Annotated in this window: 41 protein-coding genes, 2 pseudogenes and 1 CRISPR repeat array (2 of these 44 only partly in view); of the genes and pseudogenes, 19 read left to right on the forward strand and 24 right to left on the reverse strand. The window is 58.0% G+C overall.

Going from position 1 to position 57,671, the window contains the following annotated elements; genetic code table 11:
- Nucleotides 1-28: the 5' portion of a VOC family protein gene (locus tag B7E11_RS28985; protein WP_139787182.1), read on the reverse strand. Its footprint begins 335 nt before the window's first position; only the first 28 of its 363 coding nucleotides appear in the window; the start codon lies at nucleotides 26-28; the stop codon falls past the left edge of the window.
- Between B7E11_RS28985 and B7E11_RS13725 the strand changes: the two genes are divergently transcribed.
- On the forward strand, nucleotides 29-565 hold the full coding sequence (locus B7E11_RS13725) for a hypothetical protein (protein ID WP_080835229.1): 537 nt from the start codon (nucleotides 29-31) through the stop codon (nucleotides 563-565). It abuts the gene before it with no gap.
- Nucleotides 566-988: 423 nt separating this feature from the next.
- Here B7E11_RS13725 and B7E11_RS13730 read toward each other — a convergent pair whose 3' ends face one another.
- From B7E11_RS13730 to B7E11_RS13740, 3 genes are all read right to left on the reverse strand, one after another.
- The gene (locus B7E11_RS13730) at nucleotides 989-1,933 is read right to left on the reverse strand and encodes a DUF1861 family protein (RefSeq protein WP_080835233.1); all 945 of its coding nucleotides are present in this window, start codon (nucleotides 1,931-1,933) and stop codon (nucleotides 989-991) included.
- 156 nt (nucleotides 1,934-2,089) lie between these two features.
- Nucleotides 2,090-3,088, reverse strand: a complete 999-nt coding sequence (locus B7E11_RS13735; protein ID WP_080835236.1) for an inorganic phosphate transporter — start codon at nucleotides 3,086-3,088, stop codon at nucleotides 2,090-2,092.
- 26 nt (nucleotides 3,089-3,114) lie between these two features.
- Nucleotides 3,115-3,729: a DUF47 domain-containing protein gene (locus B7E11_RS13740; protein ID WP_080835238.1), complete on the reverse strand. Its 615-nt coding sequence runs from the start codon at nucleotides 3,727-3,729 to the stop codon at nucleotides 3,115-3,117.
- A gap of 291 nt (nucleotides 3,730-4,020) precedes the next feature.
- Between B7E11_RS13740 and B7E11_RS13745 the strand changes: the two genes are divergently transcribed.
- The 7 genes from B7E11_RS13745 (at nucleotide 4,021) to B7E11_RS13775 (ending at nucleotide 13,455) form a co-directional block, all read left to right on the forward strand.
- Nucleotides 4,021-5,130: a rhamnogalacturonan acetylesterase gene (locus B7E11_RS13745; protein WP_080835242.1), complete on the forward strand. Its 1,110-nt coding sequence runs from the start codon at nucleotides 4,021-4,023 to the stop codon at nucleotides 5,128-5,130.
- A 397-nt stretch (nucleotides 5,131-5,527) separates the two neighbouring features.
- Nucleotides 5,528-7,276, forward strand: coding sequence for a cache domain-containing sensor histidine kinase (locus B7E11_RS13750; RefSeq protein ID WP_080835245.1), 1,749 nt, complete (start codon nucleotides 5,528-5,530; stop codon nucleotides 7,274-7,276).
- A gap of 3 nt (nucleotides 7,277-7,279) precedes the next feature.
- Nucleotides 7,280-8,842, forward strand: coding sequence for a response regulator transcription factor (locus tag B7E11_RS13755; RefSeq protein WP_080835248.1), 1,563 nt, complete (start codon nucleotides 7,280-7,282; stop codon nucleotides 8,840-8,842).
- 108 nt (nucleotides 8,843-8,950) lie between these two features.
- On the forward strand, nucleotides 8,951-10,306 hold the full coding sequence (locus tag B7E11_RS13760; RefSeq protein WP_080835251.1) for an ABC transporter substrate-binding protein: 1,356 nt from the start codon (nucleotides 8,951-8,953) through the stop codon (nucleotides 10,304-10,306).
- Nucleotides 10,307-10,646: 340 nt separating this feature from the next.
- On the forward strand, nucleotides 10,647-11,546 hold the full coding sequence (locus B7E11_RS13765) for a carbohydrate ABC transporter permease (protein WP_080835254.1): 900 nt from the start codon (nucleotides 10,647-10,649) through the stop codon (nucleotides 11,544-11,546).
- 1 nt (nucleotide 11,547) lies between these two features.
- On the forward strand, nucleotides 11,548-12,393 hold the full coding sequence (locus B7E11_RS13770) for a carbohydrate ABC transporter permease (protein WP_080835257.1): 846 nt from the start codon (nucleotides 11,548-11,550) through the stop codon (nucleotides 12,391-12,393).
- A gap of 27 nt (nucleotides 12,394-12,420) precedes the next feature.
- On the forward strand, nucleotides 12,421-13,455 hold the full coding sequence (locus tag B7E11_RS13775; RefSeq protein WP_080835260.1) for a glycoside hydrolase family 88/105 protein: 1,035 nt from the start codon (nucleotides 12,421-12,423) through the stop codon (nucleotides 13,453-13,455).
- A gap of 452 nt (nucleotides 13,456-13,907) precedes the next feature.
- On the opposite strand, the pseudogene B7E11_RS13780 reads toward B7E11_RS13775, so the two are convergent.
- The 20 genes and pseudogenes from B7E11_RS13780 to B7E11_RS13875 form a co-directional block, all read right to left on the reverse strand.
- Nucleotides 13,908-14,120 (reverse strand): annotated as a pseudogene (locus B7E11_RS13780) (IS3 family transposase); the annotation flags it as partial.
- Between the two features lie 65 nt (nucleotides 14,121-14,185).
- Nucleotides 14,186-15,406: pseudogene (locus B7E11_RS13785) on the reverse strand (IS256 family transposase).
- A gap of 62 nt (nucleotides 15,407-15,468) precedes the next feature.
- A complete protein-coding gene (locus tag B7E11_RS13790; RefSeq protein ID WP_245809726.1) occupies nucleotides 15,469-16,122 on the reverse strand; it encodes an IS3 family transposase in 654 nt (217 codons plus the stop codon).
- Between the two features lie 11 nt (nucleotides 16,123-16,133).
- Nucleotides 16,134-16,430, reverse strand: coding sequence for a transposase (locus B7E11_RS13795; RefSeq protein ID WP_080833492.1), 297 nt, complete (start codon nucleotides 16,428-16,430; stop codon nucleotides 16,134-16,136).
- A gap of 253 nt (nucleotides 16,431-16,683) precedes the next feature.
- Nucleotides 16,684-17,400 carry a DNA-binding response regulator gene (locus B7E11_RS13800; RefSeq protein WP_139787183.1) on the reverse strand — a complete coding sequence of 239 codons (717 nt, stop codon included), beginning with the start codon at nucleotides 17,398-17,400 and terminating at the stop codon, nucleotides 16,684-16,686.
- A gap of 419 nt (nucleotides 17,401-17,819) precedes the next feature.
- A complete protein-coding gene (locus B7E11_RS13805) occupies nucleotides 17,820-27,191 on the reverse strand; it encodes an S-layer homology domain-containing protein (RefSeq protein WP_080835270.1) in 9,372 nt (3,123 codons plus the stop codon).
- A 929-nt stretch (nucleotides 27,192-28,120) separates the two neighbouring features.
- Entirely contained in the window at nucleotides 28,121-29,824 is a 1,704-nt protein-coding gene (locus B7E11_RS13810) for a methyl-accepting chemotaxis protein (protein ID WP_080835273.1), read from the reverse strand.
- A gap of 106 nt (nucleotides 29,825-29,930) precedes the next feature.
- Nucleotides 29,931-30,059, reverse strand: a complete 129-nt coding sequence (locus B7E11_RS30650) for a hypothetical protein (RefSeq protein ID WP_281256500.1) — start codon at nucleotides 30,057-30,059, stop codon at nucleotides 29,931-29,933.
- A 260-nt stretch (nucleotides 30,060-30,319) separates the two neighbouring features.
- Nucleotides 30,320-31,255 (reverse strand): dihydroorotate dehydrogenase, encoded by a 936-nt coding sequence (locus B7E11_RS13820; protein ID WP_080835276.1) that lies wholly within the window; start codon nucleotides 31,253-31,255, stop codon nucleotides 30,320-30,322.
- Nucleotides 31,252-32,040, reverse strand: coding sequence for a dihydroorotate dehydrogenase electron transfer subunit (locus B7E11_RS13825; RefSeq protein WP_240353260.1), 789 nt, complete (start codon nucleotides 32,038-32,040; stop codon nucleotides 31,252-31,254). Before B7E11_RS13825 ends, B7E11_RS13820 begins: the two co-directional genes overlap by 4 nt.
- Nucleotides 32,037-33,290 carry a M20 family metallo-hydrolase gene (locus tag B7E11_RS13830; protein ID WP_080835618.1) on the reverse strand — a complete coding sequence of 418 codons (1,254 nt, stop codon included), beginning with the start codon at nucleotides 33,288-33,290 and terminating at the stop codon, nucleotides 32,037-32,039. Before B7E11_RS13830 ends, B7E11_RS13825 begins: the two co-directional genes overlap by 4 nt.
- Nucleotides 33,291-33,406: 116 nt before the next feature.
- Complete coding sequence (locus B7E11_RS13835) at nucleotides 33,407-34,180, reverse strand: ABC transporter permease (RefSeq protein WP_080835279.1); 774 nt, start codon at nucleotides 34,178-34,180, stop codon at nucleotides 33,407-33,409.
- Nucleotides 34,181-34,196: 16 nt separating this feature from the next.
- Complete coding sequence (locus B7E11_RS13840; protein WP_176220735.1) at nucleotides 34,197-35,261, reverse strand: ABC transporter substrate-binding protein; 1,065 nt, start codon at nucleotides 35,259-35,261, stop codon at nucleotides 34,197-34,199.
- 2 nt (nucleotides 35,262-35,263) lie between these two features.
- Nucleotides 35,264-36,052, reverse strand: coding sequence for a nucleoside phosphorylase (locus tag B7E11_RS13845; RefSeq protein WP_080835282.1), 789 nt, complete (start codon nucleotides 36,050-36,052; stop codon nucleotides 35,264-35,266).
- A gap of 19 nt (nucleotides 36,053-36,071) precedes the next feature.
- Nucleotides 36,072-36,848 (reverse strand): ABC transporter permease, encoded by a 777-nt coding sequence (locus B7E11_RS13850; protein ID WP_080835285.1) that lies wholly within the window; start codon nucleotides 36,846-36,848, stop codon nucleotides 36,072-36,074.
- The gene (locus B7E11_RS13855) at nucleotides 36,848-37,591 is read right to left on the reverse strand and encodes an ABC transporter ATP-binding protein (protein ID WP_080835288.1); all 744 of its coding nucleotides are present in this window, start codon (nucleotides 37,589-37,591) and stop codon (nucleotides 36,848-36,850) included. The genes B7E11_RS13850 and B7E11_RS13855 overlap by 1 nt, the downstream gene beginning before the upstream one ends.
- Before the next feature lie 206 nt (nucleotides 37,592-37,797).
- On the reverse strand, nucleotides 37,798-38,976 hold the full coding sequence (locus B7E11_RS13860; RefSeq protein ID WP_080835291.1) for a phosphopentomutase: 1,179 nt from the start codon (nucleotides 38,974-38,976) through the stop codon (nucleotides 37,798-37,800).
- Nucleotides 38,973-40,280 (reverse strand): dihydroorotase, encoded by a 1,308-nt coding sequence (locus B7E11_RS13865; RefSeq protein WP_080835294.1) that lies wholly within the window; start codon nucleotides 40,278-40,280, stop codon nucleotides 38,973-38,975. Before B7E11_RS13865 ends, B7E11_RS13860 begins: the two co-directional genes overlap by 4 nt.
- A 141-nt stretch (nucleotides 40,281-40,421) precedes the next feature.
- Nucleotides 40,422-42,083 (reverse strand): PucR family transcriptional regulator, encoded by a 1,662-nt coding sequence (locus B7E11_RS13870; RefSeq protein ID WP_080835296.1) that lies wholly within the window; start codon nucleotides 42,081-42,083, stop codon nucleotides 40,422-40,424.
- Nucleotides 42,084-42,176: 93 nt separating this feature from the next.
- Nucleotides 42,177-43,262, reverse strand: coding sequence for a DUF3048 domain-containing protein (locus B7E11_RS13875; protein ID WP_080835299.1), 1,086 nt, complete (start codon nucleotides 43,260-43,262; stop codon nucleotides 42,177-42,179).
- Between the two features lie 185 nt (nucleotides 43,263-43,447).
- Between B7E11_RS13875 and B7E11_RS13880 the strand changes: the two genes are divergently transcribed.
- The 11 genes from B7E11_RS13880 to B7E11_RS13930 form a co-directional block, all read left to right on the forward strand.
- Nucleotides 43,448-43,822, forward strand: coding sequence for a GntR family transcriptional regulator (locus B7E11_RS13880; protein WP_080835301.1), 375 nt, complete (start codon nucleotides 43,448-43,450; stop codon nucleotides 43,820-43,822).
- Complete coding sequence (locus B7E11_RS13885; protein WP_080835305.1) at nucleotides 43,819-44,691, forward strand: ABC transporter ATP-binding protein; 873 nt, start codon at nucleotides 43,819-43,821, stop codon at nucleotides 44,689-44,691. Before B7E11_RS13880 ends, B7E11_RS13885 begins: the two co-directional genes overlap by 4 nt.
- A 1-nt stretch (nucleotide 44,692) precedes the next feature.
- Nucleotides 44,693-45,457 carry a hypothetical protein gene (locus B7E11_RS13890; protein WP_080835308.1) on the forward strand — a complete coding sequence of 255 codons (765 nt, stop codon included), beginning with the start codon at nucleotides 44,693-44,695 and terminating at the stop codon, nucleotides 45,455-45,457.
- A gap of 168 nt (nucleotides 45,458-45,625) precedes the next feature.
- Nucleotides 45,626-47,371 carry an alpha-glycosidase gene (locus tag B7E11_RS13895; protein WP_080835311.1) on the forward strand — a complete coding sequence of 582 codons (1,746 nt, stop codon included), beginning with the start codon at nucleotides 45,626-45,628 and terminating at the stop codon, nucleotides 47,369-47,371.
- A 943-nt stretch (nucleotides 47,372-48,314) separates the two neighbouring features.
- Complete coding sequence (locus B7E11_RS13900; RefSeq protein WP_080835314.1) at nucleotides 48,315-48,857, forward strand: hypothetical protein; 543 nt, start codon at nucleotides 48,315-48,317, stop codon at nucleotides 48,855-48,857.
- Nucleotides 48,858-48,894: 37 nt separating this feature from the next.
- Nucleotides 48,895-49,407 carry a hypothetical protein gene (locus B7E11_RS13905; protein ID WP_080835317.1) on the forward strand — a complete coding sequence of 171 codons (513 nt, stop codon included), beginning with the start codon at nucleotides 48,895-48,897 and terminating at the stop codon, nucleotides 49,405-49,407.
- A gap of 508 nt (nucleotides 49,408-49,915) precedes the next feature.
- Nucleotides 49,916-50,489: direct repeats of the CRISPR family, unit length 33 nt; unit sequence GTCGCATCCCGTGCGGGGTGCGTGGATTGAAAC.
- A gap of 923 nt (nucleotides 50,490-51,412) precedes the next feature.
- Nucleotides 51,413-52,321, forward strand: coding sequence for a CRISPR system precrRNA processing endoribonuclease RAMP protein Cas6 (cas6, locus tag B7E11_RS13910; RefSeq protein ID WP_080835320.1), 909 nt, complete (start codon nucleotides 51,413-51,415; stop codon nucleotides 52,319-52,321).
- 25 nt (nucleotides 52,322-52,346) lie between these two features.
- Entirely contained in the window at nucleotides 52,347-53,204 is an 858-nt protein-coding gene (locus B7E11_RS13915) for a DUF6602 domain-containing protein (protein WP_080835323.1), read from the forward strand.
- 2 nt (nucleotides 53,205-53,206) lie between these two features.
- Nucleotides 53,207-54,748, forward strand: a complete 1,542-nt coding sequence (locus tag B7E11_RS13920; protein ID WP_080835326.1) for a Cas10/Cmr2 second palm domain-containing protein — start codon at nucleotides 53,207-53,209, stop codon at nucleotides 54,746-54,748.
- Nucleotides 54,745-56,991, forward strand: coding sequence for an RAMP superfamily CRISPR-associated protein (locus tag B7E11_RS13925; protein ID WP_080835327.1), 2,247 nt, complete (start codon nucleotides 54,745-54,747; stop codon nucleotides 56,989-56,991). The genes B7E11_RS13920 and B7E11_RS13925 overlap by 4 nt, the downstream gene beginning before the upstream one ends.
- Nucleotides 56,975-57,671, forward strand: partial view of an RAMP superfamily CRISPR-associated protein gene (locus B7E11_RS13930; protein WP_080835329.1) — the 5' portion only. It continues 701 nt past the right edge of the window; only the first 697 of its 1,398 coding nucleotides appear in the window; the start codon lies at nucleotides 56,975-56,977; its stop codon lies off the right edge, out of view. Before B7E11_RS13925 ends, B7E11_RS13930 begins: the two co-directional genes overlap by 17 nt.

Consider the following 57,671-nt stretch of genomic DNA (forward strand, 5'->3'; position numbering starts at 1 on the left):
TTTCGTCAAAGGGTGTGACACCTGCCATATGAACAACGCCAACAGCAATCCGCCCTCCCTGCGCGGCCTGACTCCCGGTCCGGGCGGCGGAGGCCCGCCGCTCGGGGGAGTGCCTCAAGGAGCGGGAGGCGCGTTTCCCGGACTCGGCGATCCCTTCGGGGGGCCCCCGGTTCCCTTCAGCCCGGTCGAAGTCGTCAACCCCGCCGTCCAGGCCGCGGCTCCGGCCAAAGGCCTCGCCGCCTTCGCCAACCTAAACGACATCAAGGGATTGGTAGATCGTTTGGGCGGTATCGACGGCATTCTCGCCAACATGGGAAAAATCCAAAAATTCGTAGCCACCATGCAGCAAATGGCTCCGCTTATCAAACTGTTTATCGGCAAAGGCAAGGCCGGAACCGCCGGCTCGGACCTGTCGCCGGGCATCGAGTACCGCCCGCGCAAAAGATCGCGCAGGCGAACGGGGCGCCGCGGCTCCGGCAAGCGCGCATACGGAGGCTCCGGCAGGCGCTCGTACAGAAGCGCCGTGCGGCGAACGGGCGGCGGCCGGCCGCGCAAGCGCCGATAAAAAAGCGGCGCTTCGCGAAAGAGCGCCCGCAGCGAACCTCGCATGCCGCCGGATCCGGGCGTCGGCTCGGGCAGCGTTCATGCCCGCAGCGCCGGGGACGGCGCTTGCGCACGGGTCCCGCGTCCATGCCCGCAGCGCCGGGGACGGCGCTTGCGCACGGGGTCCCGCGTCCATGCCCGCAGCGCCGGGGACGGCGCTTGCGCACGGGTCCCGCGTCCATGCCCGCAGCGCCGGGGACGGCGCTTGCGCACGGGTCCCGCGTCCATGCCCGCAGCGCCGGGGACGGCGCTTGCGCACGGGTCCCGCGTCCATGCCCGCTTCAGCGCCGGGGACGGCGCTTGCGCACGGGTCCCGCAAACGCCAAATAAGCGGCAAAGCCGGAACATCCCCAGGCTTTGCCGCTTATTGGCGTTCAAAAGCGATCTATTGCTCGTACTCCAAAAAAGGATCCTCGATCACGATCCGGTGCGCTTCCGCATCGTTGACGCCGGTGTACAGCGTGGCCGTGCCGTCCTCGTGGCGATGCAGCCCGCCGCTGAACAGCACGTCCTCCAGGTCCGCCCGTTTCGCCGGGCCGTCGGGAAATATATCCCGCGAAGCGATCAGCTTGATCGGCGTATACTTGCGCGTATCCGGATGAAGGGCGAAAGTCATCGGATAATAATGCCGGATGTTTCCTTCTTCCATGCAAGCAATATGGCCCAAAACGCCGATCCATCCGTTCGCGAGCCTGTGCGTCTCGTTCGCGCCGCCCCATTCCACTTTCAGAAACTGATCCGGAAGCACCGGCGCGGTTTCCAACACCTGCTCGGTCAGCTCTTCGAGCTTTCCGATTTCGGTATACCCGATCATCGCCCGGGCATCGTCGACCGGCATCGGGCGGGTGAACACGCCGATTCGTCCGTCGCCGATCTCCGCAAGCCGGATATCCTTCATCGTCAGCGGCCCTTTGGCGAAAGGCTCCAGCTCGTTCACCCGGGGCCCGCGGTAAAAAACGGTCCGCCACGAAGTGACGTAATGCTCGTCGGAGCTGTCGAAGTACACTTCGACGCCGCCGAAAACAAGCTCCCCGCGAATAAAGGTGACGAAAGGATCCTGCAGCGCGAACACCGGGGCGTTCGGCCGCGGCTGCCACTGGCCGTGCCGCTCGACGAAAAACATCACCTGCGACCTCTCGCTGTCTCTTCTTTCGACCCGGCCCGCGATGACCCATTCTCCGTCGTCCTGGAACGGGGCCGTAATATTATACACGTCTCTGCCGCCGACGCCAGTGAAGACAAGCTTCTCTCCCCGGACGTCCGGGCGTTCTTTTTTGAACTCCTCGAACAATTCGGCGCACGATTTGGCTTGTAGTACGGATGTCTGCATGACGTACCTCCCAACTCCAAACGGTCGCCGGCGGCGGCCGATTGGCGGCAAGATCAAGACAGGCAAAAAGTTGGATTCACTACTATTGTAACCAGAATCCGCTAAAATGGTGATGGATGTTTGGCCGGAAAAGCGAGCGAAAGAACCGACGGCGGATCAATGGAACAAACTCAAAACCCAGTACACGCAAGCCGCAAGGACGCTGGCGATCGGAATCGTGACGATCCACGTCATGACGATTCGGCCGGCCGTATCCCAGCGAACGCTGCGGAAACGCTTGGCCGCGCCGACGCCCAAAATGGACGACGTAATCGCATGAGTCGTGCTGACCGGAAGATGAAGCAGCGTCGACGAAAAAATGACGGCGGCCGAGCTGAGGTCGGCGGAGAAGCCGTTGATCGGCTCGATTTTGAAAATTTTCGTCCCCATCGTCTTGATGATTTTCCAGCCGCCGAGCGACGTTCCGAGAGCCATGGCGAGCGCCGCGGAAAGCTTGACCCAGAACGGCACGTCGAGCGTCGTCTGGAAGCCTCCGACGACGAGCGCCATCGTGATGATGCCCATCGCTTTTTGCGCGTCGTTCGTGCCGTGCGTGAACGCCTGGAAGGCGGCGGTAAGAACTTGTCCCGAACGGAAAACCTTGTTGATCTGATGCGGGCTTGTCCGAGCCAGGATGCGCTTGAACAGGAACATGATCGTAAATCCGAGCGCAAACGCGATCACCGGCGAAATGACCAGGCCCAGCACGATGGAGGAAAAGCCCGAATAATTGATGCCGTTCCAGCCTTCGGAAGCGATCGCGGCGCCGGCCAGCGACCCGATCAGCGCGTGCGAGGACGAGGACGGAATGCCGAACCACCATGTGATCAAATTCCAAGCGATCGCGGCGATCAAGGTGGCCATGACGACAGTCAGCCCGTGCTCGAGCTTGAACGGGTCCGTGATCGATCCGCCGATCGTTTTCGCGACTCCGGTAAACATGAGCGCGCCGATCAAGTTCATGACGGCCGCCAGCAAAATCGCGACGCGCGGGCGCAGGGCCCGGGTGGAAACGCTGGTGGCGATCGCGTTGGCCGTGTCGTGAAACCCGTTGATGAAATCGAAAGCAAGCGCCAGTACGACGATTAGAACGACAATTATAGTTAACTGATCCATCTTGTCACGTCTCTTCTATCGCGCTCTTACGAATTGCGCATAATGATCGACTGGAGAATGTTTGCAACGTCTTCGCAGGCGTCGGTCGTCTCTTCCAGCCGCTCGTAAATTTCTTTGTGCTTGATCAGTTCGATCGGGTCCTTGACGTTGACGAACAAATTTTTGATGCCTTGCCGCATCAGTTCGTCCCCTTCGTTCTCGAGCTCGTTCAGCGTCACGCAGTGCGTCTGCATGGCCAGCAGCTTCTTCTGGGTCAGCAAGTAAATGGCGGATTTGATCTCCAGGCCGGAACGGCGGAGGCAGTCGCCGAATTTGCGGATGTAGGGGTCGGCCTTCGAAATTTGGTACATGTCGAACCGGGAGGCGCTCGCCTCGATGCCGTCGAGCACGTCGTCGAGCATTTTCGTGAGGGCCATGATGTCTTCCCGTTCGATCGGGGTGATGAACGTCTTGTTCAATTCGGTCAAAATCAGGTGGGCGAAATTGTCGCCGCGATGCTCGTACTCCTTCATTTCTTTGGCGAAAGCCGCCGTATCCGGCAAATCTCCGTCGACCGCGGCCGCAAACCGGTCAACCGTTTCGACGATGAGATCGGCCATTTCCTCCAACGTTTTAAAGAAAATATCCTTTTTCCGAAACACCGATAGCCCTTCTTTCCACTGATGGATGCCTTAACGTTTAGTTTACAAATCCACATCATATCTTAACACAGGCTTTACAAACAGGTACAGACTCTTTGCCGTTAATTGACGGACTTTATCAAAGTTTGGCCTAAGCCCGACCGAACTAACCGCCGTTGCCTTTTCTTTCTCCATAGTTTTACCCGTTGGACGGTTTATTGAACATTCCGCCCGGATTATTGCCTACCGCCGGAAAGGCGGAGGTCCTATAATGACAGTATTAGATAAAACGACGGGAGGTTGGCCTTAAAGATGGATAAAAAGAGTTGGAAATTCGATTTCGGCAGCTCCGAACCCGAATCGGGGTACATAAAAGTAACCGACCGCACCGTATACGATTCCGGCTCGGGGTACGGCTTTGCCGCCGGCTCCGCCGTCGCCGCCCGCGACCGCAAGGAGCCCGGCCCGCTCAAGCGCGACCTCGTCATTCCCGCGGACGCCGTATTCATCGTGGACGTTCCGAACGGCAATTATACGCTGTCCGTCCTGATGGGGGACTGGATCGCTCCGGCGTGCACGACGCTCAAAGCCTCGCCCGGCCGTCTGCTATTGCAGCGGCGCAGCGTTTCGGCCGGCCAATTCGTGCGGGAAACCGTTGCGGCAAGCGTCCGGGACGGGCAGCTCAAGCTGCATTTTTCCGGTCCGGCCCCGCGCGTCAACGCGCTGGAAATTACGCCCGCCCCGCATGCGGCGACGATGTTCCTGGCCGGCGATTCGACCGTGACCGATCAGCCGGAGGACGGGTTTCCGTACGCCGGCTGGGGACAGATGCTTCAGAGCTTCCTGAAGCACGACGTCGTCGTGGCCAACCATGCGAAATCCGGCCGCAGCTCCAAAAGCTTCATCGACGAAGGTCGGCTGGACGCGATTTTGAACGAAATCAAGGCCGACGATTATTTGCTCATCCAATTCGGACATAACGATCAGAAGCCCGACGAGGAGCGGCACACGGAGCCTTCCACGACGTACAAGTCGTATTTGCGAAAATATATCGACGGGGCCCGCGAGCGCGGCGCCCATCCCGTGCTGGTCACCTCCGTGCATCGCCGGTATTTCGAGGAAAACGGGACCCTCCGCGATACGCACGGGGCTTACCTGGACGCGGTGCGGGAATTGGCCGAAGAGGAAGGAGTGCCGCTCCTCGATCTGGCTGCCGCGAGCAAGCGGTTGTTCGAGGAACTGGGAGAAGAAGAAACGAAAAATCTGTTCATGTGGGGGGCGCCCGGCGAATTCGCCAATTTTCCCGGAGGCGTCGAGGACAACACCCATTTCCAGGAACGGGGCGGAATCGCCGTCGCCGGGCTTGTCGCCGATGGCATTCGGGCGCTCAAGCTTTGGCCGCTTGCCGGTTACTTGCGGTAGTGCCCGCCCGACGATTTCATTTGTTAGCAAGAGTTCCGAGCCGGGCGTGCGGTCCCGACGAACGGGTCGGGGCTCCCCGCCGAGCCCCCGGGGCCTGGCCGCTTGCTCCCATCCCATTTGGACGCTAACGGCGCCCATCCGACTTCCCCCTGCCCGCACGTTCGTTTATTCTCCGGCGCTCCCTGCCTCATACTCGTCTTGCCTCCCGGCGCAAATCCTAGCTGCCGGCTGCACCTGCGTCAGGACGACGCTGCCGCCGCCCGCACGCGAATGCCGGCTTCCTTTCCTCCGCTTACCGTCGCCCCTCCTCCTTCCTTTCTCTCCTTGGCTTTCCATTGACAGCGTTTCCGCTTTGATGACATAATTTTCTTTACTTAATAGGACGGGAGCTTGGGTTATGGAAAAATGGTTTCGCGCCTATCGCCATATGAAAATCCGGAACAAGCTTTCCATCCTGATCGCCCTGACCATCATCGTCACCTTCGCGTTTACGACCCTTGTACAGCAGTACGCGTTTTCGATCTACGATCGCCAGCTTTACGACAAATCGTCGCAGGTGCTGAATTTGTCGTCGGCGGCGATCGAAAGCGAACTGCAGCGCATCGAGCAGATTTCGTACAACATGGTCGCCGACGTCCAGCTTCAGAACATGCTGCGCTCGCTGCGCACGAGCGGGCCGGATTACGATTCCCACCTCCTGCGCCTTAATTTGATCGACCGGCTTCTGTCGTATATCGGCTCGGAGCCGAATTTGTTCTCGATTCATCTGATCGATTCGAACGGAACCGAGCATGCGGCGGGCAATACGTACTCCATCGGCTCCGCCAAAAAAGCCCGCATCATGCAGCTCGCCGGGGAAGCCGGGGGCGGAGACGTCTGGGTGTTTCCGGACGAGAACGATTCCGCGCTCATTTCGGTCCGGGACATCCGTTCTTTTTCGACGACGAACATCGATTTGCTTTACTTGGGCACGCTCATCATCCGCGTCAACCTCGACGCCATCGTCCGGAAATCGGTCGCGGAAGAGGGAGAGCTGCTCATTTTGTCGGACAGCGACGTCGTCTATCCGCGCAGGCCCTCCTTCGATACGGCCGTCATCGAGGACCGGCTGAACGAAGACAGGAAAGGCTATTTCACCGAAACGTCGGGCGGCGAAACGCTGTTCGTCTCCCACAGCCGATCGGCCTCGACTGGGTGGACGTACCTGAACTTGACGCCGTACAACCAGGTTTTCGAGCGGATCATTTTCGTCAAACGGCTTGTCGTCATCGTGTTCGGCGTCATTTTCATCCTGGTCATCCTGTGGGGCATCCGCTTTTCCCGGAGCCTGACGAGACCGATCGATGAGCTGATCGGACGCATGAAACTGGCGGAAAAAGGGAATTTTGCGGAAGCGAACGTGCTGAGCGGCGACGACGCTTCGAAGGCGATGGACGAAATCGGGCTGCTGCAGCGAACGTTCCGGCTCATGATCGAGCGGATCAACACGCTCATTACCGAAAACTATTCGAACCGGCTGCTCCTGAAGGAAACGGAATTCAAGGCGCTTCAGGCCCAGATCAATCCCCATTTTCTGTACAACACGCTGGAATCGATCAACTGGATCGCCAAAATGAACAAGCAGACGCAAATATCGCAGATGGTGGAGGCGCTCGGCCTGCTCCTTCGCAATTCCGTCAGCCTGAAGGAGCCGATCGTGACGCTGGCCGACGAAATCGCCATCGTGCGCAGCTACATTACGATCCAGAAGTTCCGGTTCGAGGAGCGCCTCGTCTTTTCCCTGGAAATTCCGGAGCGGTATCACCACCTGAAAGTCCCGAAGCTCACGCTGCAGCCGCTGCTCGAGAACGCCATTCAATACGCGCTCGAGCCGTCCATCGACGGCTGCTCCATCTGGATCCGGGCGTACGAGACGGAGAACAGCCTGAATCTGACGGTCGAGGACGACGGTCCGGGCATGCCGGCGGATACGCTTGCCCGGCTTCGCAGCGGCCGGTTAGCCTCGAAAGGCAATGGCATCGGCCTGATCAATATCGACGAGCGCATCAAGCTGAGCTTCGGGGAAGCTTACGGGGTCCAGGTCGAAAGCCGGCCCGGCCACGGCACCCGGATCATCATCCGCTTACCGAACGATACGGAGGGATAAACGATGTACAAAGTCCTGCTGGCGGACGACGAACGAATCATTCTGGACGGCATTTCGAGCATGGTCGATTGGCCGGCTTACCGGACCGAGCTTGCCGGGACCGCCTCGAACGGAATCGCCGCCTACGAGAAAATCGCCGAGCTTTCGCCCGACATCGTCATCAGCGACATTCGGATGCCCGGGCTCGACGGCCTCGAGCTCGTCGCCCGGACGCATGCCTCCCATCCCCGCACCCGGTTTATCATCTTGTCCGGGTTCGGCGAATTCGATTATGCGAACCGGGCGATGCAATACGGCGTCAAGCATTACCTTGTCAAGCCGACCAACGAGGACAAAATCGCGCAGGCGCTCCGGGAAATCGTCGCCGAGCTCGACCGGGAAGCGGACCGGGAAGCGTTCATGCAAAACATGAAGCACCGGCTCCAGAAAGTGATGCCCCACGTCAAGGAACAGGTGCTCAAGGAATTCGTCACGAACAAAACGTACGGCAGCCGAGATTGGGACTATTACCGCGGGCTTTTCCAATACGGGTTCGACCGTCCGGTGCGCCTGATTTTGTTTCAGTTGGAGGGCGCTTTCGAGTTCGAGCATTTGTTCGCCGTCAAAAACATCGCCGAAGATTTATTGCCGGGCTCCCTGCTCAGCACGACGATCGGCGACCACGTTCTCATCCTGATGGAGGATTCGGGAGACGCGGAAGCGATTCACCTGCGGCTGCGGGACATTCGCGGCACGTTTTTGCAATATTACAAAATGGACGTCACGATCGCGCTGAGCAGTCCGGATGAAATCGTCCGGGCCCGCAGCCTGTACCAGGAAACGCTGCAATGCCTGAATTACCGCTTCTACCTCGGCGAAGGCGGCATCATTACGAGCAAGGACACGTTTGCCTCGCAGGCGGCGGCTCCGGATGCGCTCGACTTCGACGAGGATCGGCTGGCAAGAGCGGTCAGGTCCGGCAACGTCAAAGAGGCGGCGGAGGCGATCGACGGTTTTTTCGACTCGCTGCGGCGCGCCCAGCTCGATATCGGCGTGGCCAAGTCCTACGCCATTCAGCAGTTCGTCGCGCTCGTTCGCCTGTCCGACCCGAAGCGCATGAACGAAAGCTTTCAGCGCATTCCCCAGCTCGCGGAAATGAACACGCTGCAGGCGATCAAGGATTTTCTCCTGCGGGCGGCGAACGAAATCGCGGGGCGCAACTACGAGCAGAACGTCGTCAAGCATACGTCCATCGTCCGCAAAGTCATCGACATCGTGGGCGAACAGCTCGGCAACGCGGACCTGTCGCTCAACCACGTGGCGGGGGAAATGCTGTACATGAACGCGGACTACCTCGGCAAACTGTTCAAAAAAGAGACCGGCGAGAAATTTTCCAACTACGTCATGAAGGCCCGGATGAAAAAAGCGACCGAGCTCATCGCGGAGCAGCCCGACATCAAAATATTCGAGCTGGCCGAACGGCTCGGGTTCGGGGACAATCCGCAATATTTCAGCCAGGTGTTCAAAAAACAGATCGGCTGCACCCCGTCCGAGTATATGAAGATGCCGGATAGCTCTGCTTTTTGAACAAACATATCGGTTTTTTGCCTTACCCTCTCCTCGAGAAGTCTGGATAATAGAAATGTAAGCATTTACAAACGCAGAACAAAAAGCTTTAAGGGGAGGACTCATCCAATGAAAAAAGCTTTAACGACGCTGCTGCTCAGTTTCCTGGTCGTCGCTTTGGCCGCTTGCGGAGGCAGCAATAACGGCAACGGCGCGGCCAGCCCGTCCGCTTCGGACTCCGGATCGCCTTCGGCTTCTCCGTCCGGCTCCGCGGCTCCTTCCGATTCCGGCGCAGACAAGGAGCCGGTTACGCTCCGCGTCGCCTGGTGGGGCGGACAATCCCGCCACGACTATACGCTGAAGGTTCTCGATCTGTACGAGCAGCTTAACCCGCACGTGACGATCGAACCGGAATACGCCAGCTTCGACGACTATTGGAAAAAGCTGGCCCCGCAAGCGGCCGCCAAAAACCTGCCGGACATCATTTCAATGGATATTTCGTACTTGACCCAATACGGCACGCAAGGTCAAATCGCCGACCTGCAGCCGTTCATCGACAACGGCACGATCGACACGTCGAATATCGCCGAAAGCGCCATTTCCGGCGGCAAGGTTAACGATACGCTGTACGCGTTCAACCTCGGCTCCAACGCGCTGCTGTCCGTCATCGACAAAGCGATGCTGGAAAAGGCCGGCGGCACCATGCCTTCCCAGGATTGGACGTGGGACGACGTGACCGCGCTCGCGGAAACGATGAAGTCGCAAGGCAAGCTGCTCATGCAGGACATTCGCCACGACGTTTTCTTCCCGTTCTATTTGAGAAGCCAAGGCCAGCACATGTACGCGGCCGACGGCAAGAGCCTCGGCTACGACGACGACAAGTACTTCATCGACTTCTACACGAGATATAACGACTGGTATCAAAAAGGCTACCTCCTGTCGCTCGACAAGCTGGCTCAGAAGAAAGGCACGCCGGAAGACGGCGAGCTCGAGCTCGGCAACGCGGTCAGCACGTGGGGCTGGTCGAACCAATATATCCTGTCGTCCACGGTAGCCAACCGTCCGTTCGAAATTTTGCCGGTTCCGGGCTGGAACGAGAACAAGGCTCTGTACCTGAAGCCGAGCATGTACTTCTCCATCGCCGAGAACTCGAAGGTGAAGGAAGAAGCGGCCAAGTTCATCGACTTCTGGGTGAACAACGTCGAAGCGAACAAAATCATCATGGGCGAGCGCGGCGTGCCGGTTTCGTCCGCCATCCAGGAAGCGCTCAAGCCGGACCTGTCGCCGGAGCAAACGAAAGTGTTCGAATACGTCTCCTGGGCCGAGCAAAACAGCAGCGAAATGGATCCGCCGAACCCGGCCGGGGCGACCGAAGTCGACAAGCTGCTCAAAGAAACCGCGGAAAAGATCATGTACAAGCAATTGACGGTGGAAGAAGCCGCGAAAAAATTCCGCGAGGACGCGAACAAAATTTTGGCGAAATAAGGTTTTGGAAAGACTGTCAGGGCGATCCCTGGCGGTCTTTTTCCATTTGGCGTCGTGTTGACCGCCTCCCTCCCGTCCGCCGACGCCGGATGTGCTTGAAATTTCCTTCCTCATGTCGCTCGACAAGCTGGCTCAGAAGAAAGGCACGCCGGAAGACGTACCCGAAATTTTCGCCCTTCGCCCGCCCCGTTCATGTCGGCTAATTAAACAAAAAGAACGGTTTTTTGCCTTCTGATCGTTCGTTTCAGCCTTCATAATGAACCTATGGATATAAGCGTTTACACGGACGGCGGCTATGAACCAACATACGTCGCGACTACTGCCCAAGGGAGTTGATGTTATGAAGCTGCGCCACAACGACCATGTGGTCGGGTATCTTTTTTCCGCCCCGTTTATACTGGGCTTCCTGATTTTTATCGTGTTCCCGATGTTCTCCTCCCTTTACTACTCGTTTACGAACTACAACCTGCTGACCGCTCCCGACTTCGTCGGCCTGGACAACTACAAAACGATGTTCACCGACGACGACAAATACTGGAATTCGGTCAAAGTCACGCTCCACTACGTCGTCGCGAGCGTTCCTTTGCGGCTGGCGTTCGCGCTGCTCGTGGCGATGATTTTGAACAAGGCGGTAACCGGCATCGGACTGTACCGTTCGGCCTACTACTTGCCGTCCCTGATCGGCGGCAGCGTCGCCGTCTCGATTTTGTGGACGCAGGTGTTCGGCGACCAGGGCCTGATCAATTCGGCGCTCGGCCTGATCGGCATCGAGAGCAGCACGTCCTGGATCGGCAATCCGAGCACGTCGCTCTGGACGCTCATCGCGCTGTCGGTCTGGCAGTTCGGTTCCTCGATGCTTATCTTCCTTGCCGGGCTCAAAAACATCCCGAAAGACTACTACGAAGCCGCCAGCGTGGACGGGGCGAACAGATTCCGCCAGTTTTTCAAAATCACGCTGCCGATGCTCAGCCCGATCATCCTGTTCAACCTGATCATGCAAACGATCTCCGCCTTCATGACCTTTACGCCGGCCTACATCATCTCCCGCGGCGAAGGCGGACCGCTCGATACGACGCTGCTGTATTCGTTGTACCTGTACAAGAGAGCGTTCGAGTTTTACGAGATGGGCTACGCTTCCGCCATGGCCTGGGTCATGCTGATCGTCATCGCGGTCCTGACGCTCATTCTGTTCAAGACATCCAAGTTCTGGGTCCACTACGAGTCGAAAGGAGACAACTGATATGGCGCACTCGACCAAGCTTTGGAAGCGGATCTCGTACCACGTCCTCGTCGGCGGCCTGGGGCTCGTCATGATCTATCCGATCCTGTGGCTGTTCGCGAGCTCCCTCAAGCCGAACAACGAAATATTCACGACGGCGTACAGCCTCATTCCGAGCAAGCTCGAATGGAAAAACTACGTCACCGGCTGGGCCGGGTTCGCCGGCAACTCGTTCGACACCTTTTTCAAAAACTCGTTCATCATCGTCTTCCTGTCCACGATCGGGGCCGTCGCCAGCTCCGCTCTCGTCGCCTACGGGTTTACCCGGATCAAATTTTTCGGACGCGGCTTCTGGTTCGCCTGCATGATGATGACGCTCATGCTGCCGCGAGACGTGACGATCATTCCGCAATACATCATGTTCACGGACTTCGGCTGGCTGTCTTCGTTCAAGCCGATAATCGTCCCGCAGTTTTTCGGCATCCCGTTCTTCATCTTTCTGATCATGCAGTTCATTCGCACCGTGCCCGTCGACCTCGACGAAGCCGCCAAAATGGACGGCTGCAGCAAATACGGCATCTTTTTCCGGATTATTTTGCCGCTGACGGTGCCCGCCCTCGTGACGGCAGCGATTTTCTCCTTCTACTGGACGTGGGAAGACTTCTACCATCCGCTGCTGTACTTGAACAAGCCGGAGCTGTATCCGGTATCGCTGGCGCTCAAGCTGTTCCTGGACGGCGAGTCGCTCAACAACTGGGGCGGAATGTTCGCCATGTCGTCGCTGTCGCTCATCCCGGTGTTCGTCATTTTCTTCATCTTCCAGAAGTATATCGTAGACGGCATCGCGACAAGCGGTTTGAAAGGATAAAACATCATGTTGGAGGAGTTGGAAGCTATGCCTGCACTCGTATTTGACGAAAATCGGATCCGCCAAGCCATCGACCGGGTGGTCGACCGCACGTTCCGCATGGATTTCAGCTGGGATTGGCCCGGGGGCGTCGCGTTCTACGGCGTCTGCGAAGCTTACAAGGCGACGGGCAACGAGGAATACTTGCAAAAAGTAAAAGCGTGGGTCGACGAAAATATGGAGGACGGACTGCCCAAGCTGTCGGTCAACGGGGTATCGATCGGCCACTCCTTGCTCGCGCTTTACGAAGCGACCAAGGAAGAAAAATATATCGAAACGGCCAAGGAAATGGCCGAGTACCTGACGCGAGAAGCGGCCCGCTTCGGGGACGGCATTTTTCAGCACACCGTCAACTCCGAAACGTACAACTTCCCCGAGCAAGCGTGGGTCGACACGATGTTCATGGCCGGCTTCTTCCTGCTCCGCATCGGCGCGCTGCTCGGCAGCAAGGAATACTTCGAGGACGGCCTGCGCCAGTATCACGGTCATGAGAACGTCCTGCAGGACCCGGTGACCAACCTGTATTACCACGGCTGGGACAACATTGCCGGCAACCACATGTCGGGCGTCTTCTGGGCCCGCGGCAACTCCTGGGCGGCGCTGACGATGGCCCGCGCGCTCGATATCGTGCCGGTCACGCATCCTTCGTTCATGATCATCGAAGGCTCGCTGCGCGACCAGCTGAGCGCCCTCGTGCGGCTGCAGGATCCCGAGTCCGGCCTGTGGCACACGATCACGACCGACCCGACCTCGCCGCTCGAAACGTCGGGCTCCGCCGGCATCGCCTGCGCGCTGCTGACCAAGGGCCGCCTGTACAACAAGTACACGCAAAAGGCGATCGACGGCGTCCTGGCGCGGATTACCGACGACGGCACGGTCACGGGCGTATCCGCCGGCACGGCCGTCATGGAGGACGCCGAAGGCTACAAGGGCGTGCCCGACAAGCGCATCCAGGGCTGGGGCCAAGGCCTGACCCTCGCGTTCCTGTCCGAGCTGCTGAACTCGAAAAAGAATCCTTATTGATCCGCCGGTTTCCCGCCCCTCGCCGCGAGCGGGGGGCGGGTTTTATATTGGGCATCAACCTCAACCCTCCGCCGCGCACGCCGCCTCCCCAGTTGAGTCGTGGTTACTCATCTCGGCCCGCCATCCGCATACGGCCGCTTTCACTTGAGTAATATGTACTCATCTCAGCCCTCCGCCGCGCACGCCGCCTCCCCAGTTGAGTCGTGGTTACTCATCTCAGCCCGCCATCCGCATACGGCCGCTTTCACTTGAGTAATATGTACTCATCTCAGCCCTCCGCACGCACGCCGCCTCCCCAGTTGAGTCGTGGCTACTCATCTCAGCCCTCCGCACGCACGCCGCCTCCCCAGTTGAGTCGTGGCTACTCATCTCGGCCCGCCATCCGCATACGGCCGCTTTCACTTGAGTAAAATTGAACCTCTGTCAAGAAAGTGGACACTCAAATTGAGTAATTAAGAAGCAAAGTTGGCAGCAAAACGAACCGGCGACAGATAGCCAAGTGCACCATGGATTCGTTTGCGGTTGTAGAACAGCATGATGTACTCGTAGATCTCGTCGTACGCCTGCTTTTTCGTTTTAAACTTGGTGCAGTAAATGAGCTCCTTCTTCAGAATGCTGTGGAAGGACTCGATGCACGCATTGTCATAGCAGTTTCCTTTTCGGCTGGGTCTGTCAATAATTTTGTGTAAACTCTTTTATAGGCATCTCTCCGAAGGGGAGATTAGCCTCCTCAAGGTAAGTGCTGGCCGATCCGGTCCGGAAAGAAGACGGAGAGCTGCAGGAGCATCTGTCCCCAGTTTTGAACACGACCGGTCCATTTGCGGGTGACGTCCATCGTGACTAAGTACAGCATTTTCAGTAGCGCCTCGTCGCTTGGGAAGATGCTTTTCCCTTTGGTGACTTTTCGCAATTGGCGATGATAGCTCTCAATCATGTTCGTCGTGTAGATGAGCTTACGAAGCTCAGGCGGATACTTGAAGAAGGTGGCGAGTTCGTCCCAATTGCTGCGCCATGAGCGGACAATAAGGGGATACTTGGCGCCCCACGTCTCCTCAAAGCGGTCGAGTTCCAGCAGAGCCATTTCCTCCGTAGCAGCCTTGTAGATGGGCTTCAGATCGGCCGTCACCTTCTTCAGATCCTTGTAGGAGACGTAGCGCGTGGAGTTGCGGATCTGGTGGATGATGCACTTCTGAATCTCCGTCTTCGGATAACAGGCAGAGATCGCCTGGGAGAAGCCCGTGATGTTGTCGACACAGGTGATAAGGATGTCCTGAACGCCGCGATTCTTAAGATCGTTCAAGACGCTCAGCCAGAACTTCGCGGACTCGTTCTCGCCGATCCACATGCCCAGCACGTCCTTGTTGCCGTCCATGACGATCCCAATGACCATGTACGCAGCTTTGTTCACGCCCGCCCCGGCTTGCTTCACCCTGCAGTGGATGGCGTCCAGGAAGACGACCGCGTATACGTCCTGCTACGGCCGCTTCTGCCACTCTTTGATGAGCGGAATGATCTTATTCGTGACATTGGAAATAAAGGTTGGCGAGACCTCCAAACCATAGAGATTCTGCAGATGGTCCTGGATCTCCCGCGTGCTGACGCCTTTGGCGTACAGGGCGACGATCTGATCCTCGATCCCCGTCACGTTGGACTGATGCTTCTTCACCACGAGCGGCTCGAACTCGCCCAGGCGATCCCGTGGCACGGCAATCTCCTGGTCGCCGTACTCGCTAGTGACGATTTTCTTGCTCTTACCGTTGCGACTGTTCTTCGTCTGCTTGTTCTGCACGTCATGCTTGCTATAGCCCAGGTGCGTATCCATTTCGGCCTCTAGCATTTCTTGCAGCGTTTCGGCAAACAGGTCCTTTAGCGCATTCTGCGCATCCTGTGCGGTGACCAGATTATTCTCCTTGATGAAACTCCGCAGCTGCTCTTTCGTCCATAATCCCATGTGTGCTCCCCAACCTCTCCATGATTTCATTTTAGTAGGTTTGAGAGTTTACACAAAGTATTTTACAGACTCTTTCGGCTCATGCTGGCTTCCATTTTGTAGGTTTCAAGTTGCTTACGGTAATCTTCTGACGTGTATTGGGAACCACGATCGCTGTGGTGCAGAAGGCCTTCCGGCGGCTTTTTCGCTTCGTAGGCGTCATCTAGCGCGCCCAGGACCAGATCGACGGTCATGCGGTCTCCCAGACGCCATCCAACGACCTCACGTGTGCATAGGTCTAGCAGGCTCGCGAGGTACAAGCGGCCTTCGTTACAAGGAATGTACGTAATATCTGCAACCCATACTTGATTCGGCTTCTCCGTTGCAAACGCTTGATTTAGCGTGTTCGGGGCGACGGGATTGTTGTGATTGGAGTCGGTGGTAACGACCTTGAATTTACGAGATACGCAGGAACGCAGGTTTAACTCCCGCATGTAGTTGCTTACCGTTCGCTCGGTTATTTGAAAGCCCTCTTCATGCAACAAGTGCGTGATCTTCGGGCTCCCGTACCGTTCTTTGTTGTCGTAGAAATGATACGTGATGCGCTCCATCACCTTCTCCTTCAGAAGGGCTTGGTTGCTTGGCTGCGCATCCTTCCAGTTGTAATAACCGCTCCGAGAAACACCGAGTACCGCGCACATCTTCTCCACAGGAAAGTCGGAGCGATGATCTTCAATGAATTGAAATCTTACTTTCTTGGGCTGCTGAAGATGTGCACTGCTTTTTTTATGATTTCAAGCTCCTGTTCGAGGTCTGCAACCTGCTTGTCTTTCTCGCGGAGAAGCCATTCCAGCTCACGAATCCGATCTGCGCTGTTAACGGGCTCGACCTCAAACTGACGATACTTTGCTACCCACCCGTATAACGTCTTTTCCGGAATATCCAATTCCTGCGCAATCTGTACGACCGTCTTCGTTTGTTCCTGGATGTACCTTACCGTTCTTTGTTTGAACTCCTCGTTGTAATGCACCCGTTGTCCACCCATGTGAACACCTCCCGTTAATCTTATTATTGGGTTTATCTTAACGAGTGTCCATCTTTTATTCTAGCTGCAAATTTACTCATCTAGCCTGCCGTCGCGCACGCCGCCTCCCCAGTTGAGTCGTGGCTGCTCATCTCGGCCCGCCATCCCCATACGGCCGCTTTCACTTGAGTAAAATTTACTCATCTAGCCCGCCGCCGCGCACGCCGCCTCCCCATTTGAGTCGTGGCTGCTCATTTCCTATCGAAAATCATCGTTAGAATCTTTTTCGACTCTCCTTATATCCTGTCCGCCACCCTTTCGGCGATAAAACCGCAGTTAACTTATTCTTCTCTACTAACGATTCCAGGTGCGGGGCTATCGTCTTGCGAGTCACATCGAACGCCTTGGCGATCTGGCTCGTCGTGAACTTCTCCCCGCCAATGGATCGGCTATAGTGCAGCACAGCCCGTTCATAAACATTCAGCTTCACCTTTTCTCCGCCGACAGGACGGCCCCACCGGGCAAGCGCCATTAAGATCGTCTGCTTGCAACGGGCCGTCTTCTCCATGACCCCGTCGTACGAGAAGCGCAACAGCTTCCATTCATCAATGAGCAGCAGGTTCTGCCGCTCTTCGTTGTCGTCGTATTTCCAGCGGCTGATGTCACGCCAATGGGGGCCGAAGCCGTCCACTTCCAGCAGCAGACCGAACACAGGCGAAGGTAGATAGGCATAATCGGCGAACCGGATTCCGCCCCGCAAGTCGACTATTTCGTACTCGGGATGAAAATGCGTCAGGTTGCCTACGGCTTGCCACCATACGTAGGCCAGCATTTTCTCCGCGAAACCATGTTCCTCCAACAGCCTCCTCTTCCTTTCGCCGCGGCTCTTCTTGATCGCTGCGTTCATCATCTCCCCGTATTCCCGCTCAAAAGCCGTGTCAAATTTCGCCTCTTTCCCCTCGAGCCTGCCGTTCTCCTTCCTCCCTTCCATTTTCCGCGTGTCCCTCCTGTCATCCGCCTTATTCGCTTTCATCACTTATCCCCATCCCCTTGAAAGTTTGCGCTCCGGCCCATAACCCTGGACAAACAAATAAGCCGCCCCCGTATAAATAACGGTAGGCGGCCTGTGCTTCAGGACCGAATATATTTCTAGCTTATCTGAGAACCCGGCTAATTGCAATAGACTGCCTATTCGCTTGGCTCCTATTGCAACCCCTGCGAACCTTCGCCGCGAATGATCGCGTGGAAGCGTTGAACTTCGTCTTCCGGCTATTGCACAAGGGCAACGATAAGTCGGCGCAGGATCTGCAAAGGCTCGCGTCCCAAGGGATCTGATTCGATTGCTTTGATCGCAAGCCGCGAATGAAGGAAGAGGGACTGCCCCTGTCCGGACAGTCCCTCCTCTCTTGCTTATGGTTTGGCTACAATCAGTCCCTGCGCGGTTAGCGCGCGGAGCACAATGACGGCAGCCTCCGCTCGCGTGGCGGTCGCGTCGGGATGCAGGCTGACGCCTCCGCCTCCCTGCAGCAAACCGTTCTGCACGGCATAGGCGACGTGCAGCAGCGCCCAGTCCGATACCCGATCGCCGTCCGCAAACCCGCCAAGCACCGCCTGCGCGTTCAGCTTGATGTCCGGGTCGACGCGAAGCGCCCGGAACAGCATGACCGCCATCTCTTCCCGCGTCACCGGGTCTGCCGGCCGGAACCGTCCGCTTGCGCCTTGCACGATGCCGGCCGCGGCCGCCCGGGAGACGAACGGCGCGTACCAAGCGTCCGGCGCCACGTCGTCGAAGAGCAGCGCTGTCCCGGCTGTCGAGCCGGCGCCGATCAGCGGCATCAGCAGCTTCACGAACTCGGCCCGAGTGATCCGGCCGTTCGGCTGGAAGTAGCCGTCCGGAGTGCCGCTCACGATGCTGCGGGCCGCCAGAACTTCAACATCGGCGCGGCTCCAGTGATTCGCCAGATCGCCGAACGTAAGCTCGGCGAGCAGTACCGCATACGTGCCGGGATCCGTCGTCTCGGCAGTCACGGTGTGCGCCGATCCGTCGACGATGCCGCCGACGTACGTCCACCGGGTCCCGTCGGCGTCATCCCGCAGGTATATGCCGAGTTTGCGGATGTCCGCCCCCTCCAGCAGCGCCGCGTCGTAAGCGATGGTCAGCTTGCCCGCGGCAGCCAGCCGGCCGCCGTCCGGTTCGAGCTTCCATTCGTACGCCTTCGATAACAACCGTAATTTGCCGGACGCCGGCGCTTCGGCGTGTCGAGTCGTCGCGACTTGCTTCGCCGCGCCTGCGGCGCCTTTCGGCAGCCACAGCTTGAATGCCCCGCCGAAAAACTCCAGCTCGCCGCCTGCCTCGCCAATGTCCGCGCGTTCCGTATCGCCTCCGCCCGGATTGCCGGGGGTACCGGGAGTACCCGGATTGCCTGGGTTGCCTGGATTTCCGGGGTTACCTGGATTCCCCGGATTGCCCGGGTCATCCCCGGCTAGCGTTGTCGCGAACAGCGTCAGCGCCGGCGAAGCGTTGCCCGGGTTGTCGACCGTCCAAATCTCGACTTCATACGCCGTGGACGGCGTCAGGCCGTCGATCGTGTAGCCGCCTTTGCCTTTCGGGACGGAAACCGGCTCGGAGGCTGCCGATTCGCCCTGCTTCGTCCACCGGATCATGACGGCCGACAAGTCGGCATCTGACGGGTCCGTCCAATCGATTGCCACGCTGCTCGCGGCCGGCGTCATCGCAACGCCCGACACCGGCCCAGGCGGCGTGAAGTCGCCGGATGCCTGCTGCAGTCCGGCCGTGCCGACGGTAACGGTCGCCTCGCTGAATCTGTCAAAAGCGTCGTAAGCGCGAACTTTGACTTCGTAGCTCGTGTCGGCCTCGAGTCCGTTCAGCAGAGCGTACGTCCGAACGTCCGGCAGCTCCTCGACCGTATACTCGCCGCCCGAGCCTGCGAGCCGGTAAGCGACCTCCATCCGGCTCAGTTCCGTATCGTCCGGCAGCTTCCAGGTTACAAGAGCAGTACCGCTGTCGGCCTCGGCCTTCAACTCGAGCACTTCCGCCGGCTTCGCGCCCTCTTCCGTCACCTCGAACTCTTCGTCGTAAGGTTCGGCGAGCGGAATGCCGGCGTAGCTCGTCAGTCCGCCATCGACATAAATCCGATAAGTGCCGTTCGCAAGCGGCGCATCGGGCGTGAAGCGGACGCGTTTGGAGTCGCCGTCGATCACCGCCCCCGCGACGGCCCATGTGCCCGGCACATCGCCTTCGTCGTCAATGACGGCCAGCAATTGTCCCGACACGGCATCGCCGTCGACATGGCGATCGAACAAGATGTCGACGTAGGCGCCGCCGGGCGCCGCCTCGACCCTGACCGGCTTTGCCGGCAACGTGGACACCATCGGGATGTTGACGTCGAAATGCGGCGGCAGTACGACCAGCTCTTCGCTCTCTGCCGGGAGATAACCTTCTTTTTCATACCTTACCTTCCATTTGCCTTCCGGCACATCCCAGGCATAGCGACCGTTCGCGTCCGTGTAGAGCGGATTATCCTGTCCGTACCATTCCGCGTCCCACACGTCCCAGCGTTCGGCCTCCTCGTTCCAGCGCATCGCCGTCGCCCGAACGCCCTCGATGCGGTTGTCCTCGGTTACTTCGTACACGTAGCCGCTCGGGTCGTAAATCCACTCCGGATCGGCGATGTCCCGCTTCGGCTTCGAATCCGGCTCGCAGTAGTCGGAGTTCTTAATCTCAAGCTCCAGACGGTCGATCATCCCGTGCAGTTGCGCGTCCAGCACCTTGCCCGTCATGTTGCTTACGAGGAACAGCGCGACGGTGCCGATCCCGAACGTGGCCGGACCCGCGGCCGCCCCGGCGACCATGATCGCCGCCTTGGTCAGTTCCACCGCGATCAGATGGTTTTTCAAAAAGTTGATATGGTCGTAATACACATCCTGAATGCGCTTGTCGCAATGCAGCGCGACCCGATCCATCAGCCCCGCCAACCGGTCGAGCACGTCGCCGCTGCCGCGCCCGTCATAGATGCTGTAGGCGGCGTCGATCGTCTTCCACGTATTCGTTCCCTGCTCCTTCCCGAAAAAGACGACGACGCGCGTCGCGATCGCGCCGATCCCGCTGTTCAGCGCGCGCACTTCCGCTCCTTTGTCCGCGGCCCCGGAGGACCGCAGCGCCGCGGCCGCCTGCGCGTCGGCTCCGGCCGTCAGCAGCGCCATCGCCTCGCCGACGTTCAATCCGCTCCGGAACGCCGCCTCCTGCAAATACCCGGTCAGCTCGATTCGGAGCACGCCATTGTTGAACGAAGAACCGAGATTCAAGCCGTACAGCGGAATTCCAGTCTCTTCGGCCAGCGCCAGGTCGGCTGCCGTCGGCGTGTAGGTCGTGCGCTCCAGCGAAGCCGTCACCGTCATGTCGACGTCGCCGGACGAACCGGGCAGCTTGCCGGAAAAAGACATCGACTGCCGGTTGCCGTCCGGGCTGCGCGGCGAAACGGTCAAATTGTCCGTCACGGCATCGCGGAAGGCGGGCGGCAGCGCGGCGCGAATTTCGGCGGACGAAGGAACCCGACCGTCCCACCCGGTCGGCGTCTCCAGCGCGCGATAGTCGATGCCGATCGGGCCGGGCCTTGCCATCCCGCTCACCACGGCCGTATGCACGCCGTTTTTCAGCGAAGCCTCGACGCGGGTGTCGCCGATATAAAACGCGACGTCCCGAACCCGGTCCGGATGATTGAACGTGACCGTGAGCACGAACGGCAAACTCGGCGCGAACACGTACGGGAATCGCGGCACATTCTCCCGCGGATCCAGCTCGATGAGACGCCCGTCGGTCTGCTGCAGCGTGAAGGCGATCGGCTCGACGTGATTTTCGTCGTATTCGACCGTTCTCGGCTCGCTGCTCCACGTCTTGTCGCCGAGCGAGGCGACGGCGCGCAATTGCCACCGGTCGGCGAAGCCGGTCCCGGCCATTGCCGCCTTGATGCCCCATCGCCCGGCGGGCGTCGTCTCGGCCGCGCCGACCGCCGCATCTCCGGCGTAAACGACGACGCGGCTGCCGGCCGGCGCCGTCCCCGTTACCCGGAACTCGCGGGAGGCGGTGCGGTCCGGCGCAACCAGCGTCACCTGCGCGACGGCGGCGCTCGCGTAACCGAGCTCTTCCTCGACGCGCTCGCCTCCCCGGGCGAACGAGATGCGCGGCGAAACGTTCAGCCTGCTTCCCGCCCATTCGCTCGGCAGCATCAGAGAGTACTGAATCGTACCCGCACCCAGTGCCGGAACGTTCCCCAACTCAAGCGAATAAACGCCATCCGATTCGACAAGCGTCGCCGGCCGGCCGTTCCATACGACGCTGCCGGGCACGAGCGCCGCCCCGGCCGGCACATCGAGCCGGACCGTCGCGGATCCCGCTTGCGGCACGCCGCCGTTGCGGTAGCCGATCCGGACCGCGACGGATGTGCCGGGCACGGCATTGGAAGTGCCCAGCAGCACATAGTTGCCCGCTTGCCGGGCGAACGTGCCCGTCGGCTCCGCACTCAGTTCGCCCAGATCGACGACGTCGTTGTCGTCCACCTCGAAGGTGCGAATCGCCGTTGCGCCGGATTTCGAATATTGAACCCTGAGCTCGTACAGTCCCCCGCCCGGCAGGTCGATCGAGAAGCGGCTGTCGGACACCGTCCTGGCGGCGACATTTTTTCGCCTTCCGGATTCTTCCAGCCTGTTTACGATCAACGTTGCCGGCGACTCGGTCAAACCGCCCTCGACGTTGCTTAGCAGCCGCTTAAGTTTCAGCTCCGCTTCGACGCGGCGGTCGTCGTCGATCACGACTTCGACGCAGCCCGAACCGTACCCGCCTTCCACCCCGTCCGCGCATATGTTCACCTTGTCGCCGACAGCCGCGTACACGAGAATCGGTTGCCCGGATCCGGTCACATGGCCCGTCGAACGGATGCGGAAATGGACAAATTCCCGCCAATCCAGATCGTAAGGTCCGATCCACGTGCCGTTCACGTCTTCCGTGTACAAGTTCAGTTTGACGACCGCCGGTACCGGCGTGCTGAACCGGAAATCGTACCGCAGCGTCTGGCCGCTCTCCGTCCTCAGCGTCTTCCCGCCTCCGCCGAACCGGCCGCCGAGCGATACCTGAAGTTGAACGTCTCCCGTCGGAACCTGGATCGAATACTCGCCATTGTCGTCGGTGACGGTCTGGAAGCTGTTTCCCCGGAAGTAAGCCTGCACCGTCGCTTCGCGAACCGGCTTGCCTTCCGGGTCGACGACGGTTCCCGCAATCTCGGCATCCGTTCGCAGCGGGATGCGGATCGACTCGTGCTGGCTGCCCGACCTGAGCTCCAGCGTCAACTCGAAAGGCGCGTAAATCGGATCGGACGGGGTGGCGAAAATCTTCGCCTTCTTGCCGACCATTTGCCGAAAGGGCGGGAACGCCAGCCGTCCGTTCTGCAGTGTCGTGCCGGTTGCCAATGTGTCCCCGTTTTCGTCGGCGACGACGACATGGACCCCGCCGAACGATCCGCGGTCATTCGTTACGGTCAGCGACAGGCTGGCCGGCAGCATCGGCTCGAGCTCGATATCTTCGCGCCGATCGCCCTGGCGCACGATGAGCGGCGGGAGCGGATCCGGGTTTTCGGCAAGCAGATCGACCCCGCCCGCTCCAGTCAACGTGAACGTATAGTCGCCCGCCGCCGGCATTCCCTTGAATTCGAGCGTCCGCCTCCCATTCAGAATCGCCGTCTGACTGGCGCGAGCGGACGTACTGCGCATCGTCAGCAGGCCATCGTCGGGCGGCGAGGCTTGACCGGTCAACTCCACGATTACCGTTGCGCCGACCGGGATCGGCTGCCGCAGCGCCTCCTTCTCATGCTCCTCTTCGTCCGTATTCAGCACGCCCTTCAGCGACAGAAGCTCCGCGGCGAATTCCGGTACGGCAAGTTCTCCCTCGTAGACGCCGGGCAAGCTTTCCGCCAGCTCCGCCGTTGCCGTTCGTTCAACCCCCTCGCTATCCGCATAGGTCAATTCGGCTTCCGATTCCGCCCCCGGCTCCCCCGTCATCCGGAGGGCGATGCGCTCGCCCTGTCCGGCGAATTGCCGGAAGTACAGCGGCATCGTGTGCGTGAACGTATCGATTCCTCTTCCGCCGATCGCAATCGTCTTTTCCGCGGAGTAAGGCGCGGCCGTGCCGTTGACGTCGAGACTGAACACGGCATAAGTATACGTCCCGCCGAGCTGGGCCGTTCGATCGGTATACGTGCGCGCCGCAGCGTCGATCCTGTCCGCCAGCGTCTCCCAATCGCCTTCCCCTTGCTTCCGCACGACGCGGAAACCTGCGATTTCGCTGCCCTCTTCCGGACCGTCCCATGCCAGCCGGACTTCCGTCCCTTGCAGGGTCAGCTCCAGATCCGCCAGCCCCGCCGCAGCCGGCGCGGTGCGCTGGACGTATAAGCCGTATTCGGTGCGCTCGCTTCCACGCACCATGTTCATCATCGTCGATTCGTACGCGATGCGCGTTCCGTCGCCGCTCACGATGCCGTCATACGGGGAGCTTGTAAGCTTCACGCCCGGGTCGTACGGAATCGAAGCTCTCGACGCTTTCTTCGCCTCCCGGTCCCACAGGAACATATCCGCGATGTTGTCCGTATCTCCTGGCACGATATGCTTGCCGGAAGAACTGAAAAGCACTTGCCTGCCGTCGTTTGTCATTCCGTATACGGTCAAGGAATCCAGCGTCATCGGACTTCCTTCCGGCACTGCGATCAACGGTTCGGGCGCAGTGCCCTCCGGTGCCTGGGAGTCGAACACGAATGCCTGCCTGCTATTGTTCGACATCGTCATGTTGAACGCCGCATACCGGCCGCTGCCGTCCAGGTAGGCCGAACCGGCATTTTTTCGATTGGCAATGAGGCTGCTCAGCCAGACGATGCGCGGCCTTTCCGGATCGCGTCGGTCGTACCAGTACGTGTCGAAGGTATCGTTGTTATCGCTGTCGACGAGCGGCTTGTACGTGTAGAAGACCATCGTCTTGCCGTCGGCGCTGATATCCATCGCGTCGCCGCCCGTTCCCGGCGATTCGCCGTTGGGCATGATCAGCGGCCCCATCTCGCGGGTGACGGTATCGTAGATGACGTTGTAATAACCTGCGGCCGGCGCCCCTTCCACGAGGTTTCGCGCGTTCGTGCTGAATACGATCGTGCTGCCGTCGGCGCTCATGTCGGGACCCGAGCTGTCGCCGTCCGCTTGGCCGCCGTCCCCGAGCGGCGTGCTGATTTTCGACAACGAGGTGTCGCCCGGTTCGTCGAAGACGCCGTTGGCGTTCACGTCGCGGTCCAGCAGGAACACGTCCCATCTGCCGTTCGTATCCGGCGTATTTGGGAGCAGATTCGACGCCCGTGAGCCGAAGGCGACGTATCGGCCGTCGCCGCTGATCGAACCGTTGTTCGAATTGCCGTTGCCCGGCTTGCCGTCGGCGCTGCGGCTGACGAGAGTGACGGAGCCGAGCTCCGCGTCGTACAAATACAGCTGGTGCGTGGAGGAATAAGGATTGTACGGTTCCGCCCGATCGTCCTCCGGAACAAGTCCGTGCATGTCGGTTGCGAACAGCGTATAGCGGCCGTCGGCGCTCAAGTCGAGCGCCTGCGCGTTGTAGCTGGGCGCGGGCTGCCCCGTTCCCCGCAGCACGTCGATTCGCACCAGCGCCGGACCGTTCGGCAGCTTGCTTCGCGTCCACGGGCTTTCGCCCCGATTGCCGTCTCCGTCTACGATGGCGACCGACAACTCGTAGGAGACGCCGTTCTCCAAATTCGGCACGATCGCGGAGGTGACGCTTCTCGGGTACAGCGGCGACTCGTAGACGGTGCCGCCCGGCTTGCGCCAGCGCACCTTCGCCCCGACGACGTCGGGATCCGCGGGATACGTCCACGCGACCTGCGCGCCGCCGAGCACCGGCGCAACCGTCATGTTCGCGGCAGGCGGAGCCGTCGTCTCCCGTTCGGACAGCGTCGTCGCCATCGATTCCGGCGTCCACTCCGACCAAACATAGCCGGACGTCCCCGCCGCCACGCGATAGCTGTGCGCCGTTCCCGGCGCCAGCCCGTCGAAGGCGAACGACGTATCGGACGTCACGCCCGCGACCCGGCCGTCGATCGACACCTTGTACCAGGTCGCTCCCGGCACGGCCGGCCAGCTCAGCGCAATATACGTGCCTCCGGGCGCGGCGGTTACGGACGCGCCTTCCGGCCATTCGGGCGCTACGGCATCCGTCTGCAGCGCTACGGCATACAAATCCCGGACGGCATCCGCATCGGCCGTCTCCGTCATATTCGTCGCGCTCGTCTCAAAAAGGACAGTGCCTCCGTCCGCGCTCAGCACCGCCCGATCCGCCGGCTGGTCGGCGTTGCCGCCGCCCGCCGTCTTGCTGACCCAGCGCGTCGTGCCGGCAACCCGGTCGCGTACGTACACGTCCGTCCTGCCGCCGTCAGCCGGATCGAAAGCTCCGTCGGTGTGGAACGATATGTAGCGCCCGTCCGCGCTGATCGACGGATCGTAGGCATCCGATGCGACCTGCGCGCCCTGGCCGTTCAGGCTGGCCAGCTCCGTCGTGCCGGTCAGTCGGTCATAAACGTATACGTCCTGCGTATTTTGCGTATCCGCCGGGACGATATTGCTCGCTTTGGATAAATAGGCGACATAACGGCCATTGGCGCTTACGATCGGATAATAGCTGTAATGATTGCCGCGCTCGCCGGACGGAGACCGGCTGATCATCTTCATTTCGTCCAGCGCGGCATCGTACAAATAGACCGCCCGGTCGTTCGCGCCGATATTCGTTCGCGTATCGTCGGGCACGATCTTCGTGCCTCTCGAATCGAAGGCGATAAAGCGGCCGTCCGCGCTGATCGACACCCTCGCCCGGAACGTCTCGTAGATGTAATTTTGCCGGGCGACGCGCTTCACAACGTTTGTCCGCCGGTCCAGCAGCCAAATGTCGTGATCGCCGGTCGAGCCGGTTTTGCCCGCGTAGGCCACATACCGGCCGTCCGCGCTGATCCCGTAGGAACTGCCCATCCCGGCGTATTCCGAGCCGGATACGTACGCGGCAACCCGGTGCACCGTATCTGATGCCGCCTCGTAGAGAAACAGGTCCTCGTGGTTGTTCGTATCGTCGGCAACCAGATTGGTCGCCTTCGACGTGAACAGCACGTACGACCCGTCGAAGCTGACAAAAGGCGCATAGCTGTCGCCGTTCGCCTCGACGCCGCCGGCGGAGACGCTTACCCGCTTCGTCGTGCCGAGCTGCCGATCGTGGAGGAACACGTCCTGCTTGCCGTTCGTATCCCCATCCACCAGATTTGTACCCGTCGATGCGAACGCCACATACCGGCCGTCCCCGCTCGCCGAGGAGGACATGCTGTCGCCCGTGCCCGGCGCTCCTCCGACAGCTGCGCTGATCTTGACCGGAAGGCCGTACACAGCATCCGCAACGGAGAAGCTCCCTTCATCCCCGTATACGGCATCCCCGATCGAAATCCCGTTTTCATCTTGCGGCTCTCCGACCAGTTGCCCGATCCAATCGTCGAGCGACGCCAGAGGATCGGCAGCCGGCCGTTCCTGCGCATAGGCAAGCTGCCCGACGCTGCCCGTCAGCAGCGACAAGGCGAGCAGCCCGGTCAACCCGCAATTCCGCGCGCGCCGCCAACGGCGCTTGAAGTTCGGCGCCCCTCCGATTTTCGCCGATCCGCTCCTTGCTTCACGCGATTTCCGTAACACCTGTAAGTTCCTCCCTTGATTCGACTTCGGTCTTCGTATGGGCCCGGCCCATTCGAGGCGTATTCGATCCGGTTAACGGCGATCGATCCGGCACAATGAACCGTCCTCGCCGGAGTCGGCTTCGCTCGTGCGAGGGTTTGCTCATTTCAGCGTAATTTTGCCGGGCGTTTTCGACCAGTGATCGTTTGTCATCGTTTTTGTCATCACGGTCACATTTTTCACTGAAAGTCATAGGACCATCTGACGAAAAAGCGACGTCGGAAGCGCCGGAAAGCGAGCGAATTCGACAGCATGGGGAGGAGTTTCCTTCGGATATGCAGCGCGGTTCTTTACGGGAGCGGCTGAAAAACAAAGACATGACTCGCGACTTGTGAGCGGGCGGGCCCTAAGGCGGAAAAGCGATGCGGACACGAGGACTGGAGCGGAAAATTTGGAGGAAATGCCCCTCTGAGCGACGGGGATATCGTCACTAGTGTGCGAAACGCAGCCACACCCCTGAGCGACGGGGATACCGGCACTAGGCAACACGAAACGCAACAAATCCATCTGAGCGGCGGGGATACCGTCACTAGGCTTCGCAAAACGCAACAACTCCTCTGAGCGACGGGGATACCGGCACTAGGCAACACGAAACGCAACAACTCCTCTGAGCGACGGGGATACCGGCACTAGGCAACACGAAACGCAACAACTCCTCTGAGCGGCGGGGATACCGGCACTAGGCAACACGAAACGCAACAAATCCATCTGAGCGGCGGGGATACCGTCACTAGGCTTCGCGAAACGCAACAACTCCTCTGAGCGACGGGGATACCGGCACTAGGCAACACGAAACGCAACAACAACTCCTCTGAGCGGCGGGGATACCGAAACTTGCCCCTCTAACGCAAAAAGCGCGCAGACGTCTTCGAGTCCGCGCGCTTCCCGGCTTACAGCTTGAAATGTTGAATTTTCGTTTGCAGCTCTTCGGCCAATTCGGCCAGCGACTGCGTGGCGTGCCGGATTTCCTCCATGCTCGAAAGCTGCTCCTGCGTGGAGGCGACATTGTCCCGGCTCGCCGCGATGCCCTGCTCCGCGACGCCGTTGACCACCTCCATTACCGCGACGATCTGCTCGCGGCTGGCGGCCAGTTGCTCGATCGACTCTTTCATGCCGGATACGTGCTCGGCCACGGAATCGACCGAGCCGTCGATCCGTTGGAACGCGGCTTCGGTATGCTTCGTTTGGGCGATGCCCTGCTCGGCTTCTTTCAGCCCGTGCTGCATGGACCGGTTGATGCGCTCCATCTCGGACCCGATTTGGCCGAGCAGGCCGGTAATTTGCTTCGAGGAGCCGGTGGACGATTCCGCCAGCGCCCGCACCTCTTCGGCGACGACCGCGAAGCCTCGCCCGGCTTCGCCGGCGCGTGCCGCTTCGATGGTCGCGTTAAGCGCCAGAACGTTCGTCTGCGTAGACAACTCCTGAATCGTGTGGACGCTGCGTTCGATTTCGGCGATATGGCGCGTCAGCATCCCAACGAACGAGCTCATGTCGCTTACGAACGCGTAAATCGAATTCATCTGGCCGGAAACGGATTGAACGGTAACCGCTCCTTCTTTGGATACGGCGGCCGCCTCGCCCGCAATATGGTACATTTCGTTTCCGACGGTTTCCAGCGTATCGATTTTTTCTCTTATGTACTCTACCGCGTCGTACGCATCCTGGGCGCTGTTCCTTTGCCGTTCCAGCGCTCCCGCCAATTTCTCGCTCGATGCGGCGATCTGTTCCGAAGCGAACGTTCCTTGCTCGGCGCTCGCGGAAAGCTGCTGCGAACTGGCCGACAGCGTCAGAGCGTTTTCCGCTACTTGCGAGATCAGTCCCCGCAGGTTGCCCATCATCGCATTGAACGATTCCGTCAGCTTGCCGACTTCGTCCTTATACGCATGCGTGCCTTTTACCGACAAATCGCCCTCCGCGGCCTTCCCCATCAAATCCTGCAATTCCCGAACCGGTTTCGTGATATAACGGCTGATCAAAAGACCGAGCCACAGGAACAGGCCGATGAGCAGCAAGGAAATGACGATGACGATCGTTTGGGAGAGGGTGCGCTGGCTTTGCGTGCTCTCGTACAAATCGCCGGCGACTTGCTCGTTATAGACGGCCAGTTCGTTCAGCACGTCGCCGATCTGGCCCCCGAGAATGCTGACTTGATTGACAAAAACATCGTAGGCTTGCGCGTCCTGTCCGGATAACGCCAAGTCCATCAAGCTGTTCGCAGCTTCCCGATAGGCGGGAATCAGCTCTTTGTACCGGTTCAGCAGCTCCGTCGCTTTGGCGTCGTTTGCCGCGATCTTCACCAGTTCGGACACGGAAGCATCGATTTCTTCCCGCAAATCGCCGATCCGCATCCGGAGCAATTCGTCCTTGGTCAGCATGAATTCCAGCAGCCGCGAATCGCTCGTTTCCTTTTTTAATTGAATATTGCCGACGAGCTGGATGGGGGTAAGCCGTTCCTTGTACATCTCTTCCGAATTTTTCGACATGTCGTACGTATAGTAAAAACCGACAGTCGCGATGATGAGCATTCCGACAATGGCTGCCGAATTCAGCAGCAAAATTTTATAGCGAATATTCAGATTGCGAAGAAGAACCATGAAGCCCAACCTCCGAAATGCAAGATATACTGCTATACTGCCATACTGCTAGTCGTTGTCGTTCATATCGCGGCGGATTTTCTCCAGCCATTCCCGTGCGACCCGTTCACCCCCGGTCGCCGAGGGCATATTGCATGGCATCGTCCGCGTCGCCAATGGCCGCCTGCATCGTTCCGCCTTGGGCGCCTACCCCGCATGCGATAATGGTCAGATCCGGTCCTGCCGTATCCCGCAAAACGCGAATTTGCCCCGGGCGAGCGCCCGGAGCCTGAATGCCAAAACAGCCCAGATATGCCGCCATCTCGGCGATTTGCCGCGAATGGGGTCTCGTGGACTCGAGCCCCCGGGATGCGTAACGGCGTCGACCGCGTCCCGGCAGGCGTCGAGAACGCGGAAGCTCTCGGCCCGGTCGGGCGTGTCGAGGACAAGGATGATGCGCGATCGAGGACGATTCAGAAACATGCCTTCACATCCTTTGCCGAAATCAATGCCGCCTTACGAGATCCGGACGCCGCCGATCAATTCGTTTACGTCGCGAATCTGGTACTGAACCATATAGCCTTTGATTTCCTCCAAAATATCCGTGAGCGCCGTCGGATTGACGAAGCTCGCGGTGCCGACCTGCACGGCCGTCGCGCCGGCCAGCATCATCTCGATGGCGTCTTCGCCGTTCATGACGCCGCCGCAGCCGATGATCGGCAGCTTCGAAACCTGGCGAACCTGATAAATCATCCGCACGATGATCGGCTTGACGGACGGACCGGACAGGCCGCCCATGACATTGCCGATTTTCGGCCGGCGCGAATGGATGTCGATCGCCATCGCCAAAATCGTGTTCGCGACGTTCAAGGCATCGGCTCCGCCTTCCTCGGCGGCGATCGCGATTTCCTGAATGCTGGTCACGTTCGGCGACAGCTTGGCGATGACCGGCTTGTCCGTGACCTCTTTCACTCGGGCCAGCAGACGGCGGGTCACTTCCGGGTCCATCCCGAACGCGAGTCCGTTGCCCTTCAAATTCGGGCACGAGATGTTCAGCTCCAGCGCGGCCACTTCCGGCAGCGCGCCGATCGTTTCCGCCATCTCCGCGAATTCTTCGACCGAGTCGGCGGAGATGCTGGAAATGAGGGGCACGTCGTAGCCCTTGAAGGAAGGGATCGTCTTCGCAAGGTAGTACTCGAGCCCCTTGCTCTGAATGCCGATCGAATTGATCATCCCGCCCGGCACCTCGCACACCCGCGGCGTCAGATTGCCCTTGCGAGGCTCCTTCGTGATGCTCTTCGGAACGATCGCCGCGATGCGGTTGAAGTCGACGACCTCGTCCATCTCCTGCCCGAACGCGCCCGATGCCGGCATGATCGGGTTTTGCAGCCGCAGCCCGCCGATGCGGACTTCCAGATTCAACGTTTCCGGAGTGACGCGGGTTTCGCTCATGCGATCACCACCTGTTCGAGCGGGAATACGGGGCCTTCCTTGCACACCCGCACCGTGCGCACGGAGCCGTCCTGCTCCTGAATGTCGCACACGCAGGCGAAGCAGACGCCCATCGCGCAGCCCATGTTTTCTTCCAGCGCGATTTCCGCGAAAATATGCTTGTCCGCGGCCATCCGCTGCAGCAGCTCCGCGAGACGCTTGGAGCCGCACGTATAAGCCGCCGTAATGTTCTCCTCGCGGAAAATCCCCTCCAGCAGCTTCCCGACGGACGCCACGTCGCTGTTGCCTTCTTCGTCGGTGACCTTGTACACCTTCGCGCCGTAGCTTTCCAGCGTTTCGGCCGCGAGCAGGTCGTTGCGGCTGCGCGCGCTCAGCACCGCGACGCTCCTCACGCCTTTCTCGGCGGCTTCCTGCGCCAGCGCGGCCAGCGTGGCGATGCCGACGCCGCGGGCGAGCATCAGCATCGCCCCGTCCTCCGCGTTCAGGTTGAAGCCGGTGCCGAGCGGTCCGAACACGTCGGCCTTTTCCCCCGCCCGAATTTCCGTGAGCCGCTGGGTGCCGACGCCTTTGACCAAGTACAGGAATTCCAGCGTGCGTTCCCGCTTGTTGATTTTATAGATGCTGAACGGGCGCCGCAGCAGCGGATAAATTTCGTCCGCGCAGCGAACGTTGAAAAACTGTCCGGGCTTGACCTCGTCCGGAAGCTCCGCGGCGTCCACGACCATGTGCCAGTAACGCTCGCTGACTTGCCGATTTTCCAAAACCCGAAGCTTTGCCGCCTTCATGATCTCCCTCCTTCTCGGACGACCTCCGCGTAATGAAGAATCGCTTCTTCCAGCAGGAGAACGCCGTTCGCGATTTGCTGCAGCGAGCTGAATTCGTCCTTGTGGTGGCTGATGCCCTCGCGGCTCGGAATAAAAATAAGGCCTGTCGGGCACAGCCGCGCCATGTTCATGGCGTCGTGCCCCGCGCCGCTGACCATCCGGACGCCGGCAAGCCCGAGCTCCTCGCTCCTGCGCGTCAGGTAAGCCGCGATTTGCCCGTCGAGCGAGACCGGCTCTTCGTCGCTCAGCAAATGGAAGCTCGCCGCGAGGCCGCGGCGCGATTCCATATCGGCGACCGCGGCGGAGATGCGCTCCAGCACGGCGCGCCGGGACGCTTTGTCGGTGCCGCGGATATCGATTTTGAGCCTCGCCCGGTCGGGCACGACGTTCATCGCGCCGGGCGTTACCTCGCAGACGCCGGCGGTCGCCACCGTGCCGTGCGACGCCTCGGCCAACGCCGCTTCTTCCAGCCTCGTAATGATTTCCGCCGCTCCGATCAGCGCGTCCTTCCGCATGTTCATCGGCGTCGTGCCGGAATGCGACGCCTTGCCCTGAATCGTCAGCTCGAACCGCGTCGGCGCCGCGATCCCGGTGGCGATCCCGACCTGCAGGCCGCCGTTTTCCAGCACCGGTCCCTGCTCGATGTGCAGCTCGAGGAACGCCTTCAGTTCTTCCTTGCGCCGCGCCGCCGACTCGATGTTCTCGAAATCGAGCGACACTTCCGCCAGCGCCTCGGGAAACGTGACGCCGTCGCGGTCGGCCAGCTCTCTCAGCCGCTCCTTGTCGATCAGGCCCGCCATCGCCTTGCTGCCGATCGTCGAAACGCCGAACCGGGCCGACTCCTCGCAGGCGAACGAAATGATTTCGATCGGATGCCGGGTGGCGATTCCCCGTTCGTTCAGGCTTTTCACGACCTCGAGCCCGGCCGCGACGCCCAGCGTCCCGTCGTATCGCCCTCCGTTCTGGACGGTGTCCAGATGGGAGCCGCAGGCGACGGCCGGCAAGCCCGGATCGCTCCCTTCCCTGCGGGCGATCACGTTGCCGCAGGCATCTATCGTTACAGACAGCCCTTCCTCCCGGCATTGCCGGATAAACCATTCGTTGGCCGCCCAATGTTCCTTCGTATATGCGAGACGCGTGACGCCGAATTCCTCCGTCGCGCCGATTTCGTTAATGGCTTGCAAAATTTCGCCCAAGCGTTCCGCATTCATGCTTTTCACCTCATCCGAGCCGTGCATTGCCATGAGAGAAGAACACCCCTTACGTTTTCGCCTATCCTGCGATAGCCACAAACGTCGGGGCGTCCGTCAAACCTGTCGAACTCTCGTTACATGATGACTTGTTGCGATTCGTGCCAGTGAAGCAGCTTTTTCTCCGCATAATTCGCGAGCAGGTACAGAACCAGGCCGATCAGGCTGAGAATCAGCACCGCCGTTAAAATCATGTTGATGTCGTAGTTTTCGCTCCCGGAGATGACCAGGTAGCCGAGGCCGGCTTTGGCGCCGACCATTTCTCCGATGACCGCGCCGGTAATCGCGTAGGTGGTGGCCACTTTAACCCCTGCCATAATGGACGGCAGCGAGAACGGGACTTCCACCGAGAAAAACCGCTGCAGCGGGGACGCCCGAAGAATGTAGAGCAGGTCTTTCATGTTGTTTTCGACCGACCGGATTCCGATGATCGTGTTGACCATGATCGGGAAAAACACGCCGATGACGACGAGCGCCACCTTGGCGGAAGCCCCGAGGCCGAACCAGAGCAGGAACAGCGGAGCGATCGAAATTTTCGGAATGATTTGCGCCAGCACGATATACGGCGTCAGCAGCCGCTCGACGAGCGGGCTCTTGGCCAAAATATAGCCGATGACGAGTCCCGCCGCGCAGCCGATCAGAAAGCCGATCGCGATTTCGTACAGCGTCGTTCCCATGTGCTCTCCGAAACCGCTCATCGTCACATTGTCGATAAACTTTTGCACGAACGCGCCCGGCGCCGGCAAAATTTGGGGAGGTACGCCCGATAGAGCGACGTACCCCTGCCACGCCAAAACGAAAACCGCCAGCGTGCCTATGAAAAGAATGGTCTTGCGCAGAGCGTTATTCATTAGCCCAGCCCCTGAGTTACTTCAAGTCGGTCACGACAAGGTCTTCCGCTTTGAAGTCGGTTTGGATGATCTCGTATTCCTTTTGCGCGTCGATCGCGCCTTGCCATCTCGTCAGATCGGCGGCGCCGAGGCCGTCCGTTTTCGTCAGATCGCTTTGCCACAGGTACGGAATGAACACTTCGTTGATGATTTTGGCCGTAATGGCCTGCTTGCCTTCGGCCGTTTGCGCGTACTTGGAGATGGCCATTTCGACGGCCGCATCGACGTTGCCGTCGATGATATATTGAATCGCCTTGTTCAAGGCCGTGTTAAAGGCGACAACCGTATCCCGGTTCGACTCGAGGAACTCGTCGGACGTAATGACGACGTTGCCGAAGGACGGCAGGAACTCGTCGGAACGGATTTCGGAAACGTCCACGCCTTGATCCTTCAGTTCGACCGTGCGCAGCATGGAGAACGTGATCGCGTCCACCTGGCCGTCGACGAGCGCGTTGACGATGGCGCCGGTGCCGACGATTTTCGTGTTGACGTCCTTGATCGACATGCCGTTCTTTTGCAGCATGACTTGCAGCTGGATATAGTTCGGGCTGCCGTAGCTCGTGACGCCGATCGTTTTGCCTTTCAGGTCGGCAGGGCTCGCGATGCCGCTGTCGGTTTTGAAGATCGTGGCGCCGAGGCCGTGCTGATACGTCGTGTGGACAACCTTGACCGGAATGCCCTGGGATTTGGCCGTAATGACGGAGTCGGCGTTCGGGAAGCCGAATTGGACATTGTTCGCGCCGACGTTTTTGACGATGCTGGCGGCGTCCGCGTAAACGAATTCGACGTCAAGGCCCGCTTCCTCGAAGTAGCCTTCCTCTTTGGCGACATACATCGGCGCGTAATAAGGCGTTGCCGCGCCGTCCATTTGCACGGTGACTTTCTTCACTTCCGTAGAGCCGGTGTCTTCGGCGCCGGCGGATGCGGTGCCCGTAGGCGACGGCGAGGCGGCCCCGTTGTTCGCGTTGTTGCCGCCGCCGCATGCGGCCAGGACGACCGTGAGCATAATGATGCTGAGCAAAAGACCCGTCAACTTTTTCACGTTTAGATATCCCCTTTGTGGATTAATATTTGTACGGCGCGAAGTGCCGCCTTACACAGTTTCAGCTGGCTTTCCTCGTAATCGACAAGCCATTTGTTCGTCGCCCGGTTCGCATGGACGACCAGCAGCGTGCCCGCGTAAGCGCCCATCAGGGACGCCAGCGTCAGAATCGTTTCCGATTCCATTTCCAGGTTCAGAACGCCGAGCCCCTGCATTTCCTCGATGATGTTCTCGCTGTAATTGTGCCGGCTGACGCTGCGTCCTTGCCCGTTGTAAAAGGAGGAGGTCGTCGCCCCGATGCCGAGGTGATACCGGTAGCCGAGCTCCTTGCACGCTTCGATCAGCGCCTGGACGACCGCGTAATGGGCGAGCGCCGGATATTCCGGGCGGGCGTAATGATTCGTGCTGCCGCCGAGACGGACGCTGCCGGTATTGATGATCAGATCGCCGCAGTCGATGCCTTCCTGGATGGCCGCCGTCCCGCCGATGCGCAGCAGGCACTTCGCATTGAGCTGCAGCAGCTCGAGCACGGCGATTTCGGTCGAAGGCCCGCCGATTCCCGTCGAGCATACGGATACGGAATCTCCCTTGAAGTCGCCCGTTCCGATTTTGAACTCGCGGTTCGCGCCGACGATCTCGTAGCTGTCGAACAAGCCGCCGATCAGATCGACGCGGGCGGGGTCTCCCGGAAGGAGCACGTACGGAGCGACCTGCCCTTCGGAAATGCGGAGATGCGGAACCTTGTCGCCGTCATACATCGGAAAATCCGCGTTAATGAACGTATTGCTCACGATCTCTCGTCACCTCCCCTCAAACCTTGCCGCCGATTTGCTTGGAATCGTGCCAGAATAAGAAGCGGTTTTCCAGCGCCGCGACGATGGCATAGAAGATGATGCCGACGATCACGGTGTAAATGATGCTGGCGAACAGCATCGGCGAATTGTACGTCGTGCTGCCGTAAACGAGCAGGAAGCCCAGTCCGCTCTGTCCGGAAATGTACTCGGCCACGATCGAGGCGATGACCGCCTGGATCATGCCGACTTTCAGTCCGGCGAAAATTTGCGGCAGCGAGTGGGGAAGCTCGACCTGCACGATCCGCTGCCACCAGTTCAAGCCGGTAATTTGCATGAGGCACTTCATGTTGTAGCTGATGCTCTTGATGCCGAAAATCGCGCCCAGCATGACCGGGAAAAACACCATCGAAATGATCAGCACGAGCTTGGAAGCGAAGCCGAGGCCGAACCAGATGACGAACAGCGGAGCCAGCGCGATTTTCGGAGCCGTCTGCGCGAGCAGAATGAACGGCATGAGCGCTTCTTCCAAAATTTTCACCTTGCTGATCAGATACCCGACCAGATAGCCGATCAGCACGCCGAGCACGAATCCGGCCAAAATTTCGCCGGTCGTCACCATGAAGTGGTACAGGACGTTTTCCCGGGAAATCATGTCGACGAATTCCTTGCCGACTTCCGCCGGTCCCGGCAAAATGAACTTCGGCACGTCGAAAATGAGGACGTACAAATACCAGATCAGCACCAGAACGGCGATCGCGACGACGTATTGACCCAGTTTTCGAAGCGCCGACATTAACCCAACACTTCCCTTAGCTTTTTCACGTATTGGTTGAATTCGGGCGTCTCCTTCACGTCTACGGTGCGCGGACGCGGAAGGTCGATGTCGATGATTTCGTCGATTTTGCCCGGGCGCGGCGACATGACGATGACTCTATCGGAAAGAAAAACGGATTCCGCGATGCTGTGCGTGACGAACAGAATCGTTTTTTTCGTTTCCTGCCAAATGCGCAGCAGCTCGAGCCCCATCTTGTCCCGCGTAAGCGCGTCCAGCGCGCCGAACGGCTCGTCCATCAGCAGCACGTCCGGGTTGTAGGACAGCGCCCTGACGATGGATGCCCGCTGCTTCATGCCCCCCGACAGCTCGCGGGGATACGCTTTTTCAAACCCTTTCAGCCCGGCCAGCTCCAACAACTTGTCGAGGTTCGCCAGATTTTCCTTGGTCGCGAGCTTTTTGACCTCCAGCGGGAATTTGACGTTCTGGTAAACCGTCTTCCACGGGAGCAGCGTCGCGTCCTGGAACACGAAGCCGATGTTGTCCGCCGAGTTCTCCCAGTCGATCACGCCGTTCGTCGGCTTGTCCAGGCTGGCCAAAATGCGGAGCAGCGTCGACTTTCCGCAGCCGGACGGCCCGATAATCGAGATAAACTCGCTTTTCTTCACGTTCAGGTTGATATTGGTCAGAGCTTGCACTTCGCGGCCGTCTCGGGCCTTGTAAATTTTATTGACGTTCTCGATGCGAATTGCCGTGCTGGACACGCCCGTTCACGCTCCTCGTTTGACAAAATTCCGTTCAATTCGACGTCCGTTAGAATAAAATCATTGTATAAATTAAGGTTGTTAAACAAAATGTCGCTTCGGACAAATTTGTCCGACTGCATTTGTCCGGATCCACAACGACAATGTCCGTCCGGTTGACACCCGGATTTTTCCTTCCGGTTAGTTATGTCCCGATTTTCCAATTTCTACAGCTGTCGCAGAAAGCTCGTCCCGACTTCCGGCGGATCGATCTTGAAGTTGTCCGCGATCGTCGCGCCGACGTCGGCGAACGTCGCGCGAACGCCGAGATCGCTCCCGCGCTCCATCCCTTTGCGCAGCGCCAGCAACGGCACGTACTCGCGTGTGTGGTCGGTGCCGGAATGGGTCGGGTCGTTGCCGTGGTCGGCGGTAACGATCAGCAGATCGTCTTCGCGCAGCGCGGCGGCCATGTCCGGAAGCTTCGCGTCGAAATGCTCGAGCGCGGCGCCATAGCCTTTCGGATCGCGGCGATGCCCGTACAGCGAGTCGAAATCGACCAGGTTAAGAAAGCACAGGCCGGTAAAGTTCATGTTCATGACGCCGAGAAACGTCTCGATTCCGTGCGCGTTCGACTTCGTCGGCCAGCTTTCCGAAATGCCCTCGCCGGCGAAAATATCGGAAATTTTGCCGATGCCGATGCTGTCGTAGCCGTGCCGGACGAGCCCGTTCAGAACGGTCGGGCGCGGCGGCGCCACCGCGTAGTCCTTGCGGTTGGGCGTTCGCTCGTAGCGGCCGGGAGCGCCGGCGAACGGCCGGGCGATCACCCGCCCGACGAAATAACGCTCGCTCAGCGTGAGCTTGCGGGCTTTGGCGCAGATGTCGTACAGTTCCTCGAGCGGAACGGTGTCTTCATGCGCCGCGATTTGAAGGACGCTGTCGGCCGACGTATAGACGATGAGGCTGCCGGACTGCTGGTGCTCGGCGCCCAGCTCCTTGATGATGTCGGTGCCGGACGCCACTTTGTTGCCGATGACGCCCCGCCCCGTTTCCGCTTCGAGCTGCTGGATCAGCTCCTCCGGAAAACCCGAAGGATACGTTTGAAAGGCGACGTCCATCGGCACGCCCATCAGCTCCCAATGCCCGGTGAGCGTATCCTTTCCTTTGGACAGCTCGGCCATTTTGCCGTAATGGGCCCGCGGCGCCGCGACGGCCGCGATTCCGTCGACCGGCGCGATCGCCCCCAGGCCCAGCCGCTCCAGATGGGGGAGCGCCAGCGGGCCCGCGGCTTTCGCGATATTGCCGAGCGTGTGCGCCCCGGCGTCGCCGTAAGCCGCCGCGTCGGGCAGCTCGCCGATGCCGACGCTGTCGAGCACGATCAGAAACACGCGTTGAAACGGCTTCGTCATTGGCCTTCCGCTCCTCCCTTTCCGGCTTCGCTTTCGTCGTAAACCGTTTCGCCCGCCACCATCGTCCGAACGGCCTTGCCCTTCAGCTTCATGCCCGCAAAGGGCGAATTGTTCGACTTGGACCGGAACGCCGCGGGATCGACGATCCATTCCTTGTCCGGATCGATAAACGCGATATCCGCCGCCGCGCCCGGCGCCAGCGTGCCCGCGGGCAGGCCCATGATCCGGGCCGGGACGACGGTCAGCTTGGCGATCGCCTCCATCAGCGACAGTCTGCCCGTATGCACGAGCGCGGTAAACGTCAGCCCGACCGCGGTTTCGAGCCCGACCATGCCGAACGGCGCCTTGCCGAGCGGCAGCGCCTTCTCCTCGGCCGCATGCGGCGCATGATCCGTCGCGATCGCGTCCAGCGTGCCGTCGGCAAGCCCGGCGATGACGGCTTCGACGTCGGCCGCCGTGCGCAGCGGCGGATTGACCTTCGCCAGCGTCCCGTGCGTGACGACCCGCTCGTCCGTCAGCGTGAAGTGGTGCGGCGCGCCTTCGGCCGTCACCTTCACGCCCCGTTGCTTCGCCTCGCGGATGAGTTGCACGCCGCGCGCCGTCGAGACGTGCTGGATGTGCAGCCTCGCCCCGGCATCCTCCGCGAACAAAATGTCCCGCGCGATTACCAGCTCCTCCGCGAGCGCCGGAATGCCCGGGTCGCCGACAGCTTCGCTCGCCCTGCCCCGGTTCATCGCCCCTTCGGTCACGAGCGAATGCTCCTCGCAATGGGAGCTGATCGGAATGTCGAGCTCGGCCGCCGTCCGGAACGCTTCCAGCAGCAGCTTCGGATTCATCGGCGACCGGCCGTCGTCGGTGAACGTCACCGCTCCCGCCTGGGCCAGCGCCCTCAGATCGGTCAATTCCTCGCCCCGAATGCCATAGGTGATCGCGCCGGACGAGTACACCCGGACGACGCCTCGCTCCCGGCCGGTTCGCAGCACGTACTCCAGCGTCTCCGGCGTATCGATGGCCGGCTTCGTGTTCGGCATGCAGACGACCGAGGTGAACCCTCCGGCCGCGGCCGCGAGCGAACCGGTCTCGATCGTTTCTTTATGCGTAAAGCCCGGATCGCGAAAATGCACGTGAATGTCCACGAGGCCCGGCACGACGAGCAGACCGGACGCGTCGATAATGCGGTCCGCCTCCCCTTGCAGGCTGCGGCCGACGGCCGCCACCTTGCCGTCCTCGATCCATAGGTCCGCTTTTTCCTGCAGGTTCGTGTCGGGATTGATGACCGTCCCGTTTTGAATAAGCGTTTTCAAATCGATCTCACTCCCTGACCAAAGCATCTGTAAAAACGGTATCAATTTCGGAAGGCCATTAATATGTGGAAAAGGACAAAAAAAACACCGACGTTTCGTCGGTGCGGCCAGAAATGCCTGCGCGGCGCCATGTCAGGAATGTCAATAATGGCCCGTTTGCAATATTTGGTGGATGTGAATGCCGAGATGGAGCAGCAGCCGCTTTTCCGCATCGTGAATGCCGTGCCCGGTCAATTGCTCGATTTTTTGCAGCCGGTATTTCATCGTGTTTACGTGCACGTACAGCTTTTCGGCCGTTTCGTTTAGCGAGCAGTTGCAGGCGAAGTACTCCGTCAGCGTCTGGACGAGGTTGGAGTTGTTGCTGAAATCGTATTCGACGAGCTTGCCGATCGTCTCTTTGTAAATATCTTCAAGCTCGTTCCAATCGTGAAACTGGCTCAAAATGCGAAAAACCCCGAGATCGTCGAAATGGACGACGCCTTTCTCCTGGGCGACGGGAGCCCCCAGCCGGATCGCCTTGACGGCTTCGACGTAGCCTTGGCGAATGCCCTCGAGCCCCCGGTAAAAACGGCCGATCCCGACCGTAAACGCCCAATCGCCGAAATCGTGGGACAGCTGCTTGCGGATCGCCTCGGCCGTCTGAATGACGGCGCTCTTGTCCGCGCCTTCCGGCAGCCCGTTCTCGCTCCCGCCGGTTACCGGGTACAGGATCACGAGGTACTCCTTGCGGGCCAGCGCGATCGTGCCCGCGCCGCGAAACCGGAAAAACTCGTTTGCCTTGCGGACAAGCTTGCGTTTTTGCTCCTGCAGGCGCAGCTCCTTGCTTTCGAGATTGTCCTGGCTCTGGCCGCCGCCGGCGTACGCGATCGCGAACACCTGGTAGTCGACGGACAAATCCCAGCCGTACAGCCGCGCCCGCTCGATCGTCTCCGCCTTGTCCGGCACGTTGCCGTCAAGCACTTCCGCCAGCAAATCGTCCTTGAACGCCTGCTCCACGTCGTTGCGGGTGATAACCTTGAGGAACTCCAGCGCGAGTAGCGGCACGGCGCGGTCGAGAAGGTGAAAATCCCGCTCCTCCAGCGGCCGCTTCGTTTGCCAGCACGTGACGTCGCCATACAGCTCGTCGCTCAGTTGAAGCGGCGTCACAATGCACGGCGTCAGCCGTCCGTCGAGCATGCGCTCCATCCGGATGGAGCGCTTCGCCGCCTTCAGCTCGTTGCGCTGCAGCCGGGACAGCGGAAAAATGCTGCGCCCCTTGAACAATCCGTCGAGACCGGGAATATCCGAGCCGACGGTGATCAGATTGTCGGTCATTTGCTGCATCGCCTCGACCAGCGCGGGAATGCCCTTCCCCCCCATCGCCAGCTCCGTAATCCAATGAAAAAAGGCCTCCAGCTCCTGCTTGCCGCTAAGCGCCGGGTCGACCATGATCTGCATGAGCGGAGTCATAATGTCCAGGTAGGATACCTCGTTGTGAATCTCGATAATCGGCAGGTTATGCCGGTTCCCCGCTTCGATGATCGGCCGGGGAATTTCCTGCACGTAGCGCTGCGTCTTGATCGCCAGCGCCGAGCTGTTCACCTCGTCGAGCTGCCGCACCAGATCGCGGATCGCTTCGGGGTCGTCCTTGATCGGATACAGGCTCGTCAGCAGCAAATCGTTGCCCTTCAGCCATTGAATGACGTCCGGCACTTCCATGACGGTGATGTATTCGATTTCCCGGTCGAGCCCCGCTTCTCCGGCAACCACTTTGCACTTCGTAAAGCCCCCGATGCCGAGAGCTTCTCTGACGGTCACTCCCATGGTGTTCTCCTTCTGGTTGTCTTTGTGACGTTGGTGTAATTTTATTATAACCTAAAATGTCAAAACCGCCTTTTTTCGCCTGTCCGCTCTCGGCTATTGATAGGTTACGAGAGAAGCGAGCGGCGACGAGCTCGGGAGGACGTGGTAGTACGTCTTGCCCGGCGCGAAAGGAAGCTCGGCGCCGTCCTTGACCAGCCGGACGATATCGCCGGATTCCCGCTCCCACTCGCAGACGATGACTCGGCCCTGCTGAAACAGCAGCGCTTCCCCTCCGCTTTGCAAATTGATCTCCAGCCGGCCCTCGCTGTCGTACGTCCGGTGCTTCGCGGAAAGCATGACCAGGTTCGCGGCCGCAAGCTGCTCGTCGTTGTTCAGGTCGGTATGGGGTTCGCCGTTGATCGAGCGGGCGTACGTGCCTTTTGCCGGATCGTAACGATAGGACACCTTGTAGCTGTCGAGCTGGAATTTGACCTCGACGTCGGCCGCCGCCGGATCTTCGGGCGAGAACGCGATCGCCGAACGGAACGTCATCGCCGGCACGTCGGCCGTTTCGTTATGCCCGAGCTTTTCCGTTCCCTCCCGCAGCTTCGGGATGGTGGAGTACAGGTTGTGCGGCGCCTTCCGGAAGCTTTCCCGGTAAAAATACGCGCTCGCGTTGTTGATCTCGTCCAGATCCGCCTTCCCGGAATGCTGCAAAATTGCCAATGCGTCGTTGCTCGCGCCCGCATGGACGAGCACGCCGCCGTACGCCTCGCCGATGTCGATCATGTACGGGCGAATGCTCCGGATCGGGCCGATCGGCTCATCAAGCGCCGAGCTTTGGAAAATGGACACCAGCCTCGTAATGCCTCCCTCCGCGAGCACTTCCCAGACGATGTCCGCGTGCGAAAGGCCGGATTGCGGCCGCGCGGGCTTCAAATTGTTGATCATGACCGCGAGCGGACGTTTCGTCGCTTCCTCGTAAACGGGAAGTCCGGTCAGAGGCGCGATAAAAGCCGGCGCGGCCGTTTCGGACGGCTTCGGAGAGGCGGACGACGTTTCGACCGGCGCGGAAGGGGTCGCGTCGGGCCCCGGCGCGGACCCGCCGGCTCCTCCGCATGCGGATAATGCCGCCACTCCGACGGCGAGGACGAGCGCGGTCGCGGAGCGCTTGATCCAGTGTGCACTTACGGGTCTCATTTCAATTCCTCCGTCGCTTTTTCTATTTTTCTATTAAACCATAAACGAATAAGAGGGTGGAACTTTTTGGCCGATTTTTGTGAAACGATGGGCTTGACGAATCGGATTTTTTTGATTAAGTTATATACATGACTATATAACGATATGAGTATAGCAGCGGATCGCTGCCGGGTGGTGACAACCAGTTGAGCATGGCGTTCGACAACAGCAAACCGATATTTATGCAGATCCGTGACAAAATCGAAGATCAAATCGTAAACGATCAGCTGAAGGAACAGGATCAGGTGCCGTCGACGAACCAGTTGGTGCAGTTTTACAAGATCAACCACATCACCGTGGCCAAAGGGATCAATAGGCTCGTCGACGAAGGCATTTTATTCAAAAAAAGAGGTGTAGGCATGTTTGTCGCGGAGGGAGCGAAAGAAATCATCATGAGAAAACGGAGATCGGCTTTTGTGGACGAATACGTTCTGCCCTTGGTGCTGGAGGCTGAAAAGCTGGGCATTTCCGAGGCGGAAATCGCCGCCCTGATCAAGGAAACGAAAGGACGGGATCAATGATGCTGGATGTGACGGCAGACGGATTGAGCCTTCGCTACGGCGATTTCGAAGCGTTGAGCGACATTTCCTTCCATTTGAAGGGCGGCAAAATATACGGGCTGCTTGGCCGGAACGGCGCCGGAAAAACGTCGCTGCTTTCCCTGCTCGCTTCGTTCTGCGAGCATACCGCGGGATCGATCCGGATCGGCGGCGAGCCTCCGTTCGAAAACCCGCGCGTCATGCGCCAGGTCGCGTTCGTGTTCGTGGAAAGCCACGCCAACGAATCCGAAAAGGTGAAAGGCATGGTCGAGGCCGCCCGGCGGTATCGCCCGAATTTCGATTTCGAGTACGCGATGGAGCTGGTCAAGAAGTTCAAGCTTCCGGCGGATAAGCCGGTCCGCCAGCTTTCCCGCGGGATGCAGTCCGCGCTGAACGCCGCGATCGGCCTCGCGACCCGCTCGCCGCTGACCATTCTGGACGAACCCTATACGGGCATGGACGCGCCGACGAGGGAGCTTTTTTACCGGGAATTGCTGAACGATCAGGAGAGGCATCCCCGAACGATGATTTTATCGACGCACCTCGTCTCCGAAATGGATTATCTGTTCGACGAAGTGATCGTTCTTCATCGGGGAAAGCTTCTTCTGCACGAGGACTACGAGAGCGTCATCGGCAAAGGCGCGTCCGTGACCGGGCCGGCCCATGCGGTGGACGACTTCGTCCAAAGCATGACGAAGCTCAACTCCCAGCAGCTCGGCGATACGAAGTGCGTCACGGTGTACGGCGACATCCCCGAGGAAGCCCGGTTCGCCGCCAGACGGAAGCAGCTGGACATCGGCCCGGTGTCGCTGCAGGATTTATTCATTCATTTGACAAGCGAGGACGAGTGAGATGGAGGCAAAAATATACCCGAAAGGCAAATCCGACGTCCCCAAAGTCGCGGGCGATCTGCTTGTCTTGCAATCGACGTGGTCGTTCATGTTCGTGGCGATCATCCTCGCCGTTTATCTCGTTTTTCATTACGTCGTACCTTCGGTCGGCTTTCTCAAGCTGAATAACAATCTTTTGACCAATTCGCTGGAAAACGACTTTCTCGATTTCGTGTTCCGGCCGTCCAAAGTGTATATGCTGATCGTCGGCATCACCTCCGCTTCCGGCTTTCTTGCGTTTTACGTCAAGCACGGCATTACGCGCAAGGCTTGCTTTGTCGGCTCGGCCGCCGCTTCCGTCGCGCATGCCGCCGCGCTCGCCGTCCTGGCCGGAATCCCGACCGCCGTCCAGCATCTCGCGTTTCCGTCGTCGGTTCCGGCGGAACCGGAGGGCTACCTGGATTTCGGCGGAAACTGGGGACTGGCGCTGCTGAGCTTCGCGATGAACGTCCTGATTTATTACTCCGCCGGCTGGTTGATTGGAATCGGCTTTTATCGCTTCGTTCCGAGCGTAGGGATGCTCTTTATCCCGCTTGCCCTTCTTTTGATCGTCGCGTCCGACGTGCTGTGGGAGTTCGAGCTGCAAAATCCGCTGACCGGCTGGCTATCGTTCGATCGGCCCGAGTTCACGCCTCTCGTCTCTGCGGCCGGAACGCTCGTCCTGTTCGGCGCCGCGCTCGCGATCATCCGAGCCTGCACGAAAAGAGCCGCGATCAAAATCAAATAACCCTTGGCACGCGGACTTCGATTCGATATAATGAAGCCAGCGATAATTTAAAGGCAATGTTACCGATAGGTACAACCTCGGCGGGAAGCTACGGGGTTGTGCCTTTTTTGCGTTCCCTTCTTCCCTCCGGAATTATCGGAATCTCATTTTACGAAGGAGTGCTGGACTATGCTGCGGGAAGCGATTTTTCACCGGCCCAAGATGAACTGGGCCTACGCCTACGACGAAAGGACGATTCATCTTCGCGTTCGGACGAAGCGGAACGAAATGGAAGCGGTTAACGCCATCGTCGGGGACAAATATGCCTGGGAGCGGACGAAGCGAATCGTGCCGATGCGCGCGTTCGCGGCGGATGAGCTGTTCGACTACTGGGAAGCGGCCGTGGAGCCTCCGTATCGCCGGCTGCGCTACGGCTTCCATTTCGTCCGGGGCGGCGAGGAGCTCTATTTGACGGAGAAGGAATTCCGCGAAACGCCTCCCCCGGACTCTCTGGAGCTGTTCGATTTCCCGTTCATCAACCCGGTCGACGTGTTCGCCCCGCCGGAGTGGGTGAAGGACGCGGTGTTCTATCAAATTTTCCCCGAGCGCTTCGCGAACGGCGACCCTTCGAACGATCCGGAGGGCGCGCTGCCGTGGGGAAGCGCCGAACCGACGCCGACGAATTTCTTCGGCGGGGATTTACAGGGCGTGCTCGACCATTTGGACCATTTGGCGGATCTCGGGGTCAACGCGATTTATTTCAATCCGCTGTTCGAGGCGACGACCAACCATAAATACGATACGAAGGATTATCTCAAGGTCGATCCTCATTTCGGCACGAACGATAAGCTCAAGGAGCTGGTCGACGCCTGCCACGCGCGGGGCATCCGGGTCATGCTCGACGCGGTGTTCAACCATTCCGGGCGCGAGTTCCCGCCGTTCGTGGACGTTCTGGAAAAAGGGGCCGATTCGCCTTACGCCGGCTGGTTCCACGTCCGGGAATTTCCGCTGCGGGTCGCAGGCGGCATTCCCACTTACGATACGTTCGCCTTCGAGCCGATCATGCCGAAGCTGAACACGGAGCATCCCGAGGTCAAAAAGTACCTGCTCGACGTCGCCCGCTACTGGATCGAGGAAGTCGGCATCGACGGCTGGCGTCTCGACGTCGCCAACGAGGTCGACCACAGGTTTTGGCGCGAGTTCCGCGACACGGTCAAGGCCGCCAAGCCGGATGCCTACATTTTGGGGGAAATTTGGCACGATTCGATGCCTTGGCTGCAAGGCGACCAGTTCGACGCGGTCATGAACTATCCGCTCACGAACGCCGTCATCGACTTCTTCGCCGAAGGCACGATCGACGCCGCGAAGTTCGCGAACGCGATCGGCGCGCAGCTCGCCGCCTATCCGCAGCAGGTGACCGAAACGGCGTTCAACCTGCTCGGCAGCCACGACACCCCGCGCCTGCTCACGCGATGCGGCGACAACGTCGGCCGGATGAAGCTGGCGACGCTGTTCAAGCTGACGTATCCCGGCACCCCGTGCGTCTATTACGGGGACGAGATCGGCATGAGCGGCGACGGCGATCCCGGCTGCCGCGAATGCATGGTGTGGGAGGAGGAGAAGCAGGACCGGGAGCTGCTCCGGTTTTTCGCCGGAGCGATCCGCCTGCGCAAAAACCACGCCGCGCTGCGGAGCGCGGACATCCGCTTTTTGCAGGCGGAGCCGGGCAGCCGCACGCTCGTGTACGAGCGGCGCGCGGCGGACGGCGAGCGGTTCATCGTCGCGATGAACGCCGGAGGCGAGAGCGCGTCCGTGTCCGTCCCTGCCGCGGGCAGCTGGGCGGACGCCTTCACCGGCGAGCCGGCGCCGCTCGGCCGCGGGCGGCTGCAGGCGGAGCTGCCCGCGTTCGGCTACGCCGTCTGGCGACAGGCGTAGCCGCGGGCGGCTCGCGGAGCTGGCGGGGCTTGCGCCGGCAGCCGGTGGCGGGGCCACTCGCGCGAGGCTGCGCTAACGGTCGCGGCGGGACCGTTATTCGCGAAATTTCCCGCACTACGAGCGAATAGCGGCCCCTGGTGGCCGTTAATTCGTTCGAGTGTGAGCGAAAACGGCCGATCTTCCGAATTTAACGGTCGCGCGAGGCCGTTATTCGCGAAGTTTCCCGCACTACGAGCGAATAGCGGCCCCTGGTGGCCGTTAACTCGTTCGAGTACGAGCGAAAACGGCCGATCTTCCGATTTAACGGTCGCGCGAGGCCGTTATTTGCCAAATTTCCCGCACTACGAGCGAAAACGGCCGATCTTCCGATTTAACGGTCGCGCGAAGCCGTTATTCGCGAAATTTTTTCCCGCACTGTGAGCTCTTAGCGCCGCTCTTTCCACGTCCGCCTCGAACAAGTCCCCTTTCCCCCGGCTCGCCCCTTCGCATTTGAACTTCATCATCGGCCCACCTCCGCCCTATTGGAAAAATTCGACACCTTCCGTTACTTCCTGCTCCTTCTCCCAAACCGATCCGAAAATAAATCCCGATTTGTAGTTACAATTACAGAAAAGCGGTCGAATCTCTGCTATATTAAGAGCATAGCTAAGCCGCTTGCGGATTTTTCGCAGCAGTTTCACCCATTACACCAGTGAAGGAGATGCCATCATGGTTCCTATGCCTCCCAACTTAGATAAGAAAGAAGGCAGCAAATTGGGCCGATTCACGATCGTGGATCTTTTGAAAGCAAGCGAGCAAGTCCGCACGGCAGCGGCCAAGTAATCCGGCCAAGCGCAAGCGCCACCGATCCGGCTAGCCCGGGTCTTTTTTTATCGCCGATTTACATTTTCAAAAACCGGGTCAATAATCAAAATATCCCGCGACAAAGGAGCCCGGTTTGCCTATGGATCATTACTTTGCGGTATGCGCTTTCGAGGCGTATCAGGAGCGTTATCTCGATTTTTTGCTCGAACATTATGCGGAGCTGAATTTGCCGTACGATTTTCCCGTTGCGCTCAGTTTTATCGGAAGTCCGATTTTGCTGGGTGCGGAGGCGATCGTCTGCTTCGACGGCGAGGACGAGCCGATCGCCGCGCTCGGCTGCATCCACGGCACGGGGGAAAACGACTATCGGGACGCGGAGATCGTTCAAGTTCAAACCGTTTTTATCGCGGAGCGCTATCGCAATACCCGGCTGTTCCTGCAAGGCTTGCAGTTTTTGACGCAACATCTCGCCCAGAAGGAGAGGCCCGTTTCGGAGATCCGCTTCTGGATTCCCGCGCAGGCGAAGCTTCAAAGGCTATGCGCCAAGCTCGGGCAACGGACCGCCTCGGTCGATACGCATCGGGGAACCCTGGAAGAGTATCGAACCGACTTTTCCTCGCTTTACCGCTATGCGATGAGGTTCCGGCACGAGTTGTATGACGGCGATTCGGACCGGTCCTGAAAGATGCATTCAAAAAATAGGAGGACGTTGGCTCCGAATGAAAATCAACTTTAAAGTTTGCCGGGATGCGCAGGACTTGGCGCAATTTTCCCAATATTTTATCCGAAACCGTGCGGATTTCAGCGGCAACTTCAACTTGGGAGAAGCTCTCCTCTATATTTTGCGAACCGTCCCGAATTCCCAGGTGGTGCTCGCGCGCGGCCACGACGGCCAAACGATCGGCTGGACCTATTATCGGTACCTGACCGCCGACGGGGAGCCTCATCCGCAAGGAGAAGTCGCGTTCGTGGACTCCGCGATCATTTCCGAGGGGTATCGCAAGAGCGGCGCTTTCGTAACGGGCTTCCGCTTTTTGGTCAACCATATCGTCTCCGAAAACGAAAACGTCCGCACGTTCCGGTTCCACGCCTTGGCGGATCGCCCCTATTTGAACCGGCTGTACGGCAAATTCGCCGACGTGATCGGCCAGGCGGACAGCTTGCTGGGCGTCGTGAACGTCTACTCCTCGGACGCGGAGCGGATGAGCGCTTTTTTCAATCGGTTGAGGTAGCGGCTTTGCGCTTGGAGCTCTTCGCTTCGGAGTTGGCGGTTGACTTCTGAAGCGCGCGGCTTCCGAAGCCTCCTGTGAATTTTTGGGGCTTTCCTTTTAAACGGTCATACCTTTTTCCTCATTCTCTATTTGCCACGGTCTTATCTTGGCGTTTCCTTTTCCAATTGCCGTAGAATGTGCAAAACAGATGCGGCCGTATGGGCGCGAACCCCAAGCTAGCTTGAAATCCCCGTGAGGTTTGCACTCCTTTCCGCGTGCCGGGGGCTGGCGGAAGTTTCGGAGGCAAGAGCCTTCAGAGATGCAAATCGCACAATTTTTTCACTAATGATCCCGAACTCTGGTGCGAACCCCAAGCGCACATGATTTTCCCGGGAGATTCGCACCTCTTGATATGACCGGGTTTCCGGCTTTTTATCATGAAAATACCCTTGTTTTAAGGTATAATAAAATGAGGTTCGCACTGAAGCGCTTGCAATCCCTTGCCGTTCAAGGGCTTTGCAGCCGTGCTGTCGCATCCCGTGCGGGGTGCGTGGATTGAAACAAGGCATCCTTGCGGAGTTGGCAGCCCGCATTGCAGTCGCATCCCGTGCGGGGTGCGTGGATTGAAACGATGCTTGTAACATAGGCGTGCGTCGTGTACATGTCGCATCCCGTGCGGGGTGCGTGGATTGAAACCAACGGAGCGCCCGGCCGCGTTAACATCCGGGTTGTCGCATCCCGTGCGGGGTGCGTGGATTGAAACGTCCTTATCCTATCCGGCGACGCTGCGAGCGGTTTGTCGCATCCCGTGCGGGGTGCGTGGATTGAAACAACAAAGGCAAGCAGTTCAGGGGATTAAGCTTCGTCGCATCCCGTGCGGGGTGCGTGGATTGAAACCGGCTTAAGGTACATGCTTTTCGTCTGTCCAAACAGTCGCATCCCGTATGGGGTGCGTGGATTGAAACCCTCAGCCTCCCTGATCAATCGGTCAATATACCAACGTGTCGCATCCCGTATGGGGTGCGTGGATTGAAACCCGTTCAGGTAATGGAAAATCATCATCGAACCCGTCGCATCCCGTGCGGGGTGCGTGGATTGAAACGCTTTGGTTGATACTTGCCTTTGCAATTGCATCTGGTCGCATCCCGGCGGGGTGCGTGGATTGAAACAGCATCCCGAGGTCGTCATTGATAAACGCCTCACGTCGCATCCCGTGCGGGATGCGTGGATTGAAACTGAACGTACTCTTTATATCAGCCATAGCCAGAACGTCGCATCCCGTATGGGGTGCGTGGATTGAAACCTCGTCGATTGATTTAAGCACCGCGGCGGAATCGTCGCATCCCATATGGGGTGCGTGAATTGAAACTTCCCTATAGATCAAGGTGAACGTGTGATGCTGAAGGGCATCCCGTGCGGGGTGCGTGGATTGAAACTCCTCTGAGCGTTTCTGTCTGATCGGAGCAGATCGTCTCATCCCGTGCTGGGGGGCGTGGATTGAAACCTTGACTGGCTTGTCCTCGCCGTGCTGTGCGGCCACCGCATCCCGAATGGGTACGTGGATTGAAACCACGAAGTATCGGGTAAACGTTGTACGGAATGTCCGTCGCCTCCCGTGCGGATGCTGTACTGAAACCCGTCTGCTGGATGGAGAACTTAGAGCCCAGTCAAGTGGTCCCATTCCACCTACACTGGTCTAAACTCAGCAGGTAGTTGGCATCTCCTTAATTCAATCACGCCCTATACAAAGTGCTTGCAATCAGTTCGCAGGTACTTGTCCAGAACTTAATGTAGCCAATCACGACAAGATTATCGTATGTTGGTTGTGGATTTTGGTTTTTCTCATTTCTAACCCTCAATAAAATATAGCCAATACCAGCTTATCCCCTTCCCCGCTTTACCAACTCTAGATCCCAATTTCCTATTCCTAAGGCAACCAAAGTAATAATTTGTAAAGTTTTGTGGTAAAATGTTGATATAAATAAATCTATGTTCCTATTTTTATATCGAAAGTTAGGTCGATGCGATGTTTTCTCATCTGGAAACGTTGACGCTACGAGCATCGTTTGTAGCCAAAAAAGAAGGAAGATTGCCTCCTTATTTAGGTTCAACGTTAAGAGGTATCATCGGGCATTGCATGCGGGATTTTGTCTGCCCGACGCCTAAAGTACTTTGTCATCAATGCAACATCAGGCATAGTTGTTCCTATGCCCAGACTTTTTGCTCCCCGGGAAATGAAGGCGGTGCCGTTAATCCTTTTGTTCTGCATCCGTTGGTCCGCGGCAAAACGGTTTGGCAGCCGGGGGATATTTGTTCGTTCGATCTGACTTTGATCGGAGAAGCAACTGGTCGGGCAGGGCTTCTTTTGGATACGTTCCAAGCCATGGGAGAACGGGGATGGGGCGCAGAACGACTTTCCTTCGCGCTGGAACAAGTAGTCGATCCGATTCGAGGCCGATTGATTTATTCCAGTGGAAAGACATGGATGCGAAATTTACAACCTATTTCTTTAAACTGTACGGAACGGCCGGCAACAGCTGCTCTGGTCCGCTTTGATACGCCTGTACGAATTCTGCTTAACCGCACTCTTTGCCATTCGTTGTCCTTTCCCGTACTTATTCAATCCATTGTTCGGAGAGTAGCTTTACTGTCTCAAGCTTACTCGCAGCACCTCGTTCACTGGGACGAAGAAGGGTTATTGAATGAGGCACGCAAAGTCAGGACGATCCAGCAAAATTGGCAGTTTGTCGATTTTGAACGGTACTCGATGAACCGTAAGGACAACAAGTTGAATTTGCCGGCCATTGAAGGATGGGCTTGCTATGAGGGAGATTTAACCCCTTTTACGCCGCTGCTTGAAGCCGGAACGCTACTGCATGCGGGTAAAAATTCGACCATTGGTTTCGGGCACTTTAGCGTTATCTACGATAAATAAAGCAATATGAAAGGAGCCTTTGAAAATGACAGCCAAGAAAAATACAATACCTAAAATCATTGGAAACTATGCGCATCTGGAAAGGTCGATCGTAAGTCAACTTCTACTAGAAACACCTGCTCATCCTCCAACGACAGGATCGTATCGCGAGTACATATGGAAAGAATTATTCGAGCAAGTCATTCCTCGCAAGTTCTGCATTGATCAAGGTGTATTTGTTCTGGACTCCAATGGCAATATTTCAGCAGAAGTTGATCTGGCAATCTACGACGAACAGTATACTCCCTATATTTTCAATTACGGAAAAATGAAGTTTATTCCGATCGAAGCTGTAGCTGTCGTTGTTCAATGTAAAAGCAACACTTTGAAGTTAGATGAACTAAAGAGCTGGTGTAAATCCATTGCAATGCTCAGTACTTGTAGTGAATCTGTAACCAGAATTTCAGGGGGACTAATGTTTGAAAGCCCTGCTTCACAAAAAGCCACTCGGCCCATTCGTATTTTATGTTCGACCACGACCGAACAAATTTCTAAATCTACTTCTAATCTATTTGATATTATTATTAGCTTTGATACTGACTTCACCCTTCGAAAGACGATGCAGAATGAAAATAAGTCTTATGATTACTGGTTCAAAAAGTTAAACCACTATAAAATAACCAAAATAGACAAATACAATAATCAAAAACAAGCACAAGCCAAAAAAATTTCAGACCTCAAACTTACCGACAACAACCAAAAAGAACACGTTTTTCTAACCCTGATCTTTCAGCTAAATCAGCTCCTCATGCTGATAAACAATCCGATGCCGTTTCCTCACGCCGCTTATAAGCAAATGTTCGAGAAGCATCTAAAGAAGTCGTCACAGGAAGGTGAAATGTAGTCATGAGCGTGCTGGCAAAATTTGATCTCAGCGGCATCCAGGATTTTATTTTTGCTTCGAACAAACTGACTGAAATTAGCGGCGGCTCTCAGATCGTAAAGAAGACGCTGGCCTCGGACGGCGTCCTCGGACGCATGTTGCAACCTTATGGCGAAGACGCAAAACTCCAGTATTCCGGTGGTGGAAATGCAATTGTGCGCTTTAAAACATTGGAGGATGCTCAGAGAGTATCTCGCAACTTAAAGATTTGGCTGCTCCAACACGGGCGAGGATTGCGTCTTTGCAGCGGGTATTGCGAGTACGATGAGAAAACGCCTGCCAAGCTTGTTTTTCAGACATTACGGCAAAACGCGGAACGCGAGAAACAAACGGAACAGACGCCCCGACTTATGGGCTCATATTCTATCAATCGGTTGGACAATTTGACACAAGCCCCTATATGCATCAACAAAGAAAAACCTTATCTAGGCATGTCTGCTCAGCAGAGAAGCAAACGGGAAGAAGCCGATCAACGTTATTTTGAATTGAAGTTTCAGCTACCGGAACACGAGTCGTTTATTCGTGAATTCCAGCATTTCCGCAAGGAAGAAGACAAAAATTTTCTCGCAATTGTTCACATTGACGGAAATGGCATGGGAGAACTCGTAAAAAAACTGACCGAGGACTCCGAACTCTCTATGGACGAAGCCTTGAAGAAACTCTGCCAGTTGTCCGGCGAAATTAATAACTCCTATGAGAATGCGTTCCGTCAACTTATTCAATATGTTAAAGATCGCCAGTTGAAAACGGATCATACGAGCCCTAACCTCGTTCTGCCGATTCGACCGATCGTCATGGACGGCGACGACGTAACCTTTGTATGCGACGGTAAGTACGGATTGGAATATGCCGAGTACTTTATAAAGCACCTTAATGATCTCGACCCTTCGTTTGACGAGAACCATCTGACTGCAAGCGCCGGAGTGGCCATCGCTAAGATCACGTTTCCCTTTTCGAGAGCCTACGCCATCGCCGAGCAATGTTGCGAATATGCCAAACATGAAGGTCGATTACGGGATAAAGGTCAGAAAAGAGCTTCCTGGATCGATTTTCATCTTTGCAAAAGCGGTATCACCGGCGATTTGGATCAAACAAGGAAACAATATTTCGTCCCGTATAACGATCGCTTTTTGTCATTATGCTTTAGGCCCTGGTATATTCCCCGTCAGGGGGATTCAGAAGAATGCCGCGACCTGGCAATTTACGAGTTGAGTAACTTCAAGAAATTGACTGCCGAATTTGCGTGTTCGCCGAAAGTGTGGGCACGCTCCAAGCTGAAGGATTTGCACCATGTGATGAAATCCGGCAAAGAAGCAATCGGCCTTGAGCTTGAGTTCATTCGCTCGCGCTATCCGCAAGATTTTGAACGTCTGATCACGCTTCTTGGCGGAACCTGGGACTTGGCTGTTCAACATTACGGGACGTCGGAACCGTCCTACACGACGAAACTGTTTGACGCGCTCGAATTCATCGACTTTTGTTCCTGGCAGGAGGTTTCATCATGAAATTCGTATTGGAATTATTATCTCCGCTTTGTCCCGCAATCGGTGAAGGCTCCGCCGGTATCATCGATACAGAAGTTGCCGTAGACGAGTTTGGAATTCCCGAAATTCCGGCCAAAAGGTTAAAGGGTTGTCTGCTCGAATGTTTCGACGAACTGGCTCAATACGATGCTGAAATATTCAGCCAGAATGTTCGTGATCGGCTATTTGGTCGCAGCGGAACGTTACAGGGAAACGTTTTGATTAGAAACGGCCGCCCGAGCGGCTATGCGGAACTCGTGGATTGTCTCCGGCACCTTCGGAGCAATCCAACAACCGCTTCCTATTTCCATCCTGACGCTGTTCGCGACGTCTATACGTCGATAAGAACACAAACGGCCGTCGATCGTGGAACTGGAGCGGTCAAGCCGAAATCGTTGCGCTCTATTCGCGTCATTCAGCCAGTTTCTACTTTTGAGTTTGAAGTCTCTTTTTCCGGAGAGTATTCATTGGCAGATTTGGATATTTTGGAAACCTGTACAAATGTGCTGCGTCATATGGGATTGAACCGCACGCGAGGACTTGGTTGGGTAAAGTGCCGTCTGGATCGAACGATTCGGGAGAATGAAGATTCCGGCTTCTTTTCCACCGATAGACTGGATGAGTCGGAAACGTATGAATTGCCCCTAAATCTGATGCTGCAATCGCCCGTTATTTTTCGAGAAGGCTACGTTACCGGTACCGCTCTGCTCGGTTCGTTCGCTTCTCTTTACATTAAGGACCGGAAAAAGCAAAATCCCGCTTACGATCCGGAAAAGGACGAACTATTTGCCGATCTGTTTCTCCACGGCAAGGTAAGGTTTCGTAACGGGTACCCGTCCGTTTCGGACATTTCTCCGCAAAGGTCCCGCCCGAACGGTGCACATTGGAAACGTAAAAAAGACGATTACGATCACGTCTACATTATGGAACCTGCCTATGATAAAAATTCGAATCCGTCTTCTTCGGGTACGATGCAGGACGACCGGATGGCTACGGTTCCTCAAGGCTTTCATATCGCCAGTCCCGAGAATTCGTCTGTCGTATATTGGGTAAAGCAAGCGACAGAAATCCATTATCATCATCAGCGCCCAGCCCTAAAAAGCATCGGCCACGCTCTCGGACCGGAAAGCGAGATCGGCGGAGAACTGTTCGTCTATGAGGCGCTGCCTCGAAACAGCTTGTTCGCAGCCGGTCTGGAGGGCGAGGGGCGACTTCTGAATGTCTTAATCGATTTAGCCAAACGCTACGGCTGCCTGCTTCGCATGGGGCGAAGCGCAAACGTCCAGTACGGGCAAGTACGTCTGAAATTCGGTCAAATTGTCCGAACGAAGCCTCCGGAAATGATCCGGATTCAAAGTGGCCAAACTTTCGGTGTGCTACTCTCCTCGCCTTCCGTCGTGCCCAATTCCAACGGATACTGCGATTGCAAGGCGGAGACGTTTGCAACCGCGTATTTGCGTGAATTGGAGAAACAGCTTGCCGGACCTTTATCGATTGAACCGACCGGCTCGGTTTACTGCCGGTTTACGGAATACAGCGGCTACAATACGAAATGGCAGTTGCCGAAAGTGAGCCAGCCCGCATACGACGGGGGCAGCCTGTTCGTTTTTGTGAACCGTAGTTCTGTAGATGTCATGGTCCCGGCAAGAGGAACGCTGGGCCTTTATACGTCTGTCGGCTACGGTGAGTATGAGATTGATGTCCTGGCGCATAAGCGATTGATTGTTCGCGAGCCTATCTCCCGAACGGAAAACGAGATCCCTGAAGCTCTGCCGCTGACGGAGACAACACGTATGCTAATCTCTTCTGTACTAAAAACCGTTCTGTTTCGCCGATTGTCGGCCCAAGCAGCCCAAGATGCAGATGAATGGTTTGACAGTCATTTAACACACCGCGACAAGTTAAATCCGCACATCCGCAAGCGGTGGAAGTTATATCGCGAATGCCGGTCGAAGATGAACTATGAGACGCTGTACAATCAAGCTCGTAGCTTAGATGCAAAAAAACGCAAGAATTCCGTCTCGTTCAAGGATCTATTTCGCGCAGAACGAGTCACCGGCGAAACCGATCAAATTTTACAGGAACTATCCTTTCCCGCCCTGTTGGAATGGAAACCGGGCACGTACGAAGTGTTAACTTGCTACTACGATACTTTTTTTGCACAATTGAAGGTACGACTCAAACGGCAACAAAAGGAGGCACAACAAATTGGTTCCGCAAACTAAACGGCTTCCGGGCAATCGGATTACGCACCGTATATATTTGAGAGGAACGCTTGTTCTGAAGTCTCCCGCCATCGTCTCCGGCGGACAAGCCGTGCACAGCGATATCGATATTCTCCGGGATTTCCGCGGCAATCCATATATTCCCGGCAGTACGTTGGCGGGCGTCCTACGCAGCTTGTGCGCCCATGGCGTCAGCCTGGATCAAGAGGAGGAAGATATCGTTTCCGTGTTCGGACAATCCGTTGGACGCGATAGAATCTCTACACTCAGTTCCTTTATATTTTACGACGCCACAACAGCCGAGCCGATCTCTGTTTCATTTCGAGAAAGTGTGCGCCTGGGTCCCCATAAGACAGCGGTCCACGAAGCGAAACTGGACTACGAGGTCATCGATTGCGAAGCTGCTTTTACTTTTATGCTGGAAGCGGTTATCCGCGATGGTCAGTACCTGGCCGCACAAAAAAATATTGATCGTATGGTCCATGGCTTTCAAGACGGTCTTGTTCGGGTTGGCCGCAAAACCCGCCGAGGGTTCGGCATCCTTGCTTTAGAAGATGCTGCGTACCTGGAACTCGACATGAGCAAAAAAGAAGACCGAGAGTTATGGATTCATTTTGATTGGAGGCATGTTACGCAACCCTGGAGTCCCTCCAAATTTAATGTTTCCCTCGGGAACCGAT

Origin of the sequence: Cohnella massiliensis, assembly GCF_900169535.1 — a bacterium.
Taxonomy (GTDB): domain Bacteria; phylum Bacillota; class Bacilli; order Paenibacillales; family Paenibacillaceae; genus Cohnella; species Cohnella algarum.

What these genes read in the sequence shown, in the direction of transcription:
- B7E11_RS13890 (WP_080835308.1), top strand. Translation starts at nt 44,693, where the DNA reads ATGGAGGCAAAAATATACCCGAAAGGCAAATCCGACGTCCCCAAAGTC.
- B7E11_RS13800 (WP_139787183.1), bottom strand. Translation starts at nt 17,400, where the DNA reads ATGGAAGGGAGGAAGGAGAACGGCAGGCTCGAGGGGAAAGAGGCGAAA.
- B7E11_RS13895 (WP_080835311.1), top strand. Translation starts at nt 45,626, where the DNA reads ATGCTGCGGGAAGCGATTTTTCACCGGCCCAAGATGAACTGGGCCTAC.
- B7E11_RS13730 (WP_080835233.1), bottom strand. Translation starts at nt 1,933, where the DNA reads ATGCAGACATCCGTACTACAAGCCAAATCGTGCGCCGAATTGTTCGAG.
- B7E11_RS13770 (WP_080835257.1), top strand. Translation starts at nt 11,548, where the DNA reads ATGGCGCACTCGACCAAGCTTTGGAAGCGGATCTCGTACCACGTCCTC.
- B7E11_RS13820 (WP_080835276.1), bottom strand. Translation starts at nt 31,255, where the DNA reads ATGAGCGAAACCCGCGTCACTCCGGAAACGTTGAATCTGGAAGTCCGC.
- B7E11_RS13765 (WP_080835254.1), top strand. Translation starts at nt 10,647, where the DNA reads ATGAAGCTGCGCCACAACGACCATGTGGTCGGGTATCTTTTTTCCGCC.
- B7E11_RS13735 (WP_080835236.1), bottom strand. Translation starts at nt 3,088, where the DNA reads ATGGATCAGTTAACTATAATTGTCGTTCTAATCGTCGTACTGGCGCTT.
- B7E11_RS13915 (WP_080835323.1), top strand. Translation starts at nt 52,347, where the DNA reads ATGACAGCCAAGAAAAATACAATACCTAAAATCATTGGAAACTATGCG.
- B7E11_RS13900 (WP_080835314.1), top strand. Translation starts at nt 48,315, where the DNA reads ATGGATCATTACTTTGCGGTATGCGCTTTCGAGGCGTATCAGGAGCGT.
- B7E11_RS13825 (WP_240353260.1), bottom strand. Translation starts at nt 32,040, where the DNA reads ATGAAGGCGGCAAAGCTTCGGGTTTTGGAAAATCGGCAAGTCAGCGAG.
- B7E11_RS13755 (WP_080835248.1), top strand. Translation starts at nt 7,280, where the DNA reads ATGTACAAAGTCCTGCTGGCGGACGACGAACGAATCATTCTGGACGGC.
- B7E11_RS13760 (WP_080835251.1), top strand. Translation starts at nt 8,951, where the DNA reads ATGAAAAAAGCTTTAACGACGCTGCTGCTCAGTTTCCTGGTCGTCGCT.
- B7E11_RS13745 (WP_080835242.1), top strand. Translation starts at nt 4,021, where the DNA reads ATGGATAAAAAGAGTTGGAAATTCGATTTCGGCAGCTCCGAACCCGAA.
- cas6 (WP_080835320.1), top strand. Translation starts at nt 51,413, where the DNA reads ATGTTTTCTCATCTGGAAACGTTGACGCTACGAGCATCGTTTGTAGCC.
- B7E11_RS13830 (WP_080835618.1), bottom strand. Translation starts at nt 33,290, where the DNA reads ATGAATGCGGAACGCTTGGGCGAAATTTTGCAAGCCATTAACGAAATC.
- B7E11_RS13835 (WP_080835279.1), bottom strand. Translation starts at nt 34,180, where the DNA reads ATGAATAACGCTCTGCGCAAGACCATTCTTTTCATAGGCACGCTGGCG.
- B7E11_RS13875 (WP_080835299.1), bottom strand. Translation starts at nt 43,262, where the DNA reads ATGAGACCCGTAAGTGCACACTGGATCAAGCGCTCCGCGACCGCGCTC.
- B7E11_RS13905 (WP_080835317.1), top strand. Translation starts at nt 48,895, where the DNA reads ATGAAAATCAACTTTAAAGTTTGCCGGGATGCGCAGGACTTGGCGCAA.
- B7E11_RS13810 (WP_080835273.1), bottom strand. Translation starts at nt 29,824, where the DNA reads ATGGTTCTTCTTCGCAATCTGAATATTCGCTATAAAATTTTGCTGCTG.
- B7E11_RS13860 (WP_080835291.1), bottom strand. Translation starts at nt 38,976, where the DNA reads ATGACGAAGCCGTTTCAACGCGTGTTTCTGATCGTGCTCGACAGCGTC.
- B7E11_RS13870 (WP_080835296.1), bottom strand. Translation starts at nt 42,083, where the DNA reads ATGGGAGTGACCGTCAGAGAAGCTCTCGGCATCGGGGGCTTTACGAAG.
- B7E11_RS13925 (WP_080835327.1), top strand. Translation starts at nt 54,745, where the DNA reads ATGAAATTCGTATTGGAATTATTATCTCCGCTTTGTCCCGCAATCGGT.
- B7E11_RS13775 (WP_080835260.1), top strand. Translation starts at nt 12,421, where the DNA reads ATGCCTGCACTCGTATTTGACGAAAATCGGATCCGCCAAGCCATCGAC.
- B7E11_RS13725 (WP_080835229.1), top strand. Translation starts at nt 29, where the DNA reads ATGAACAACGCCAACAGCAATCCGCCCTCCCTGCGCGGCCTGACTCCC.
- B7E11_RS13885 (WP_080835305.1), top strand. Translation starts at nt 43,819, where the DNA reads ATGATGCTGGATGTGACGGCAGACGGATTGAGCCTTCGCTACGGCGAT.
- B7E11_RS13920 (WP_080835326.1), top strand. Translation starts at nt 53,207, where the DNA reads ATGAGCGTGCTGGCAAAATTTGATCTCAGCGGCATCCAGGATTTTATT.
- B7E11_RS13795 (WP_080833492.1), bottom strand. Translation starts at nt 16,430, where the DNA reads ATGGGTGGACAACGGGTGCATTACAACGAGGAGTTCAAACAAAGAACG.
- B7E11_RS13750 (WP_080835245.1), top strand. Translation starts at nt 5,528, where the DNA reads ATGGAAAAATGGTTTCGCGCCTATCGCCATATGAAAATCCGGAACAAG.
- B7E11_RS13850 (WP_080835285.1), bottom strand. Translation starts at nt 36,848, where the DNA reads ATGTCGGCGCTTCGAAAACTGGGTCAATACGTCGTCGCGATCGCCGTT.